The sequence below is a fragment of the Beijerinckia sp. 28-YEA-48 genome (assembly GCF_900104955.1).
GTDB lineage: Bacteria > Pseudomonadota > Alphaproteobacteria > Rhizobiales > Beijerinckiaceae > Terripilifer.
Genome location: NZ_FNSI01000002.1, coordinates 1 through 56,481, shown reverse-complemented (window position 1 = coordinate 56,481; position 56,481 = coordinate 1). Strand labels below are relative to the sequence as shown.

Here is a 56,481-nt window from a genome sequence, read left to right as displayed (position 1 = left end):
GCAATTCCCGAGCGCGTGCCTTTACCTCCTCCGGGTCGATATTTTGGTGGATGGTGCCATCCGCCAGCACACGTTCGCGCACTTCCAGGCGGCGTTCACGCGGAACGACGGGCTCGAATTGCCCCCACAGGCCCCAGGTCTGCGGCCGGTCGCGTCGGCGCATCTCAAGCACGTCGCGAAAGCCTTCCGTCGCGATCACGCCGGCCTTGCCGCCTTTGCGTTCCAACAGGGCATTGGTGCCGACCGTCGTGCCGTGAACTACGGTCGCGACCTGGGTGAGATCATCGGTGCCCTGGCGCACGCCGTTGAGAAAGCCGATGGCCTCTCGGCCACGGGTGGACGGGACTTTGCCGATCCAGCTGCGCCCGCTGGCTTCGTCGAGAAAGAAGAGATCGGTGAACGTGCCGCCGACGTCGACACCGATGACGAGACGCCCGCTCATGCCATGCCCTTTACGCTATAAACCGCTTCTGCTGCGTCTTTCGTGACGTAGCCATTCTCGATATCTCGTGCGACGGCCGCCGCCGGGCGCTCGGTCACCGGCCCATAGCCACCACCCCCTGGCGTCTCGAGCCGCACGCGTTCGCCCTTGGCCAATGTGATGCCGACCCATTTGGAGGCCATCGGCGGGGTTTCCTCGCGGCCATCCTTGCGTCGCACGGTGAAACGGTTCAGCGCCGCCGGACCGCCGCCAAGGACGCCCGGCGGGGCGAAGCGACCGCGCTCGCCGAAGAGGAAGACATCGGCCTGCTCTTCGAGAAGCTCGATTTCATAGATCGCGCCGAGGCCACCGCGACTGCGGCCGGGGCCGCCGCTGTCGGGCCGCAGCGCCCATCGGGTGAACATCACGGGATAGGCCGCTTCGAGAATTTCGACTGGTGGAATCGTCGCCGTCGAAATCGGCGCGTTGCCGTGATTGAGCCCGTCGCCATTTGGATGGCCGCCATGGCCGCCGCCGAAGAAGGAGAACATCACCCAGCGCCGGCCATCCTTGCGATGTCCGGCCAGCGAGAGGGCGTTGATCGTCCCGTAGGCGCAGCCGTTGACACGATCCGGACAAGCCTGCGCCAGCGCGACGAAGACGGTGTCGATCATGCGCAGGATGGTTTCGGTATAGCCGCCGACAGGCTTGGGCGCCGTCGCGGCGAGCAGGCTGCCTTCTGGAATGATGAAACGGATCGGATCGAGCACGCCGGCATTGGCTGGCACGTCCTGAAAAATGTGCTTCAGCGCCACGTAACACGCGGCGATAGTGGTCGAACGGGCGATGTTCAGCGGCCCGGCGCAGGCCGGCGAGCAGCGCGAGAAATCGAATGTCATCGTGCCGCCCTCGATCTTGAGATCGAGGGCGATTTTCAACGGTTCGTTCTTGATGCCGTCATTGTCGAGAAAATCTTCCGCCGAATAGGTTCCGTCTTTCAGTTCGGTGATATTGGCGCGCATCAACTGTCCGGCGCGCAGGCGCAGCTGGGTGAGGGCGGCGGCGATCGTGTCGTCGCCATATTCGTCGAGCAGGGCGGCGAGGCGGCGCACGCCGAGGTCGAGCGCATTGATCTGGCCGTTGAGATCGCCATAGGCGCTGTTGGGCAAGCGCGAATTGGCGGTGACGATATCGACCACGTCGGTGCGCATCTCGCCCCTGGCGAAGAGCTTGACCGGTGGGATCAGCATGCCCTCCTGAAAGCACTCGGTGGCGATCGGGTTGTAATTGCCGGGCACATTGCCGCCGACATCGTGCCAATGGCCGACGGAGGCGAGCCAGCAGAACACCTGTCCATTGCGGAAAAACGGCCGCACCAGTTTGAAATCGGACAGATGGGTGCCGCCGTCATAGGGGTCATTGAAGAGATAGACATCGCCGTCGGCCAGATCGGCCTGCCGTTTCGATTTCTCGATCACCGCGCGCACGGCGAAAGCCATGGCGCCGACGAAGATCGGCAGGCCCGCCTTGCCCTGCACCAGGGTGTCGCCAGTTTCGGCGTGATAGAGGCCGTGGCTGGCGTCGCGCGCTTCGGCGATGATCGGGTTGAAGGCCGAGCGAAACAATGTCGCGTCCATCTCGTCCGCGATCTGTTCAAGCCGGCCTTTCAGAACGGCCAGCGTGACGGGATCGAGATCGGTCATAACGGTACTCCAGCTCATCACATTACAGGCCTAGATAGGTCTTTTTCAGCTGCGGATCGTCGAGCAAAGCCGCCGCCGGTCCCTCGAGTGCGAACGCGCCGTTCTCCAGCATGTAGGCCCGCGAGGCGACCGCCAGGGATTGCACCACGTTCTGCTCAACCAGAAGGATACCGGGTCCATCCTTCTGAATGCGCTGGATCAGGCCGAACATCTCCTCGACCAGCAGGGGCGACAGCCCAAGCGATGGTTCATCCAGGATCAGAAGCTTCGGTTCCGCCATCAACCCACGCCCGATGGCCAGCATCTGCTGCTCACCGCCGGACAATGTGCCGGCGGTCTGTCTGATCCGTTCCTTCAGTCTGGGAAAGATATCGAAGGCGCGTTCCAGATTTTGCCTGCGATGGGCGCGGCCACGGCGATAACTTCCCAGTTCCAGATTTTCGCGGACATTGAGATTGGGAAAGATGCGACGCCCCTCAGGCACATGGATGAGGCCGGCTTCCACCATGAAGGCAGCATCACAGCCGGTGGTGTCGGTGCCTTCGAAACGCACATGGCCCTTCCAGGGTCGCATGAGCCCGCTCAGCACGCGATTGAGCGTCGACTTGCCGGCGCCATTGGCGCCCAAGACGGCGATCACTTCGCCCGCCGCGACTTGCAGGGAGAGGCCGCGTAGCACCGGCACCACGCCATAGCCCGCTTCCAGCCGATCCACCTCAAGAAGCATCGCGCGCCTCCAGCCGGCTTCTCACGCGCGCCGCCGCGCCATGGCCGAGATAGGCTTCGATGACCTGCGGATCGCTGGCGATTTCGGCGGTGGTGCCCGCGGCGATGATGCGGCCATTGTTGAGGACATAGGCGCGCGCGGCGAGGCTGACGACCGCCTGCATGACATGTTCGATGAGGAGAATGGTGACGCCGTTGTCGCGGATGGCCTGCACGATCGGCACGATCTCGGAGATTTCCGTCGGATTGAGCCCGGCCATCACTTCGTCGAGCAGGAGCAGTTTGGGATCGGTGGCCAGGGCCCGCGCCAGTTCGAGACGCTTGCGGCCGGCAACCGTCAGCGTGGCGGCTGGCTGATCGAGGCGCTGACCAAGGCCAACCTGTTCGGCCACTTCTTTGGCCCGGGTCAGCGCCTGGCGTCGGCCCGCATGATGAAGGTGGGCGCCGACGGCGATGTTCTCGCGCACGGTCAAAGCGCCGAAAGGCTGAACGATCTGGAATGTCCGAACCAGGCCGCGCGCGCAGATGACATGGGGCGACAGTCCGCTGATGTCGCTGCCCGCAAGACGGACGCTGCCGCTGTCGGGCCGGACGAAGCCGGCGATGGCCGCGAACAATGTCGTCTTGCCGGCGCCGTTGGGGCCGAGCAAAGCGACGATTTCGCCTTCGCGCACATCAAGCGAAGCGCCGTCGACCGCCTGAATGCCGCCAAAGCGTTTGCTCAGCGCCCGCACTTTAAGCATGGGCGCTCTCCGGACGGCGGCTTGGGCGGCGCGCCAGCAGGCCGGTGATGCCATTCGGCAGGAAGCGCAGCGCCAGGATGAGTAACACGCCGTAGAAGACGAGATTCAGCCCTGGCGCATTGCCGGTGATCTGCTTGGCTGCTTCACCCAAGAGATGCAGGACCACGGCACCGAACAGTGGGCCGAAGACCGTTCCCATGCCGCCGATGATGGAGACCAGCAGCGCCTCGATCGACATCGCCGGACCAAAGGCGAGGTGGCTGTCGACGAAGAGGAAGTTCTGTACATAGAAAACGCCGACCGTGGCCGCCATCGCACCCGACAGCGAGATGGCGCAGACCTTGGTGCAAATGAGATTGATGCCGAGCGCCTGGGCCGCATCCTCGTTCTCGCGCACGGCCATCAGCCGCGCGCCGAAACGCGAATTCTCGAGCCAGATGGCTATCAGCGCGCCGAGCAACACCAGCACCCAGGCGATGACATAGAAAACCCGCCGATCCTCGAACTGGAAGTGGGCCGCGCCGCGCGCCAGCGGCACCAGCATGCCAAAGCCGCCGCCGGTGTAGTCGAACGAGGAAATCAAAATGCGGGCGACTTCGGCAAAAGCGAGGGTGACAAGGGCAAAGTAAGCGCCGCGCAGCCGATAGCGAAAGACGAGCAGGCCGATGGCGCAGCCGACGATCGCGCCCAGCGCAATGGCGATTGCACCGGCGGCATAGGCATTGACGCCATGACGGACCTGCAGAATGGCTGTGCCGAAGGCGCCGATACCAAAGAACAGCGCATGGCCGAAGGAGAATTGACCGCCATAACCACCCAGCACGTTCCACGACTGGCCGAGAAAGGCATACATCAGGACAAGCAGCCAGAACGACAACCAGAATTCCGATTGAACGACGAAGGGCACGCTCAAGAGCAGAGCGAGCAGGATCATGCCGGGCAATTTGGCGGTCATGCGCGCGCTCCAAACAGCCCCATCGGACGAAACAGCAGGATTAGAATAAAGATGACGAAAATACCGAGCTGGCCCAGGCTTTCGCCGAGATAAAGCCCGCACAGGGCTTCGACGATGCCGAGCAGCAGCCCAGCGCTGAGCGCGCCGACGAAACTGCCCATGCCGCCCAGGACCACTGTCGTGAAGGCGACAAGCACGAAAGCATAACCTACCTGCGGGGTGACATAGAATGTCGGCAGCAGAAAGCAGGCGGCGGCTGCCACCGCTGCCGTCCCGATTCCGAATGTCATGGCGTAGACATGCTCGACGCGGATACCGACCAGACGTGCTCCGTCACGCTCGCGCGCTACCGCCCGGATTGCCCGGCCGAGATCGGTGAACGAGATCAAGGCCCATAGCAAAGCGGCAAAGGCGAGGGCACCGAAAAAGGCGATGACTTTCGGCAGCGGGATGAAGGCAAAGCCGAGATCCACCACTTCAAAAGCATACCAGGTGTCGATCGTTCGCGTTGTCGAGGTCCACAGCCAGAGCGCCAGATTGTCGATGATGATGGCCAGGCCCAGGGTGACGAGCAGGATATTCTCGTCGCGCCCATGGCTTGTCGGCTGGATGACGAAGCGCTGCAGCACGTAGCCCAGCACGAAAAAGGCTGGCACCAGGATCAGCAGCGCCACATAGGGATCAATGCCGGCCAGGGTGTAGAGAAAGAACGCGGCATAGAGCGCCAGCATCAACAGGCTACCGTGAGCGAAGTTGATGATGTGCAGCACGCCGTAGATCAACGTGAGGCCGAGTGCGATGAGGGCGTAGATCGCCCCCGTCGTCACTCCATTCAGCACGGCGGGAAGAAGCAAGCCAAAATTGAACATCATTGAGCGCCGCGCGAAAGACCCCGATCAGCCGTTTTGCGGGATCGGAAAGATGGTCTTCGCCGAGGCGAATTCGCCGGGATAGATCACCTCGATATTGCCCTTGAGGATTTGCGTATTGGCAGGCTGCGCACCTTCGTTCTGGCCGTTGACGAATTTCGTCGGGCCATAGGGCATGATGTGATCGTTATAGGTGGAGGAGGCGAGGGCGCTGATGATCCTGGCGCGATCCGGCGCTGCCGCACGCTCAAGCGCATCGGCCAGCACGCGCATGCAGGAATAGTTCAGCATCACTTCATAGGTTAGGTCCCAGCCCTTTTCGGCGACCTTCTTGGCGAAGGCTTTCGAAAGCTCTTTGGTTGGATTGTACCAGTGGTTGCAGTCCATCATATATTCGGCGGCATCTGGATATTGCTTGGCAAAGGCGACATTCGAGGCGGCGCCACCGAGCAAAGCGTAATTGGCGACTTTCGGGCGCACGCGCTGCTGCCGCAGCGTGCGGGCCATCAGGATGAAGTCGTTCTTGTAGTTCGAGGGAATGATGAGATCGGGATTGGCCTGCCGGATCTGCAAGGCGATATTGGTGAAATCGCGTTGCGGGGTGGGGTGGCTTAAGGTCTGGAGTACTTGAATGCCGAGGCTCGGCAGCTTTTCATTGAGAAGTTTCGCCATGCCGGCCCCGAAGGCGCCGTCCTCATGGACGATAACGGCGGTCTTCGCCGGGCTGCCCGCCGCCGCATTGATTTTCTGTAGCGCTTCCAGCGCGAACGACGTGACCTTGCCGAAGCCCGGCGCGAAGCGAAATGTATTTGGCAAGCCGCGCGTCACGATCTGATCGACGACACCGACATCAACGAGATGGGGCAGGTTGTGTTTGGCGGCGGCTTGGGTGGTGGCGAGCGCGATGCCGGACGCATAAGGCCCCTGGATAGCGAGAACGCCGGCTTCCGCGAGACGATCGACCTCGGCCGCGCCGACCTCCGGCTTCGATTGGGCATCCGCCAGGATCGCTTCGAGCTTCGCGCCACCCATCGACTTGATACCGCCGGCGGCGTTGATTTCTTCGAGCGCGAGCAGGGCGCCCTTGCGGCTCTGTTCTCCCTCGTAAGCGAGGCCGCCAGTCACCGGATGCAGAATGCCGATCTTCAACGTCTGGTTCTGTGCGCGTAGCACCGCTGGCATGCCGATGGCGCTCACGCCCAGACCGGCCGCGCCCGCCATCACGTGGCGCCGCGTCATCCGAAAGCCATTGCCTGTGATTTTGCTGGTCATCGCCCTTTCCCCTTCTGCGTTTTTGAATGCGTTGACGGTCGTTGCGACGGCTTTTTGCGCTTCGCAACGATAGCCGAGGGCTTCGAGGCCTCGAACCGTCCATGTCCGGCCGTCTGATCGCGCGTCAGCGACATGCGATACTCGAAGCGATCCGGGCGATAGAGGATTTCGATATATTGGACCGGCTTGCCGTTGGTGTCCTTGACGCAGCGCTTCATCAGGAGGAGCGGCGCGCCGACCCCCACTTTCAGGCGGGACGCGGTCAAACTGTCGGCGAGAGTTGCGGTGATCGACTGATCGGCTGTGCCGACCACAAGGCCGGCCCGCTCGAGGAGATCGATCAACGGGGTTTGTTCCAGGTCTTTGGCGCCGTACGCGCGGCCTATGCGTTCGGGCACATAGGTGGTGGACTGGGAAAGGGGCCCGCCGTCCAGGCTGCGGACTCTCACGGCGCGCTGCACCAGTGCCCCAGCCTCCAACGCAAGCGGGATACGGGCAAAATCGGGTGGTGGCACATAGGCAAATTCGATCACCTCGACCGAGGTCTCGCGGCCGATAGCGTTCAAGCTTTCGAGCAGCCCATCAATACTCGCGCTAATCGGTCGTGCGCCGACTAAAGCTGCAGCTTGGCCAGTCACCGTGGTGCCTCGGCCGCGCACGCGCTCCACCAGTCCTTCGGTTGCGAGCTCATCGAGCGCTCGTTTCGCCGTGATGCGGCTAACGCCGAAAGTTTCTTTGAGCTCAATCTCGCTCGGCAAGACTGAACCTGCCGGATGCGTGCCGCTGGCGATGCCGTCGCGTAGAAGGACATAGAGCCGGTGATAGAGCGGCATTGGCGAGCGCTCGGCGAGGAACGCCAAACCGGCGGAGGACGCGATCGACGTGTCTAACTCACGAGGCTTCATACGCACTCCGGGAGAACTCCGATGAAGCGTAACATCGGAAAGGACCCTTTGCTATAACTTTATGGCAATTCCGATTTGGGATCGTGGAGAACTGATGCTCCTCAGCGGGGCTGAGTACGAGGCACGGCAGCGCCGTGGCCTTGATGATTTCAAATGCTTGGCCGGGGACCGAGAAGCGCGCAAAGCGCATCTTATCGAGACAAGCATGGTCGACGGACCAGGTAAGTCGATTGACATAACTTGACCGTGAAAACTGTCACCAAGCAGTGGGTGGGGAGTTTCTCACCAGTTTCATCTTAGACAAGCCTGAAGGGCGACGTTGAAGCCCGCTGGCTCGCAGACATTAGAAAAATGGTCCCCAGGTACTATGACTCTTCTGGCGAGAGAGTTGCAATCTTGGATAACATCCATAACGCGGGCGAAACCCGGGGGACTTGCCCTACCGCCGATCAAGTGTATCGGACAGGTGATGTTTGCGCAGGTCCGGCGCGACAGTTTGATTGTCGCGTCTGCGATCATCATATCGATCGTTGGCGCATTATCGACTAAGACGGCCCTATACCACTCGGGCAGGCGTTGCCAAGCGCCAGCACCATGGCCGTGGTCGATATAAAGCTTCAATGCCTTTTCGCGGCTTCCACTTGCGACCAGAGCCCTGACTATGGGCCGGACGTCGGATGGGTTGATCGGCGTGGCTTCAGCGATCGTCTGTTTATAAAAATCGGGTTCGACGATGCCTCCAGGCTCGAAAAGGACGAGCTTCTCGACGGCTACGCGCGTTGCGACGTCGAGTGCAATGCGGCCGCCGCGCGAATGACCAATCAGCGTGACTGGTTCTGAAAGCTCGTCGTGCAAGAAGGCAACGAGATCATCCGCATGACGCTGTGCCGTCGCGCCGGCCATTTGATCTTGTGTGGGAACATAACCACGCAGGCTCACGGCGATCGTACGATAGCGCTGCGCCAACTCGTCGATCTGAGGTGACCAGACGCGATAGTCGGACAAGGCGCCATGGAGGAGGACGAGAGGTGGCCCTTGACCTTCCTCCCAATAGGCCATGCCCGACGGGGTGTAGCGCAGGCTCATGGCCGACTGGCGTCATTCGCTTCGGAGCGTTGCAGCCGGCGCTCGAAATGGCCGAAGAAAGCCGCCTGGTATTTACGAGCGGCCTCCACGCTTGTCGCCATCTTGCGGTCATGGCCGGTGCCGTCGGGAGCTGTCCAATTCCACCCAGTCGAAGCCATCATCACCTGCATGCGGCAGGCGCGCTCGAGGAATAGGCCGTTCAGGGTCGTTTCCTCGATCGTTTCGCCGACGAAGGTGATGCCATGGTTTTTCATCAGAACGACGGGGCGATCGGCCAGGCATTCGGCTAGTTCAGTGCCGAGAGCCACCGTGTTGATCAGGCCAGCCGTTTTGTCGAAGCGGGCGACTTGACCAACGAGATTGGCGCCTTCGTGATTGAGCGCTTTCAAGTCTTCGTTCGCAGCAGAGAAGATGACCGCATGGCGCGCATGGGTGTGCCCGACGAAATGGATGTCCGGCCGCGCTTTCATGATCTCTGTATGAATCGGCCATTCGGAATGGCACGGGCCGATATTGTCGAGGACATGGCCGTCCCAGTCGATCAGGACAAAGTCCTGCTCGTCCCAAACCTCGTCGATGCCGCGCATCGCTTTCTTAAGCCAAAGGCCGCGCCCCTGCGGATCGCGAAATGACATATGCCCGAGGATGATATCGTCATGTCCATCGGCGGCGAGAATGCGCATGGCTGTCGCCAGCCGCGACAGGGTATCAGAAACGCGGCTCATGGGGTGGCTCGCTCCTTAAGGAATTCGGTCTCATCGAGCAGATAACGCATGGGCGGATGGGCGAAATAGTCCTTGGCGGTCTGGTCGCCGAAGCTGCGCAGGGCGGCGGGATCGTTGACGTCGATCGACAGTTCCGAAATCGGCGTTACACGATCGTTGGCGAAGGTTGGCGGAACATCCGCCTGAGCGAGGAAGAAGGCCTTCGGATCCTCTCCTTTCTCGACGGTCTGAATGCCTCGGCGGATGAAACGGCGGTACATGACGATGCCGCGATCCTGCGTGCCCAGATGTTCCATGCGATGCACGTTGATCGGTCCCTGGCTGACCTGCGCGTCGTGGTCACCGGGAATGAGCTGCCGATCATGATAGGGGCGATCTTCGTATTGACCGAGCATTTCGAGGCTGCGGCGCTGCTCGAACGGCATGTCCTCGTCGTCGCCGACATGGCTGATAAAGAAATTCAGGCTGTGTTCGTTGTCGACAGGCAGGGTCCAGAAGGTCAGGAAAGGCCGACTGGCGCGCTTTGGCGTCTGGCCGCTTTCAAAGATGGAGCTGATCTGATGGATCGTCGGGCCAAACGTTTCGGCTGAACGCACCCAGATGTTCGATCCGACCTTGCGCACGCCAAGATAGATGACGCCCGCGGGCGTCTCCGCCCAGGTCAACTCTGGATAAGCGGCGAATTCCTCGGCGAAATGCGCCATGCCGCGCATCTGAGGAATGACATGCAGGATATTGGTGTGATGCGGATCGACCGAATTCTCCTTGATCTGCAGCCAATTGCAGTCAAGCGGTAGGCGCTCGCCCGGAACCAGACGCAGTCCGGGAATCTGGAAGCGGTCCAGCATCGGGAAAACGGGAATACGCTCTGGCGGTCCCATATAGATGAAGACGAGGCCGCCGAAAACATGCACCGGATAGCCGCCCTGCGAGACTTCATTTTTGAACCGCTCGGCCTGTGGCTCGCCTGGCATATCGACGACACGGCCGCTAACGTCGAAAACGCGGCCATGATAGCAGCACATGATGCCGGCCTTGGTCAGCATGCCATATTCCAGTGAGGAATTGCGGTGGCAGCACTGCAGATGCAGGCAACCGATCCGTCCACTGAGATCTTTAAAGACAACCAGATCCTCACCTAGGGCGCGCACCTTTAGGGGGACATCGGTCAATTCGCGCTCGTAGCAGACGGGCTGCCAGAAGCGGCGATGATATTCACCACCAGGTGTACCGCGTAGGACCCCGCACAGATAGAGATCCGGCTCGGCCGTCTGATTGCGATAGTAGCCGTTGTAGGAAAGAGAAGTCCCTTGTTGCGTGCGTGCCATGTCTGCCTCCAAGGCAAAGTCGTTGAAAATCAGGTGAGCGAGTAGGTGCTGCCCTGCCAATGGATGACGCGCCCGCGCAGCCAGTTGAGCGAACGATCCAGCGTGAAGCCTATGGCGGCGATGGCGACAAAGGCGGCCATGGCGCGCGCCGGCTCGAAAGAAGCCGAGGCGAAGGAGATGACATAGCCGAGGCCGCGGCTCTCGCCGATGAGTTCGGTGATGATGGTGACGATCATCGAGATCGGCAAAGCGATGCGAATGCCAGCGAAAATCGACGGAGCCGCCGAGGGGACCAGAACGCGCCAAAAGATGCGCATGCTAGAAGCTCCATAATTTCGGGCGGCCCAGACGAGTACCTTCTCGGCGCTGCGCATGCCGTGCATGGTTTGGATGGTGATTGGATAAAGGCACTCCAGGAAAATCAGTACGATCTTCGAGGCATCGCCAAAGCCGAAAATGAAGATGAAAACCGGATAGAGCGCGATTTTGGGGATCGGATAGCCGAAGGTGAAGATCGGCTCGACGATCCGGTTGAAAGTCTTGACGCGGGCGAGCGCCGTCCCGATCAGCACGCCGACTGCGACGGCCGACAAAAATCCGATCAGCGCACGTTGCAGAGTGATTAAGCCGTGGAAGGCAAGATCGCCACTGGCGGCAAACCGCCAGAATTCATACGCGACCTTTTCGACTGGCGGCAGGAGCAGCGGCGATATGGTGCCGGAATGGGCGACGATCTCCCAGAGCGCCAGAACGATAGCGATCGGATAGAGCCGCACCACCGGATCCAGCCAAGCGATGAAGCGTGTCGGGCGGGGCGCCGGCAAGCTGAGAGCTGTATCAGCCATGGCCTTGGTCCTTTCCGAGCAATTGGCCGACGAGCAGGCGCTTGCGTATGGCCAGGAGCAGTCGGTCGGCGCAGAAGCCGATGAGAGCGATGGTTAGGATTGCCGCATACATGCGATCGAACCGCATGTTTTCTTCGGCACGGGCAACCACATAGCCAAGGCCGCTATTGGAGACGACGAGTTCGGTCGTCACCATCAGGACGAAGGAAAGAGCAAGAGCGATGCGCAGGCCGTTGAAAATATCGGGTAGGGCGCTGGGAATGACGACGCTGCGAATAATCTTGGCGCGACCAGCACCGGCGTTGAGTGCCGTCCACAGATGCACTTTATTCACCGACCGTGCACCATGATAGGCGGCGATATAGGTCGGAAAGAAGATCGAGACGGTCATCACCACGATCTTCGACAGGTCGCCAAGGCCGAACCAGGCGAAGATGATCGGCAGGATCGCGACCTTCGGCACCGGGTAAATCAGCGAAATGAGTGGTTCATAGAAGCGCCCGATCGGGCCAAACGTGCCGGCAAGGACGCCGATGATCGTACCGCAGGTGGCGCCGCACAGCAGGCTCACGGATTGTCGAAACATGCTCGAGCGGACGTGCTGCCAGAGCTCTCCCGAGATCGCCATCTCCGACCATGTCTTGACGATGGCCGATGGAGCGATGAGATAGCGCGGCAGAAGACCGTTCTGGCCCGCCAGTTCCCAGACGACCAGAACAGCGATCGGCAGCAGCCAGCCGACACCGGGCAGGTTTTGCCGCTGGGCGAGCGTTTCCGGCATTGCTTCTTCGACAGCCATGGCCATCACGCATACTCCTCGCGCGCGCGCAACACTTCTTCGCGCAGGAGGTCCCAGATCTGGTTGCGGTATTGCGTGTAAGCGGCGGATTTCTTGATCTCCATCGCGCGCGGCCGTTCAAGCTTGATGCGGATATCGGCCTTGATACGGCCGGGGCGAGCGGTGAAGACAATGACGCGGTCGGCGAGATAGATGGCCTCATCAATATCATGGGTGACGAAGAGGACGGTTTTGCGCGAAGCGTCCCAGATGCGTTCCAGCTCTTCCTGCAGCAGCTCGCGATTCTGTGCGTCGAGCGCACCGAACGGCTCGTCCATCAGGAAAATCTTGGGATCGAGCGCCAGCAGGCGGGCGAGGGCGACGCGCTGCTTCATACCGCCCGATAGTTCGTTGGGATAATGGGCTTTGAACTGAGACAGGCCGACCATATTGATGAATTTATCGGCGATCTCGGCTTTTTTCTTGCTGTCGACCTTCTGTACTTCCAGCGGCCAGACGACATTGTCGTAGACGGTGCGCCACGGATAAAGCGCATATTCCTGAAACAGCATGCCGCGATCAGGACCGGGACCAGAAACACGCGCGCCGCTCAGGGTCATCGTACCGCCGTCGACCGCTTCGAAACCACCGAGCATGTGGAGGAACGTGCTTTTGCCGCAGCCAGACGGGCCGACGATGGCGACGAATTCGCCATTGCCGACGGAGAGATTGAACTTATCGAGGGCGATGACCCTCTTGCCGTTGCGGCTGAAGATCTTGGTCAGCCCCTCGACACGTAACAATTCGCTTTGTGCCCCGGCGGGCGGTGGGGCGATTTCAACGGGCGGCAATATCTGCGCGGCTTCGACCATTCATGTCCTCCCAGACGGAGCGGTTATTCAGATGTTTCGATCGCGAGGTTCAGTTCGAGATCGGTCAATTCGTGTTCGTGGATGTTGCCGTAGATGTGGATCAGCATGCGCTTGAGCTGCTCCAGTTCGGTCGTGGATAGACCTTGCGCCAACCGATTTTCGGCTTCGCCGGCCCAAGGCAGGGTGGCGTTGAAAACGGCCTCGCCGTGTTCGGTCAGAGCGATCCGGACGGCGCGAGCGTCGGTCGTCGAACGACGCCGGCGGATCAGGCCTTCCTTTTGCAAAGCGGAGACGAAGCGCGACAGGGTGGCTGGCTCGATACTGGTCAAGTCGGCCAGTTCGCCGAAGCGGCGTGTGCCCTGGTCCGAAAGGACGGCGAGAATGCGCCATTTCGAGACCGTCAGCCCGTGTTGCGCGAATTTCTCGTCGACACCTTTCAGCATCTCCCGCGCCACTCGATTGAGCAGATAGGGAAGATACGATCCCAGGAACTCTTTCTTCGGTTCATCCTGCGGCTTGGAAGCCATCTGGTCCTCTCGGTCTAACGTGATTGCGGGAGGAAACTGTCATTGATGATCGTGCCGATATCAACCTTTTGCTCCTGAAACTTGGCGCGCAGCAGTTCGTCTTGCAGGCGCTCGAACATTTTGCGGTCCGGTCGTACGTCGACCGAGCGCAGGAGATCGTCCTTGCGTGTCATGGCGAGATAGATGGACGGCTCGACCTGAACGATCTTGGAGGCAAGCAGGCTCTTGCGCGCTGCCTCCGGCTGTTCGAGGAAATATTTGGTCACGGCGATGAAGTCGGAAACCCAGGCCTGCATCACTTGCGGGTGCTTCTTGACGAAGTCGCGGTTGAAGGCGATGTCGAACTCTTCCTCAAGTCCGCTAATCCCGGCCGAGTCGAAAGCGCGCTTGAACTCGCCGGAACGCAGGGCGACGAAAGCGAACGTCGTGGGAAATACGCCGAGATCGATCTTCTTCTGGCGCAGCGCTTCTTCCATCTGCGGCAAAGGGACGATCAGCCAGCGCACGTCGCGATCGGGATTGAGCCCGCCTTTCTCGACAGCGATGCGCGCATAGAGCTCGATGCTCGAGCGATAGCCGTTGATGCCGATCGTTTTGCCCTTCAGGTTGGAGGTCGAGACATCCGAATCCTTCAGGGCGAGGTAGGACGTTGAGAAAGTCTGCGTGCTCTCCCTGGCCATGCTGACGGGGACGACCAGGGACACGCCCTTCGAGGCCGCAAAGAGAACGCCGGTCGTGCTCGATGTGACGGCATCAAGCTGGCCCGCCTGGAAGGCAGCCATACGGTCACCGCCCGAGCGAAACATATTCATATTATAGGTATAGACCTTGCCCTGATTGGGCGTGAGATCGGGGCGTGCCTGCATCAGCCAGGCCTGCTCCTCCGAGGCGGTGCCGACGCCCATACGGATTTCGACAGGTTGCTGGGCGAGCACCGGCGCCTGGGCGGACAATAGCGCAACGGCTGCGCATACGATCTGAATGAATGTGCGTGACATGGCTCTCTCTCCAGGCCGGATCACTGCGGGAACATCGAGGTGTCGAGGATCGTGTCGATATCGATCGTCTTGTCGATATAGCCGACGCGCAGCAGCGCCTTTTGGAGGGCGATGAGATAGTCGCGCGAGGGCTTGCCGTCTTCTTTCCGCTTGAGGGCTACCATCGGCAAGTAGACGGCTGGATCCATCTCGATGAGCTTGGCCTGCGAGATTGCCTTTCGTGCTTCGAGCATATTCTTGGAATAATATTGAGTGGCGGCGATGAAATCGGCCACGAAGGCCCGCATCGCTTCCTTATTGCGTTTGACGAAGTCGGGGTTGAACGAGAGCAGGAACTCGTCCTTGAAGCCGAAGGCGGTCGCGGCGGTAAAGAGGATGCGCACATCGCCGCGCGCTTGTTCGGCAGCGAAGAACGGCTGTGACATGCTGACCATTGCGACTTTACCGCCGCGCAGGGCTTCGCCCATGGTGGCCGGCGGCATGACAACCCAATTGACGTCCCGATCGGGATCGAGCCCGGCATCAAGCAAAGCCATGCGGGCGCCGAGTTCAAAGGCTTCGCGCAGGCCATTGAGGCCGATGGTTTTACCCTTCAGATCCTTCGCTGTTTTGATCGGCGAGTTGTTCAAGACGACATAGGGCGACGAGTAGTGGTCGTTGTCTTCTTCCGAGAGAGCGGCGACGATCACCAGCGGTACGCCCTTGGTGGCGGCGGTGACTGCGCCAGTGCCGGTCGAGACGAGACCGTCCACTTGGCCGGCCTGGAAAGCGCGCAGGCGCAGGTCGCCGCCGCGAAAGGGGAATGTCTCCAAAGTATAGGCTTTGCCTTGGCCAGGTGTCAGATCCGGGCGGGCTTTCATCAGCCAAATTTGGTCCTCGCCGGAGGTCGTGGTGTTGCCGAGGCGAATGGCGACTGGCTTGTTGTCCGCCAGCGCAAAAGATAGTGAACTAATTGAAATTAAGGCTGATATGCCAACGACGATCGCTCTTGAAAGCATTGGACCCTCCCCCTCGATTGCCGAAACCCCATCCGTTTCGATAATTGACCCAAATGGAAATATTCCATATGGAAATATGAGTCAAGTGGATTGGAATTCGTCCAAACTGCGAGAAGAAAACTTGGGAGGACGACATGGAGCGGCCGAGATTGACGCTGGCCTGCGGTTCCTATGACCGTATCGATCCGTTGCGCGATGGCGCCGTGCGCCCGCAGGGGATCGATCTGGAGGTCGTCACCGTCGATGATCCGCGTGAACTGTTCGATCGTGTGGTGGCGGGTGCCGCGTTTGATCTGGCTGAAATGTCGTCGGCCGAATACATCACCATGACGAGCGCGGGCACGAGCGCCTTTGTCGCTCTTCCTGTTTTCACATCGCGGGTTTTTCGCCACAGCTTCATCTGCTGCAACACGGCTGCGGGCATTCACACACCAAAGGACCTTGAAGGTCGTCGGATCGGCGTGCCGCTCTATACGATGAGCGCGGCGATCTGGTGCCGGGCGCTGTTGCGGGATGATTATGGCGTCGATCTTAGCACGATCACGTGGGTGGAAGGGGCGATCGGCAAGCCCGGTAGCCATGGCACGCCCAAGACCAGCAGTTTGGCGAAGCCGACCCGGATCGAAGCCAATATGAGCGTCCATTCGCTCAGCGAGCTGCTCGAACGTGGCTATATCGATGCGGTATTAGGTGCGCTGATGCCAACCAATTTTGGAGTGGCATCGAACATCGTGCGCCTGTTTCCCAACTATCGCGCCGTTGAGAAAGATTACTATCTGCGTACCGGCATCCATCCAATCATGCATCTGATCGTCATTCGCAAACGTGTGTTCGAGGCCTATCCTTGGATCGTTGGGCCATTGCGCGCGGCGTTCGAAGCTGCGAAACAGCAGGCCTTGCGGCGGCTCTATTACACGGGAGCACCGAAGACGATGCTGCCGTTCCTGCATGCGGAGGTGGAGGAGACGATAGCGATCTTCGGTCGAGATCCCTGGCCAGATGGCCTTGAAGCCAATCGTAGGACGCTTGAAAAGGCGATCAATAGCATGCTGGAGGACGGGATCATCACACGACCAGTTGTACTCGAGGAGCTATTCGTTTGAACAAAAACGGTAATTTAATCCAAAATGAGTTCCAGCGGCGTGTGCTCGCACTGTTTAGCCAACGATCTTCATAGTCCGTCGTGCAGATCCATGCATAGTTTGCAGGTTGCAATCCATATTTTTGACGCTCGAGAAGCGGTTGGTAGCTGCTAGGCCGATCTTATCCGCGCGCGTCGTTCACCCAGAAAAGCCAATCGCAGATTTGCGTCGTCCTGAGCTGATGCATTCCTGGCCTTAACCGGAGAGGTCGTGGAAGAGGGGTTGATCTCAGGTCGGAAATATGCGAATAAGTGACCGACCGGTCGGTGAATTATGTAGCCGATGCGGTTCGGGAGAGGGACCAGATGCCCGAGGCTTTCGTTTGCGATGCCGTGCGGACGCCCATTGGCCGCTATGGCGGGGTGTTGTCGGGTGTTCGCGCGGACGATCTGGCGGCACTGCCCATCACGGCGCTGATGCAACGTAACAGCGCGGCGGACTGGTCCCAGCTGTGTGATGTCATCTACGGCTGTGCCAATCAGGCCGGAGAGGACAACCGCAATGTCGCGCGCATGGCCGTTCTGCTCTCTGGCTTGCCCGTCGACGTACCAGGTACGACCGTGAACCGCCTCTGTGGCTCCGGGCTCGATGCTGTGGGATTGGCCGCACGGTCGATCCGCGCCGGTGATTGCGATTTCATGATCGCGGGCGGTGTCGAGAGTATGTCGCGCGCGCCCTTCGTCATGCCGAAGGCTGATACCGCCTTTTCGCGTTCGAACAACGTTTACGACACCACCATCGGCTGGCGTTTCGTCAATCCAAAGATCAAGAAAGCGTTCGGCATCGATTCCATGCCGCAAACCGCCGACAATGTCGCTGCGGACTTCGGTGTGTCGCGCGCCGACCAGGATGCTTTCGCGCTGCGCAGCCAACAGCGTTGGGCGGCCGCGCAAGCCGCAAACCATTTCGCCGATGAGATCATACCTGTGTCCGTGCCACAGAGGAAAGGCGATCCGCTGCTTGTCGATCGCGACGAACATCCGCGTCCGGATGTTTCGCTGGAACAGCTTGCCAAGTTAAAGGGCGTCAACGGTCCCGATCTCAGCGTCACCGCCGGCAATGCCTCCGGCGTGAACGACGGCGCGGCGGCGCTTGTTTTGGCCAGCGAGAGCGCGGCTAGAAGCAACGGTCTGACACCGCGCGCTCGCGTTGTGGCCATGGCGGCGGCTGGCGTCGAACCGCGCATCATGGGCGTTGGCCCGGTTCCAGCCATACGCAAGGTTTTGGCGCGCTCGGGTCTGAAGCTCGACCAAATGGATTTGATCGAGCTGAACGAAGCCTTCGCTGCCCAGGCGCTGGCCGTGCAGCGCCAGCTCGGCCTGCCCGATGATGCCGCGCATGTGAATCCCCATGGCGGCGCCATCGCGCTTGGCCATCCGCTGGGCATGAGCGGCGCGCGGCTGGCCACCACCGCGACTTGGCAGCTCCAGCGCAGCGGTGGACGTTATGCGCTCTGCACGATGTGCGTGGGTGTGGGGCAGGGAATTGCATTGATCCTCGAGCGCGTCTGACGCGCGGACCTGAAGGAGACGACGCGATGTATGCACAGATGGTCAAGACGGATGCCGCCCGAGTGCGCGGCCTTGACGAGATGGAGCCGCAGGAGCGCGCCTTTCAGGAGCGCATCAATGCCGGCCAGAAAATCGAGCCGAAGGAATGGATGCCGGAGGCTTATCGCAAGACGCTGATCCGACAGATTTCCCAGCACGCCCATTCCGAGATTGTCGGCCAGTTGCCGGAAGGGAATTGGCTGACGCGGGCACCGACACTGGAGCGCAAGGCCATCTTGCTCGCCAAGGTACAGGACGAAGCCGGCCATGGGCTCTATCTCTATTGCGCCGCCGAAACGCTCGGCATCAGCCGCGACGAGATGTACGAGCAGCTGCACTCGGGCAAAGCCAAATATTCCTCGATCTTCAATTACCCGACACTGACTTGGGCCGATATCGGCGCCATCGGCTGGCTGGTCGATGGCGCGGCGATCATGAACCAAGTGCCGCTGCAACGCTGCTCCTATGGTCCCTATGCGCGAGCCATGGTGCGCATCTGCAAGGAGGAGAGTTTTCACCAGCGCCAGGGCTTCGACATCCTCAACGTGCTGTGCAAAGGCACTGGGGCGCAGAAGGCGATGGCGCAGGATGCGCTGAACCGCTGGTGGTGGCCATCGCTGATGATGTTCGGCCCGTCCGATAGCGAGTCGGTCCATTCGGCGCAATCGATGGCCTGGAACATCAAGCAGGATTCCAACGACGAGCTGCGCCAGAAGTTCGTCGATCAGACCGTGCCGCAGGCGAAGTTCCTCGGCCTGACCGTTCCCGATCCGAAGCTCAAGTGGAACGAGGAGAAGGGCGGCTATGACTTTGGCGAACCTGACTGGGTCGAATTCTTCGAGGTGGTCGCCGGCAATGGCCCCTGCAATCGCGAACGCCTGGCGGCCCGCAAGAATGCTTGGGAAGAGGGCACGTGGTTTCGTGACGGCTTGACCGCCTATGCCGCCAAACAGTCAGCTCGTCGTGCCGCGGTCAAGATGGCAGCCGAGTAGGAGTAAGCCGATGTCCAGTGAATGGCCCCTGTGGGAAGTTTTCATCCGCGGCCAGCATGGTCTGAACCATCGCCATGTCGGCAGCTTGCATGCGCCTGATGCCGAGATGGCGATCAACAATGCGCGCGATGTCTATACGCGCCGTAATGAAGGCGTCAGCATCTGGGTGGTGCGCTCGTCCGACGTTGTCGCCAGCGCGCCGTCAGAAAAGGGACCGCTGTTCGATCCAGCCAACTCCAAGGTCTACCGGCACCCAACCTTCTTCGACGTGCCGGAAGAAGTGGGGCACATGTGATGGTCGAAATCATCGCCACGTCGCCGGCCGTCGCCGAATTCGCGCTCAGGATGGGCGATACTTGTTTCATCCTCGGCCATCGCAACTCGGAGTGGTGCGGTCACGCGCCGGCGCTTGAAGAAGACATTGCGCTGGCCAACACAGCACTCGACCTGATCGGCCAGACCCAGCTCTGGCTTGGACTGGCGAGCGAAGCGGAAGGCGGGCAGCGTACGCCTGACAATCTAGCTTTCCTGCGTGATGCCGCTGGCTATCGCAACTATTTACTGGTCGAGCAGCCCAACGGCGATTTCGGCCGCACCATCATGCGGCAGTATCTATTCGACGCCTGGCATCTGCCTCTGCTGACGGCCTTGATCGGATCGAGCGAAAAGCGCGTCGCCGAGATCGCCGAGAAGGCTGCCAAAGAGGTGGCTTATCATCTACAGCGCAGCGCCGACCTCGTGGTGCGTTTGGGCGATGGCACCCAAGAGAGCCGTGGGCGTATGCAGGCCGCGCTCGAATTCCTGTGGCCTTACACGGGTGAGTTGTTCATAGGCGACGCAGTCGATCACGAGCTGGCCACCGCCGGGATCGCTCCTCTGCCGGAGGAACTGCGTCCGGGCTGGGAACAGCATCTGGCCCACACGTTCGCCGACGCGACGCTGAAGATGCCCGAGACGTCCCATATTCAAAAGGGCGGCAAGCGTGGCGTTCATTCGGAGCATCTCGGCTTCATCCTAGCCGAAATGCAGTTCCTGCAACGCGCATATCCCGGCGCGAACTGGTAGGGCCGCCATGAATGCCACACTGACGCGCCCGCCGGTCGATCAGATCTGGTCCTGGCTTGCCGCCATTCCTGATCCCGAGATTCCGGTTATTTCGCTGACCGACCTTGGCATCATCCGTCATGTCGGCTGGGTCGACGGAACGCTGGAAGTGACGGTGACGCCGACCTACTCTGGTTGTCCGGCGACCGGCGTCATCAACTTCGAGATCGAACGCCGCCTGCGCGACCATGGCATCGAGAAACTGAAGCTCAAGCGCCAGCTATCGCCGGCTTGGACGACAGCCTGGATCAGCGCTGATGGCCGTGAGAAACTGCAGGCTTATGGCATCGCGCCGCCCATCGAAGGCACAGCCGCCTGCGCCGGTACACTGCTGCCGCTGGAGGTATCCTGTCCGCGTTGCGGTTCGCAACAGACAGAGCGCATCAGCCAGTTTGGATCGACGCCTTGCAAGGCGCATTTCCGCTGCACCGAATGCCTGGAACCGTTCGATTACTTCAAGAGTATCTAGAGACCATGGCCCGCTTCTTTCCTCTCGAAGTTGCAGACGTCCGCCGAGAAACCCGCGATGCCGTGGTGGTGACGCTCGCCCCTCGTGCCGAAGATCGCGGCGCTTTCGACTTTACGCAGGGGCAGTATCTCACCTTCCGTCGGGCCTTCGACGGCGAGGAACTGCGTCGTTCCTATTCGATCTGCGTCGGCAAGGACGAAGGCGTGCTCAAGGTCGGGATCAAGCGTGTCGACGGCGGGGCTTTTTCCACTTGGGCGAATGAAGAGCTGCGGCCAGGCGACGTGCTGGAGGCGATGGAGCCGATGGGCGCCTTCCATGTGCCGTTGGAGCCGTCGCGTGGCCGACACTATCTCGGCTTTGCTGGAGGCAGTGGCATAACACCCGTGCTTTCGCTCATCAAGACGACACTAGCCCGTGAGCCGAAGTCGCGTTTCACGCTGGTCTACGGCAACCGTTCAAACAATACGATTATGTTTCGCGAAGAGCTGGAGGATATCAAGAACGCTCATCTCGGCCGGTTCAGCGTTATCCATGTGCTGGAAAGCGAAGTGCAGGATATCGAACTCTTTTCCGGGCGCATCGACGCCGACAAATGTACGAGGCTGTTCAAAAGCTGGATCAACATCGCGGCCGTCGACATGGCCTTCATCTGCGGCCCGGAGCCGATGATGCTGGCGATCGCCAGCTCGCTGCGTGAACACGGATTGCGCGACGACCAGATTAAGTTCGAGCTGTTTGCCTCGGCGCCGCGCCGTGCCAAGCCCGTGGCGAAGGCTGTCGTCGATGGCCATAAGGGGGCGACGTGTACCGCGAGGATCACGCTCGACGGTTCCACTCGTGTCATCGAGATGCCGAAGAAAGGTGAAACCCTTCTCGATGCGGCGCTCGGCGCCAACCTTGATGCGCCCTATGCTTGCAGGGCCGGCGTCTGCTCCACCTGTCGTGCGATGGTGCTGGAGGGCGAGGTGGAGATGGAAGCCAACCACGCGCTGGAGGACTATGAGGTCCGGCGTGGCTATGTGCTCACCTGCCAGTGCTATCCGCTGTCCGACCATGTGGTGGTGACCTATGACCAGTGACATGATCGATGGGGCCGAAACCATGCCGCTTGCGGATTATCTCGCATTGGGAGGCAAGCTGACGACACCGGAGAACGCACCGCCGCGGTATCGCGGCGAGTTGCTCCGGCTGATGGCAACCTTCGTCGACAGCGAATTGGCGGGCGCCGCCGGCTTTGCCGAAATCATCAATCAAGGACCGGGCATCAAGGAGCGCATCGCCGCCTCGCGCATCGTGCTGGAGAAGCTCGATCACGCCGAGCGCGTGCTGGCGATCATGGGCGGGTTCGGAGCCGATATCTCGCGCTACGCCAATCATCATCCCTGGGCCGAACGTGTGACGCGCGACCATGACCTGGGTGCGGCGCGGCACGGTTCCGACATGCGGCTTGCAGTGTTGCACTATCCTTTGCAGGGCTGGCTGGATGCCGTGGTGATGAACGTTCTGATGGGCCATGCGGTCGTGCTGCAGCTCGGCGAGTTTGCCCGCGTCTCCTACCAACCTCTTGGGGAGATATTCTTTGCCATCCTGCCGCGCGAGCGCCGGCACTTGGAACTTGGCGTTGAGGGCCTGCGCAAGATCCTCACTGATCCAGACAATCGCCAAGAGGTGCAACGATCGATCGCCTACTGGCGGCCGCGTGTCGTGGGTTCCTTCGGCAGTGGAACGTCAGGACATTTCGAAACGCAGAAGAAGTTCGGCCTGCGTCAGACCAGCAACGCCGATCTCGCCAAGGAATGGGAGCGGCTGGTGGATGCCTTGCTCGCCGAAATCGGTCTCGCCTGAGACGGAGACAACTCCTTTTCCCATTGCTTAGACCCATTCGCGCCAATTGACGGGAACAAATCCATGAACGCTCCTTTGACCAAGATCCGCCAACTCGAATCCTATGTCGCTGGCGGATGGGTGCGTGGCGCGGGCAAGGCCATGCCATTGCTCGATGCGGCCACGGGCGACGCCGTCGCCTTGATCGACGCCAGCGGCCTCGACATGGAAGCCGCTCTTCGTTTTGGCCGAGAGACAGGTTCGCCGGCCCTGCGAAAGATGAGTTTTCACGAGCGGGCACTGATGCTGAAGGCGCTCGGGCAGGCACTGATGGAGGTTAAGGAGGAATTCTACGCCCTCTCCACGGCGACTGGCGCGACGCGGACCGATAGCTGGGTCGACATCGAAGGCGGCATCGGCACGCTGCTGTCTTATGCCTCCAAAGCCCGGCGCGAGCTGCCCAACACGCGGGTTCTGCTCGATGGCGAGGTGGAAGCGATTTCGCGCGACAATAGCTTTTCGGCGCAACATATTCTGACGCCGCTGCAAGGCGTGGCCGTGCATATCAATGCGTTCAATTTTCCCTGCTGGGGCATGTTGGAAAAGCTCGCGCCGACGTTGCTGGCCGGCATGCCGGCCATCATCAAACCGGCCAGCCAAACGGCCTATCTCACCGAGCTGATGGTTCGCCGCATCATCGACACCGGAATTCTGCCGAAGGGCTCGTTGCAACTGATCAGCGGCTCTGTCGGCGACCTGCTCGACCATGTCGACTGCCAAGATGTCGTGACGTTCACCGGTTCGGCTGGCACCGGGCGCCGGCTGCGCACGCATCCGTCGATCGTTGATAACTCCGTGCGCTTTACGATGGAAGCCGACAGCCTCAATGCCGCGATCCTCGGCCCCGACGGCGTAGTCGGCACCGAAGAGTTCGATCTCTTCGTGAGGGAGGTGGCGCGGGAAATGACCGTTAAAGCCGGCCAGAAGTGTACGGCGATCCGTCGCGTGATCGCGCCACGCGCCAGCGTCGAGGCGCTGATCAAAGCGCTCGGCGATCGATTGGCGAAGACAGCGCTCGGCAATCCAGCCGATGAAGCGGTCAAGATGGGACCGCTCGCCAGCCTTGCGCAACGCGACGAAGTGCGGGCCCGGATCAAGGAGTTGCAGGGCGACGCCGAGATCGTCGCTGGCGACCCCGATCGCGCCAATATCGTTTCTGGAAGTGCGGAGGAGGGGGCCTTCCTCAATCCGGTGCTGCTATATTGCGACAAGCCGGGCGTGGCCAGGGCGGTGCATGACGTCGAGGCTTTTGGCCCCGTCAGCACCATCATCCCCTATGACACCGCCGATGAAGCGGCCGATCTGGCGCAACGCGGCAAAGGCAGTCTGGTCGCTTCCGTCTTCACCAACGACCCCGCTTTTGCCCGCGATACCGTGATCGCGCTCGGCCCTTGGCATGGCCGTATCTTGATCGGTAACCGCGTCAGCGCGAAATCGTCTACCGGGCATGGTTCGCCACTGCCGGGGCTTGTGCATGGCGGCCCTGGACGTGCGGGTGGCGGCGAGGAACTGGGCGGCATGCGCTCCGTCAAGCATTACATGCAGCGCTCAGCCGTCCAGGCGGCACCCTGGCTGCTCTCGGAGATCGCAGGCCGCTGGCTGCCTGGTGCACGGGTTCGCAACGATGTGCACCCGTTTCGCAAATCGCTCGCCGAACTGGAGATTGGCGACCAGGTGGTGACCGGCAGCCGCATTGTGACGCTGGAAGACATTGAGCATTTTGCGCATTTCACCGGCGATACGTTCTACGCCCATATGGATGAGGCGGCCGCCAAGGCCAATCCTTTCTTTGAGGGACGGGTCGCGCATGGCTATCTGATTGCAGCCTTCGCGGCAGGCCTGTTCGTTGATCCAGCGCCCGGCCCGGTGCTGGCGAACTACGGTGTGGATTCGCTACGCTTCCTCGCGCCCGTCAACCCGGGCGACGCACTGCAGGTCGCGCTTACTTGCAAGCAGATCAATCCGCGCGAGACCGAGGACTACGGTGAAGTGCGCTGGGATTGCGTGGTCACCAATCAGGACGCCAAGGTGGTGGCGCAATACGATGTTCTCACCATGGTGGCGATAACCTAACCCCCGCGATCAGCGGTTCAGCGAGGTCAGGCCGTTGAGAAACAACGTGGTCACCATGTCGGCATAGCCTTCGCGGCTTAGCGCGCCGCTGGGTTTGAACCAGGTATAGGCCCAATTGAGGATGCCGAAGAGTGACATGGTCACGGGCGTCACGCCCGGACGGTTTTTGCCCAGTTCCGGGTTGATGTCGACCAGCACGTCAGAAAACGCCTTCACGATGCGGCGCTCCATCAGTCGCAGCTCCGAGCGCTGCGATTCGGACAGCGAGCCGATGCCGTTGAGCAGCACCTGCTGGAAATTTGAAGCCGTGCGGTAGTTCTCCAGAACGCCACCGATCAAATGGCGGAGCCTTTGCGAGGGGTCCAGATCCGGACGGTCGGCCTTCTGGATGGCGGCTTCAAGCTCGACCAGATGCGTCCGCCCAATGTCGAACAGCAGCAATTCCTTGCTGGGATAATAATGATAGAGCAAGGCCTTGGAGACGTTGTTGGCCTTGGCGATCTGGGCCATTGACGCGTGTTCCATGCCGAGTTTCACGAAGACTGCGGCCGCACTGTCGAGAATGCTTCGCCGTTTGTCGTCGAAATCGGCGGCTCTCGTTCTCGCCATGTCCTGCTATCCCCTTGGCCTGTTGTCGACGACGCGTCTTGCCTTCCCAGCCGACCGTTCGACCGAATCAGGGTCGCCAACATTCACCTTGGTACTGATACCCACCACGCTTTTGATATGGTGTGCAAGTTCCTTGGCCGCGTGCGCCCGGGCGTCCGAGGCCGTCGCATCCGGCATGGCCTCGACATGGATGATCATGTCGTCCATGCGACCAACGCGCGCGAGCTCGATCTGGAAATGGGGTGCAAGCCCGGTGCATTTCAAGATTTGTTCTTCGATCTGGGTCGGGAAGACATTGACGCCGCGCAGGATCATCATGTCGTCGGAGCGGCCGGTGATCTTCTCGATGCGCCGCATGGCGCGCGCCGTGCCCGGCAGCAGCCGCGTCAGATCGCGGGTACGATAGCGGATAATCGGCAGCGCTTCTTTGGTCAGCGAAGTGAACACCAACTCACCCATCTCGCCGTCAGGCAACACGTCGCCCGTCTCGGGATTGATAATTTCGGGGTAGAAATGATCTTCCCAGACATGGAGACCATCCTTGGTCTCCACGCATTCGTTGGCGACGCCCGGCCCCATCACCTCCGACAGGCCATAGATGTCGACGGCGTGCATGTCGAAGTCGCGCTCGATCTCCTGCCGCATCGCATTGGTCCAAGGCTCGGCGCCGAAGATACCGACGGCCAGGGATGTGCTGCGCGGATCAATGCCGAGCCGGCGGAATTCGTCCAAAATGGATAGCATGTAGGACGGTGTCACCATGATGATGCGTGGCTTGAAGTCCTGGATCAGTGTCACCTGGCGCTCAGTCATGCCGCCTGAAATCGGCACCACCGTACAGCCCAGTTTCTCGGCGCCATAGTGTGCGCCGAGGCCACCGGTGAACAGACCATAGCCATAGGCAACGTGGCAGATATCGCCAGAACGACCGCCGGCTGCACGAATGGAACGGGCCATCACACTGGCCCAGATGTCGATATCGTTCTTGGTGTAGCCGACGACGGTTGGCTTGCCAGTGGTTCCAGACGAAGCGTGGATGCGCGCAAGCTTTTCGCGGGGCACGGCGAACATGCCGAACGGATATGCATCACGCAGATCCTTCTTCACCGTGAAAGGGAATTTCGACAGGTCGGAAAGAGCTTTTAGATCGTCCGGGTGGACTCCGGCCTCGTCGAACTTCCCACGATAATGTGAGGAATTGCGGTAAGCGTGATCAAGCGTCGCCTTCAGGCGCTTCAACTGCAAGGCCGAAATCTCGTCCCGCGAAGCCGTCTCGATTGGTTCAAGGTCACCCGGGCGGGGGCTCAGGTCTTCCATCTCATTCCTCCCAAACGCGTGTTCGACCTTATGTCGGTGTCGGTAGATGCGTTCCCTTGACGATCCGCGAGTGACCGCGAAACTCCGCAACCGGCTCGCCTTTCTGGTTGACCACCTGGACATCATAGATGCCGTTACGGCCGACGCGCGAAATTTCCCTTGCGGTGGCGGTCAGGCGATCGCCGAGAAAGGCCGGCGCAATGAAAGTTATATCGCACTGACGCGCCACGGCGCGCTGATTGTAGCTATTGCACGCGAAGGCAAAGGCTGAATCGGCCAAGGTGAACAGGTAGCCGCCATGGCAGGTCCGATGGCCGTTGGTCATGACGTCGGTCACGGTGAAGGAGAGCTTTGCTTCGCCCGGCGTAACGTGTTCCAGCACCATGCCGAGATGCTGGCTGGCGCGGTCTTCGCGCCACATGGCATCGGCGGAAGCGGTCGCGAGGGCGGTGGGGTCGGTGAAGTTCACGGTCATTTGCCTTTGAACTCTGCCTGACGCTTATCGAGAAAGGCCGCCACGCCCTCGGCGTAGTCGGCGCTGCGACCGGCCAGGCGTTGCAGGTCGCGTTCGAGGTCGAGCTGTTGGTCAAGTGTATTGGTGGCCGCAGCTTGTATCGCCTGCTTCGTCAGGCCGAGCCCATAGGTTGGCCCTGCCGCGAGGTGCTTGGCTAGGGTGCTGGCTTCCAGCATGAGCTGTTCGTCGTCGACGGCCCGCCAGATCATGCCCCAAGACGCGGCCGTCTCAGCTGGCAATGGCTCTGCGGTGAGCGCCAGTCCCTTGGCGCGCGCTTCGCCCAACAAGTGCGGCAGACTCCAGGTGCCGCCAGAATCGGGGACCAGGCCGATCTTGGAAAAAGCCTGGATGAATTTGGCCGATTTTGCCGCTAGCACGATATCGCAAGCGAGCGCGATATTGGCGCCAGCGCCGGCGGCAACGCCGTTCACCGCGCAGACGATTGGCTTGTGCAGGGCGCGAATGAGACGGAGCAGGGGATTATAGAAGGTCTCGATCGTATGACCAAGATCTGGTGCCTCGGTGGATTTACGGGGGTCGCGATCGCCTAGATCTTGGCCGGCACAGAAGGCACGACCGGCGCCAGTCAGAAGAACGGCACGCACCGTTGCTTCGTTACCGGCGCTTTCCACGGCGGTGCGAAGGGCGCGATGCATCTCCTCATTGAAGGCGTTCAGCTTGTCAGGACGATTCAGCGTCAGCGTCATGACGCCGTCGGCTATCGACACGAGCAGCGTTTCGGATTGCACCACGTCGACTCCCTCCCATTTCGCGATCGAGACCGCTTACGAAATCTCGACAACAAAATTCTTGCATAATCCGACCGGTCGGTCAATAATAAGGTCAGAGGGAATAAGGGAGAAGCGTGTCGGACCCGCCAGTGCGTTGAGGTGTCGGCGGTTTGCCGGACATTCGGGATTGCTTTGCGCGTGGCGTCCACGGTGTTGGGGCGCATATGTTTAACCTGGGAGGGATCTATGAAATTTGCTTTGAGGACCGTTGCCGTTGCGCTCTTGCTCGGCGTCGCATGGCCGGCACTTGCCGACATCAAGATCGGCGCGACTGTTTCAGAGACGGGACCTGCCTCGTCGTTGGGTGATCCGGAAGCAAAGACGCTGCGCCTGCTGGTCGATGAGATCAATGCGGCTGGTGGCGTGCGGGGCGAAAAAATCAAGTTGATCGCCTATGATGACGCGGGCGACCCTAATAAGGCGCGCACCTTTGCGACGCGGCTGATTGAGGACGACGAGGTCGTCGCGATTATCGGCGGGTCTACGACCGGCACCACGATGTCGATCATGCAGGTGGTCGCCGACGCCAAGATACCCTTCATCTCGCTGGCAGGCGCGATAGAGATCGTCGATCCGGTACAATCGTGGACGTTCAAGACGCCGCATACCGATCGTATGGCCTGCGCCAAGATCTTCGAGAACATGAAGGCCAGCGGCATCACCAAGATCGGCATGATCTCCGGTTCCGATGGCTTTGGTGCGTCGATGCGCAAGCAATGCCTGCAGATCATCGGTAAATACGGCATCGAGGTGCTGATCGACGAGACCTATGGCCCCAGCGACGCAGATATGACGCCGCAGCTCACCAACATTCGCGGTAAGGCGGGGGTGCAGGCCATTCTCAATCCCGGCTTCGGTCAGGGGCCGGCGATCGTCACGCGCAACTATGGCCAGCTCGGCATCAAGACGCCGCTCTACCAGTCACATGGCGTTGCCTCCAAGGCCTTCATCGACCTCGCCGGGCCGGCGTCCAATGGTGTTAAGCTGCCGGGCACGGCCATTCTCGTCGCCCATCTGCTCAAGCAGGATGATCCACAATATGGCGTCGTGACAGCCTATAAGACCGCCTATGAGAAGAAGACCGGCTCGCCGGCCTCGACCTTTGGCGGTTATGCTCACGATGCGTTGCGGCTATTGGTCGATGCCATCGGTCGGGCTGACCAAGCCAAGCCGCAGGCGATCCGCCAAGCTATTGAACAGACCAAAGGCTATGTCGGCGTCACCGGCGTGTTCAACATGTCGCCGACCGATCACCTGGGCCTTGATCTTGCCGCCTTCCGCATGCTCGAGATCAAGAACGGCGACTGGGCGTTGGTCCAGTAATTCCGACGAAGAAGCGAGCGCGGCACCTGCGGCCGCGCTCCTGCCTCGCGACAGCGGAAGGGGACCGCGGTGACGGAGCTGCTGCAATATGTGCTGTCTGGCGTGACGGTGGGAGCGGTCTATGCGCTCGTCGCGCTTGGCTTCACCATCATCTACAATGCCTCCAACGTGGTGAACTTCGCCCAGGGTGAATTTGTCATGCTGGGCGGCATGGTCACCTTCTTCGCATGGCATGCGGGCGTGCCTCTACCGTTCGCGGCGCTGCTGGCGATTGTCGTTGCCGCCGCCGTCGGCGTGGCCCTGAACGAGTTGGCGGTCGAACGCGCGCGCAACGCTCCGGTGGTGAGCCTGATTATCATCACCATCGGCGCATCCGTCTTCCTGCGCGGTGCTGCACAGATCGTCTTCGACAAACAACTGCACCGGTTTCCGGCATTCAGCGGCGACGATCCCATTATCATTGGCGGCGCTACCATTCTGCCGCAGGGGCTGTGGGTGATCGGCGGCGCGGGAATGGTCTTTGTCTTGCTCTATATCTTCTTCACACGCACATTGACTGGCAAAGCGATACTCGCCACTTCCAATAACCGTGTTGCTGCCAAGATGGTCGGCATCAACACAGACTATATGATGACGCTCTCGTTCGCATTGTCCGCCGCCATCGGTGCGCTGGCCGGCGTATTGATGACGCCGATCACCTTGACCACCTATAACCTCGGCGTCGCCTATGCGCTGAAAGGCTTTGCCGCCGCGATGCTGGGGGGCATGGGCGCCCCGGCTGGCGCGCTTGTGGGGGGCTTACTGCTTGGACTTATCGAGGCACTGACCGCTGGCTACGTCAGTTCGGTTTACAAGGATGCAGTCGCCTTCATCGTGATCCTCGTGGTGCTGTTTGCCATGCCGCAAGGTCTGTTCGGCCGCAAATCGACTGACCGGGTGTGACGATGAAGCTGTCGTCAAAACACCTCGTCCTGCTTGTGCTGGCTGTGATCGTGCTGTTGGCGCCGCTCGGCTTCCCCTCGACTTTCTATTACCGCATCGGCGCGCTGATCTTCGTCAACGGCCTTTTGGTCACGGGCCTGGTCATTCTGATCGGCTTCGCTGGCCAGATCAGTCTCGGTCACGCCGGTTTTGCCGGCATAGGCGCCTATGCCTGTGCGCTCGCCCCGAAATATCTCGGTGTGCATCCGGCGCTGGCGATGCTGCTGGGAACCGCGCTGAGTGCGGCAATTGCCTGGTTGATCGGCCGTCCGATCCTGCGCCTGCAAGGTTATTATCTCGCCGTCGCGACGCTGGGTTTCGGCATCCTGGTCTCGATGGTGCTTGCCAACGAAGCGGCGATCACCGGAGGTCCAGATGGGCACGAAGTGCCGGAGCTTGGTCTCCGGAATCTGCTGCAAGCGATCGGCGTCAATCTTTCTAACGCACAGTTTTGGTATGCATTCTCCGGAATATGTCTGCTCGCTGGAGCGTGGCTCGCGCTGAACCTCTACGACAGCCCATCAGGGCGGGCATTGCGGGCGCTGCACGATTCCGAAATCGCGGCGCGCACGGTCGGCATCGACGTCGCGCGTTACAAGCTTTCCGCCTTCGTCCTGTCGGCTGTCTATGCTTCGATCTCCGGTTCGTTGTTGGCTCTGATGAACAAGTTCATCACGCCTGATACCGCTGGCTTTCTGCATTCGATCGAATTGGTCACGATGACCGTACTCGGAGGAGCTGCGTCCGTGCCTGGCGCAGTGGCCGGGGCGGCGTTGCTCACCCTGTTGCCGCAGGCTCTTACCGTGCTGCAGGAATATGAGCACATGATCCTTGGTCTGATCATGATGCTGGTGATGATCTTCATGCCGGCTGGGTTGGTGCCAAGCCTGTCCCGGCTGCTGCGCGGGAGGGGGTGATGCCGCTGCTTCGCGTCGAAGGCCTCGGTATTGACTTTGGCGGTCTGCGCGCCGTCCATGACGTCGGGTTTCAGGTCGATCCGGGCGAGATCGTCTCGGTCATTGGCCCCAATGGCGCCGGCAAAACAACATTGTTCAACATGATCAGCGGCGCCTACCGACCAGCGCGCGGATCGGTGACGCTCGATGGTGAAGGAGTCACGGGTATGGCCCCGCATCTGCTTGCCGAGCGCGGTCTGTCGCGCACCTTCCAGAATCTGCAGATCTTCCAGAAAATGACTGTGCTGGAAAATGCCATGGCAGGTTGTCATCTGAAGGAGCGCGGCAGCCTATTGGCAGACCTGTTCGCCTTGCCGGCCTCGCGACGACGTACGGCCGCGACGCGCGTTGTCGCCTTGCAACTTCTCGAGCGCGTAGGCCTCGACCGTGCCGCCGACAAAGAGGCATCCTCGCTCTCCTACGGTGCCCTGAAACGGCTGGAAATCGCACGGGCGCTCGCGTTGGAGCCACGCATTCTTTTGCTCGACGAACCAGCGGCCGGCTGCAACGCCGTTGAAACGGAGGAGATCGACCACTTCGTTGCCGAAGTGGCTAAATCCGGCGTTGCTGTCCTGCTCGTCGAACACGACATGAAACTGGTGATGCGTATCTCCAACCACATTGTCGTGCTCGATCGCGGGGAGAAGATCGCCGAGGGTAAACCCGAACAGATCGCGCGCAATCCGAAAGTGATCGAAGCCTATCTGGGCGTGCAAGCGACGGAGGCGACCGGCCATGCTTTCGGTTGAAAACCTGCGCTCGCGTTACGGCCGTATCGAAGTGCTGCACGGCGTCGATCTTGATGTACGCTCGGGCGAGATCGTCACGGTGGTCGGCGCTAACGGTGCAGGCAAGACCACGCTCCTGCGCTGCATCTCTGGGGTGCAGCCAATCAGCGGCGGCGGTATGGTCTTCCGCGGCGAGCCATTACAGACGGTTCCCGCACATCGCCGGGTGGCGCTGGGTTTGTCGCAGTCACCGGAAGGGCGTCAGATCTTCACCAATCTGAGTGTCGAGGAGAACCTGCGTCTTGGCGCATATCTCTTCTCGGACGCGCGGGTCGAGAAAGACATGGCGGAGGCTTTTATTCTGTTTCCGATCCTAAAGGAGAAGCGCAACCTTGCCGCTGGTGGGCTGTCGGGCGGTCAGCAGCAGATGCTGGCAATTGCGCGCGCGCTGATGGCGCGGCCCGCCTGCCTGTTGCTCGATGAGCCCAGCATGGGTCTTGCGCCCATCCTGGTGGCTCAGATCCTCGATGTGGTGAAGAACCTCAAAAGGATGGGTATGACCGTGCTGTTGGTCGAGCAGAATGCTTATGCGGCATTGCAGATCGCGGATCGGGGCTACGTCATGGAAACCGGCCGTATCACCATGTCCGGTCCGGCCGAGGAGCTGATCACGGATGAGCGCATCCGCGCGGCCTATCTGGGGGTATAATGCGGCCGTCCATATGCTCGGCTCATAGTCTCGTCGGCGCGGGGAGGATGCGTGCGCCAGCTTCAATTCAGCACCTGCTTAATGGGAGAAAAATAATCTTTCTGGTCCGTCGACAAGAATCTTGTGGCGCGTGGCCTCGTCTGGTGCCCAGTCGATCAGAAGGTTGAGGAGCTCGCCGGTGTCGCGCTGGCCATTGGTCAGATGCGGCCAGTCCGACCCCCAAATCAACCGATCGGGTCGCGTCGACACGAGCTTTTGGGCGATCGGTGCAACGCTCGACAGCGGCTTATATTTGGCGATCCGATACGGACCGGAGAGTTTGATCCAGCATTTGCCCAGGCGAAGCACGTCGAGCAGCCGGTCGAAATCGTCAGCGGTCAGCCCGTCCGATTCAAGCATGTAACCCATGTGGTCGATCACAAAATCGTCCTCCAGGTCGGCCATGAAAGGGAGGAGATCGCGGACGATTGTGCCGGGGGTGTAGAACTGAATATGCCACCCCCGAGGCCTTGCGCGCGCCGCCATCCGTTTCACGTAAGCGACGATATCGGCGGTTGGCCAGTGAGCGCGGGCGAACAGATCGAGACGAATCGCGCGTACGCCAAGTGCGTGATAGCGGTCGAGCTCCTGATCGCTCGTCTCTTCCTCGATCCGAACGACCGCCCGGCAGCGGTCACCTACTTTGCGGAGGGTGTCCAAAGTCAGGCTATTATCGTCGCCGTAGTAGGTCGGCTGGACCAGAACCATCCGCTCGATCCCAAGAAAATCGAGGAGTTTTAGGTATTGCGTCAATGTGCCGTCCGGAAACATGTAAAGCCGATTGGGGCTGTGCGGATAGCCAGGTTCGAAGACATGGAAATGACTGTCGCAGGCGCGCGCCGGCACGGGAAATGCGGGTGGGGTATTGGTTGCTGCCTCACGCATCGGTGAAGGAGCGGGAAGTTCGGTCATTACTTCAGCCATGATTTGCTCTCCCGGATAGGATTAGCTCGCTTGTGCGGCGTGCCATTCGGTGAATTTTCGGGCCCGTGCTTCGATGGCTCCAAACAGGATTTCGGTGTCTGTGCCGGTCAGTTGCATCGGTGCGATGCCGAGCGGCATCAGGGTGGCAACGAGCGACAGATCGGAAATCCCGCCGAGCATCAGGAGCTTGTCGTGACGCCGACAGGCTTTGGCTGCGACCGCAATGGCATCCCTGACGCGAGGATCGCCGAACTGACCGGGGCAGCCGAGTTCCGCCGTCAGGTCGTTGGCGCCGATCACCAGCATGTCAACGCCATCGATTGCGGCGATCGCATCCGCATTGGCGATACCCTTGGGCGTTTCGATGAGAATTTGCACCACGGTCGCATCATCGAGCTTGGGATTGAGGAGGGAGGCCGGTGTCGGACGCAATCCGAATTGCGGCACCATAGCCAGTTGCGATCGTTGGCCACGGGGCGGAAAGCGACACGCCCGGGCGATTGTCTGTGCCTCTACCGGCGTCTCAACACGCGGCGCCACGATGCCGCCTGCGCCGGCGTCGAGCAAGCGACCGATCGCACCATATTCACGCTCGGGTATCCGTACCAAGGGGACGAGGCCAAGATCGTTCGCCGTCCCGCAAAGCTGTGCCGTCGTATCGAGCGTAATCGTGGAATGTTCCAGGTCCAGCATGACGGCATGATGGCCCGTTGCATGCGCGATCCGGATGATGTCAGGTGTGCGGCTCGTGCGGATGGCGAGCATGAGTGTCAGCTCATTGGCGCGAAGACGGTCGAGCAGCAGATTCTTTCGGATAGATGACATGAATATCAATCCCGCAGAAAGTTGAGGAAGAGACGCGCCGTTTCCGCCTCAGCTTGCGGCGTCAGAGCTCTGGGTAGGTCAGCGTCGACCGTATCGATCAATGGCCGACGTTCGCGTAGCGTATGGCGCAGGCCTGTCGGCGGTTTGCTTGGGTCATGATGCAAGCTCGTGCCTAGTCCGCGTCGTGCCGCCGGCCAACCTGCTTTCTGCATTGCGCGGCGTGTCAACCAGGCGGCGTGGCACGGCGAGTGTCAACAGACCGCCAAGAATGATGATCGCTGTTATACCGAGGAGGCCGGCTGTGATGCTGCCGGTAGCGGTCTTCAGATAGCCGATGATCGATGGACTGAAGAAGCCAGCGAGATTACCTATGGAATTGATCAGCGCAATTCCGCCGGCAGCTCCATAGCCTGACAGAACTGCCGCTGGCAGATTCCAGAACTGGGACAGCGCCACATAGGCTCCAGCGGTCGCCAATGTCAGACAGATGATGGCCGTCGCCAGACCATCGTGGGTTGTGCTGATCGCCAGCGCAAGGCCGGCCAGGATGAGCGGGACCGCCACATGCCAACGGCGCTCGCCGGTACGATCGGCGCTCCAGCCAGCAAACAGCAGGGGGAGGATCGCTACCGCCGAGGGAATGGCGCTGTAGAGACCTATTTGTACTGGGCTGGTAACGCCGGCGGCTTGGATCAGGCTCGGCGTCCAGAACCCGAGAGCATACATAGCGGAACTGATGGCGAAGCAGATAGCGCACATCAGCCACACCAAGGGCGAGATGACAAAGTCGATCGTCCGGGACGGCGGCTTCGCCGCTTCCTCAGCATCGAGTTCGGCTTGCAAAGCGGCTTTTTCAGCCGGTGTCAGCCAGGATGCTTCGGAAATGCCATTCGTCAGGAACACCAAGCTGATGAAGCCGAGAACGATCGAAGGCAATCCCTCGATGATGAACAGCCGTTGCCAACCATCAAAGCCGCCGGCGTTATGGAAGCTCGTCATGATCCAGCCAGCGAGTGGATTACCGAGCATGCCGGCGAGCGGAACTGCCAGCAGAATCAAGGCATAGATTCCACCCCGTTTCGGTGCCGGGAACCAATAGGTGGCATAGAGAACGAGGCCGGCGAAAAATCCCGCTTCCGCCACGCCGAGCAGGAAGCGAAGCACATAAAACCAGAACGGGGTGGTGACGAAAGCAAAGCCGACAGAGACCACGCCCCAGGAGATCATGATGCGGCCGATCCACCAACGTGCACCGACACGGTGGAGAATGAGATTGCTGGGAATGTCGAAAAGCAGATAGCCAATGAAGAAAAAACCAGCACCAAGGCCATAAACCGCCTCGCTGAAGCCAAGTGCCGGCAGCATCTGCAGCTTGGCCATCGCGATGTTGAGACGGTCGATGACAGCGAACATGTAGCAGACGATGAGAAATGGGATCAGCCGCCAAGTGATACGGCGATAGAGCTGGTTCAGATCAACCGGCAGGGACCCCTCGGATGCTGCGCCGCTCATTGTTCCCTCCTCGGTTGGCGAAAGCTAACTTTTCATAAGAAAATGGCCGGGAAGCCTGATAGTGTCTAATACTGTTTTGGACACCACTTGATATGTCTTCGCTATTAGATCTGCGCCGCCTGCGCTATTTTGTTGCTGTCGCCGAGGAGCTGCATTTCCGGCGTGCGGCCGAGCGATTACGCATGAGCCAGCCGCCGCTGAGCCTCCACATCCAGGCCCTTGAACAAGAATTGAACCTGAAGTTGTTCGAACGGACCAAGCAGCGGGTTCTGTTGACGCCGGCGGGCCGCGGGCTATTGGAACGGGCCCGGCGCATTCTGGCGGAAGTTGAGAGCACGAGAGCGGAACTGCAAGCTGTCGCGCGTGGTGAGGGGGGCGAGCTACGGATTGGATTTACGGAATCGGCAGGTCTTGAGCCCTTTTTTCACCGCGCACTGCATGATTTTCGCCGTTCCTATCCAGGCGTCAGGCTCATTCTGCAGGATACGCCATCCTTGCATCAGATCGAAGCCTTGCATCGGCGCGAGCTCGATCTCGGCATCCTGCGCAAACCACCGGGTCGACCAACCAGCGAAGTCACTGTGGAACTGCTGCGTGAGAATGCGCTGGTTGCCGCCATGCACGAAAGTAATCCACTCGCCGGTGAGCGTCGTATTTCCATTGCGCAACTGCGAAACGAGCCGTTCATTACCTATCCACGCGACATGGGTATCAGCCTCTTCCAGCATGTTTTCGAGCTAGCGACGGCGGCCGATTTCTTCCCTAACATTGTTCACGAGACACGCAATTCAGTGGCCATGATGGGCATGATTGCTGCGGGGCTCGGCGTCGCTATCGTCCCCGATGGTCTGCGCCGCATTGCCCTTGATGGTGTGTGCTTTATCGACCTCAAGGAGGTGGCGGCAAAATCAGGGCTATATGTCGCTTATCGCTCTACCGATGAAACGGGAGCCTCGGCGATTTTGCGACGGTTGCTGCTAGATCTGGCTCGTTCTTCGCGACTACGAAAACCTCGGCAACTCGCATAGAATCTGCAAGATATTCGAGGCCTAGAACGCTCTTTGTCAGGAGCGTTTCGGGACTCTGCTCGGCCGACAGATTTACATAATCTAGGAGTTGCCCCAGACCTCCGCCGCGATCTCAACCACTTCTCGCATCTTGTTCCATTGCTGTTCCTCGGAGAGCACATTGCCTTCCTCTGTCGATGCGAAGCCGCATTGTGGGCTAAGCGCGAGCTGCTCCAGAGGTGCATATTTAGCAGCTTCCTCAAGGCGTCTCTTGACATCGGCTTTGTGCTCGAGGTTTCCCGACTTCGAAGTGATCAGGCCGACCACCGCGATCTTGTTGCCTTTAGGCAGAAAGCGCAGGGGTTCGAAACCGCCGGCTCGTTCGCTATCGTACTCAAGGAAATAGCCATCGTATTTGACTTCATTCAAAAGGATCTCGGCGACTGGCTCATAGCCACCCTCTGCTATCCAGGTGGAGCGAAAATTACCACGGCAGACATGGGTGGTAATGGTCATATCGGCGGGCTTTTCGGCCATCGATTGATTGAGTAGACGCGCATAGTCTTTGGCAATCGTCGCGGTGTTGATGCCGCGCGCCTTGGCTTTTTCCATCTCAACCTGGGAACATAGATAGGCCCAGGCCGTGTCGTCGAGTTGCAGATAGCGGCAGCCGGCGTTGTAGAAGGCTTTGATCGCGGTTCGATAGGTTTTTGCCAAATCGTCGAAAATATCATCGTTGCTCTGATAGCCGCTCCCCTTCACCGCATTGGCATCCAGACGGAAGTGAAGCACCGTAGGCGCTGGTATCGTCATTTTCGGCGTGACACCCGAGTTGGCTTTCAAATAGGCGAAATGCTGTAGGAACGGATGCTGCTGGGAAAAGCCGATCTTGCCGGTGATCTTGGGCAATTCGTGTTTCGTCTGGACCCCATGAAACTGAATACCCTGATCTGTCTCGGCAATCGTGACTCCATCCAACAAGCCGAAGAAATCAAAATGCCACCAGGCGCGACGGAATTCGCCATCTGTTGTCAGCTTGAGCCCGACATTCTCTTGCTTGCGGATGAGCGTCAAAATTTCTTCGTTCTCTATAGCTGTGAGTTCAGTATCTGTGATCTGTCCCGCCTCGTGCTCCTGGCGTGCTGTCTTCAACCGCGGAGGCCGCAAGAAGCTACCGACATGGTCGGCCCGGAAAGGCGGTCTTTGCTTCATAAAACTCTCCTGCTACCGATGAGCGGAAAACTGAAAAGGGGGGTGTCTCGCCGCGCACACTCGCCCCGATCACTGGCCCCGTTCACTTGCCGGTGAAATGAGGCCGGCGCTTTTCGCGAAACGAGGTCATACCCTCTTTGTTGTCATGGGTACGGATCAGTACCGATTGCCCCAGTCGCTCCAGCAGCCGCCCTGTTTCGGTATCGACGTTCTGGCACATATTAATGATGTGCTTTCCCATGCCCATGGCTTGCGGCGCGCGCTTCAGCAGCTCGCGGGCAAAAGCCATCGTCTGCGGCAGAAGCTCTTCTTCGGAGAACAGGCGGTTGATGAGCCCGATACGATAAGCTTCCTCGGCGCTCACCGGGAGAGCTGCCATCACCATTTCTTTCAGGCGCCCGATGCCGATCATCTGAATCATGCGCGAACACGCCCCCGAAGCTGGGATGACGCCGAGCTGGTTCTCCGGCAGGAGAAAGGTCGCGTTGGAGGAAGCCATTCGGAAGTCGCAGGCGATGGCCATCTCGACGCCACCGCCGGCGCAGATACCATTCACAGCGGCGATCACCGGCTTCTCGATGGCCTCGATATCGTCAAAAAGCTCGTGGTTGGCACGGACATAGGCCCGATATCCCGGCGTTTCGAGATTGTTTTCATAATCAAGCCCGTTGATATCGCGGCCTGAGCAGAAAGCCCGGCCTTCGCCTGTGATGACGATGACACGTATCGTATCGTCGAAATTAGCCTTCCAGATCACGCTGCGCATCTCGCGGATCATCTGCTCATCGAAAGCGTTGAGCCTGTTGGGGCGGTTGAGCTTGATGATGAAAATGCCGTCGCTCGTCTGCTCCGTTGCGATGGTCAAAAAATCGGTCACGCGGCCGAGAAAGCCGACGGGTAACCCGCGCTCATCGAGGACGACAGATTGCTCGCTTTTACTGCTCATTTTATTGTCTCCAGGTGTTGGAATTCAGTTATCGCCAAAGTGGCGATCAGATGTCTCTTCGTTGATCCTAGACCCCAGTCATGCGTCTTACCGTCCGCCAGACTTGGTCCGGCTGCTCGACGTGAATGTTGTGACCGCCCTCGATGTATTCAGGTTGGGTGGTGACGGAGCGGAGATCATCTGCGCTCAGCATGGCGTCGCGCGTGCCCGCTACCCAATGAATGGGCGCTTTCGCTATGCCGGCGAAGTCCTCCACAGCGGGACCGGTCGCCGCATAGATCTTCTGATCGGAAGCGAGACGATAACCGCCCTGGCTTTGGTGAATGCCGCTCGCTGCCAATGGGGAATCAGAAGGCGTGAGACCGCTCAGGCCGGAAACTTTCAGGTACCAATCGAGTGCCTCGGAGCGATCCGCGAAGAGACGAGGATCGCGATTGGCCAGCGAGCGCAATTTGGTGATTTCATCCGCGCTCCAGTGCGTCTTGACGCTGATAGCGACTGCGTGACGGACGGTGACGCCGAACCAGCCCGTGGCGAGGGCAACGGCAATGACGCCGCCGAGAGAATGGCCGACGACGATGATTTCCTCGTTTTGCAAGCACAGCGAAGCGACATCGGCGGCGTAGCCGGCATAACTGTAAGGCGCTGCATGGAAGGAGCGTCCATGCCCGCGCAGGTCAGGGATGAGAAAGCGGCCGGGCCAGTCGGTGGCGGCAGCTATCAACGGCTGCCAAATGTCGCCATTGGCATTCAATCCATGCACTAGGACAACGAGCGGTCCGTTGCTGCCTATACGGCGGGCGTGGAGATGTGTTGGTTCGGACATGCTGTACTCAGATGATGCGAGTTTCTTGCGCCCAATAGGACTGGCGCAATTGCCGTTTGGCGATCTTTCCAGGACCCGTCTTGGGAAGAGGGCCGACGACGAAATCGATGGATTTCGGAATTTTGTAGCCCGCGATCTTGCCGCGGCAGAAGGCAATCAGGTCTTCGGCGCTCGCGTGGGTACCGTCTTGCAGGACGACAATGGCCTTGACCGCTTCCGACCACCGGGGATCGGGGACGCCGATGACGGCAACTTCGTGGATCGCGGGGTGAGTGGAAAGAACGTTCTCGACTTCGACGGAGTAGATATTTTCACCGCCGCTGATGATCATGTCTTTCTTGCGGTCAACGATATAGAGCCGCTGATGATCGTCGAGATAACCCAGATCACCGGTATGATACCAACCATCTCGCAGAATCTCGGCGGTTTCCCTCGGCTTTTGCCAGTATCCACGCATGATGCGCGGTCCCCGCACCACAATTTCGCCGATCTCGCCGCCGGCCGCGAAACTCTCGTCATCGCGCATGATAGCAAGTTCGATATGCGGCACTGCTCGGCCACAGGAGGCAACGCGGGAGAGCTGGTCTGGATTACCGTCGACGTTAGAATCCTCTCGACGTGCGAAAGTGATGACGCCTGACGTTTCGGTGGCGCCGTAGCTGTGAATATAGCGGGTGGGAATCATCTTGACCGCACGTTGGAGGATGCCAAGGGGGGTCGGCGAGCCGCCGTAAGCGATGAAGCGGAGACTCGTCAGATCGAAACGCCCGACGTCTGGATGAGCGGTTAGCATATTGATCAGGGTTGCCGGCAAACAGGTGACCGTTGCTCGTGTCGCGGCGACGATGGCCAGGAAATCTCCCGGCGCGAAATGTAGTACCGCTTGTGGCGCGCCGATAAGCGGGAGAGCCCACACGGCCCAGGCATCGACAAGATGGAACAACGGCGCTGCGTGAAGAAAGACATCATCCTCAGTCAGTTGCATGTCGATGATCGAGTCGATGGCGCTGGCCAACATGCTAGCCGATGTCAGGCAAACGCCCTTTGGGCTCCCCGTCGTGCCGCTGGTGTAATAGATGTTGCAGATATCGTCGGGTTCGAAGACATGTCGGGCGGCCCATTGCCGGGGCTTGGCGAGCTCGGCCTCGTAAGACAGGACATTTTCCGGCCTTGCCTGATCGCCGATGCCGAGAAGGGTTTCGATTTTCGTGTCGCCGACGAGTGCTGGCAACAAGGAGTAGAAGGCTTCCGCAAGAATAAGAACACGTGAGCCACTGTCACGCAGGACATAAGACAGTTCCGGCGCTGCGAGCCGCACGTTCATTGGGACGAGAACCGCCCCGATCGTCGCACAGGCATAGTAGGCTTCCAGAACGGCAGACGAATTGTTGTCGAGTATCGCGACGCGATCGCCAGCCGCGATGTCGATCTCGCCGAGCCAATTCGCCAGGCGGTCGACGCGCGCGTTGAGTTCCGCGAAAGTCAGGGGTGTCGCGCCGACGAGGGCCGGACGGTCGGGAAACATCGAGGCCGCCCTGGGCAATATTGTGGAAATGGAACGCATCGGACTATCCAGTATTGCTCTATTTGCCAGTATTGCTCTATTTGATTGTCAGTTCAGCTGGCCGCCTTGGATGGTGTGAACTCGATCTGTCACCCGTTCGAGAAAAACCTGGTTCTGCTCAACGACAATCATGGCGAAGCGGCCCTTGAGATGGTGCAGCGTTTCCGCCAGATGCTGTACGATGATCGGCGCCAGCCCTTGTGTCGGTTCATCGAGCATCAGAACCTTTGGCCTGATCATGAGTGCTCTGGCGATGGCGAGCATCTGCTGCTCGCCACCGCTGAGCGAGCCGCCGAGCTGGGCTTGTCGTTCGCGCAGGCGAGGAAACATCTGAAAGATTTCGGCCAACCGGTTCTCGAAGGGGTCGAGATCTTGGCGGTAGTCGTCAACGGTGGCTGTCAGTTTGAGGTTATCTAGAACCGACAACGTGCCGAGGATGTGCCGCCCTTCCGGAACCAGATTGAGACCGGCGCGGGCGCGCGCGTAAGCTGGAAGCTTAGTGACGTCCTGGTCGGCAAGAAGGACACGGCCGCTGGCGCTCGGCAGCGCGCCAGCCAGGGTTTTGAGAATGGTGGTTTTGCCGGCGCCGTTCGGCCCCAGAATGCCGATCGTTTCGCCCGCATTCAACTCTAAGTTGATATCCCGAAAGACGGTCAGCAGACCATAGCCGCCGCGCAGCGATTGAACGGATAAAGCCGGCGTCATGAGAGCGCCCCCAGATAGGCCTCGCGCACAATGGCGCTGGCCATGATTGCCGTCGGCGCATCGCGAGCGATGAGCCGGCCACTCTCCATGACGACGATTTCGTCGGCGATCCGCGAGACGAATTCGACATTGTGTTCAACGATCAGAATGGCTTGTCCTTGCGCGCGCAACATGCGCAGTAGCTCGATCAATCGCTCAACCTCGGTTTCCGTGAAACCCACAGCAGGTTCATCAAGCAAGAGGAGGTCGGGAGAACCGATAGAGGCACGCGCCAGTTCGATCAGCTTGTGCTGGCCGATGCCGATCCGGCTCATCGGGAGGTCTGCGAGGTTCTGTAGATCGAAAGCCACCAGTTGCGCGCGCGCCAGATTTTCTTTTTCGATTTCCGTCATCGTGCCGGGAAGATGGTCGAGGCGCGACATGATGTTCTCGATCACGCTGAGATTGGGCGCGAGGCGCGGCACCTGAAACGAGCGACCGATATAACGGCCCCGTTCGTATATCGGCATTTCGTCCATCTCGCGGTCGCGCAGGAAGATGCGTCCAGCAGTCGGCAATTCGATACCAGACACCAGGTTGAATAAGGTTGATTTCCCGGCACCGTTCGGGCCGATGAGAGCGACAATCTGACCGAACCGGACATCGAAGCTGATGTCGTTCACAGCTTGCAGGCCCCCAAAAGTCTTTCCGACTTGTTCGACCTTGAGACAAACGCCGTCGGTGAAATGCCGCGCCGGTGGATGTATCGAGGCAGGATCGACAGATGCGGTCGTCGTCGTCCGTTGCGACAACGGGGCCAGCAATGCCCAGAGCTTGTTCAGACCGCCGGCAAGGCCGGTCGGCAGATACAACACCACCAGCAGGAAGCCGAGCCCGTAGACAAGGAGTTCGTAGCGATCGGCCTCACCGGAGACGGCGAATAGCCATTGGATGAGTCCTGTTCCCAGGAGCGGCCCGAATACGCTTCCGGCGCCACCGATGACGATCATCGCCAAGGATTCGAGCGATGTGTTGACGCCAGCGCTTTCGGGCGCCAGAACGCCGACATGATAGGCGAGTAGGAGACCGCCGAGACCTGAGTAAACACTCGCGATGGTGAAAACTTGGGTCTTCAACCGCACCACATCGATGCCGATCACGCTGGCTGCCAGTTCATCGTGGCGCACGAGCTTCATCGTTCGCAGAAAGCGGCCGCGAACAAGATGGGCGAAGCTCGCAACGGCGATCGTCAAGGCTATGACCGAGGTTGCGTACCATCCGTTGCGTGTCAGGGTGAAGGGCATTTCCAGCACCAGGCCGGAGGCGCCGCCGGTCAGAGACGGCCACGCACGCGCCAGACCTTCGATGACAAAGGCAAAGCCCAGCGTGCCGATAGCGAAGTAGATGCCCGGTAGCCTGACAAAGATGATGGCCATCAATCGAGCGATCAGTACGGATGTAGCGAGGCCGATGGCGAGCGCGAGAATGAACGGAACGCCGAGATTTTGCAGCATGCCGGAGAAATAGCCGGGCAGGGCAACGAAGGCGGCTTGGCCGAAGGCCAGCATGCCGGTGATGCCGAACACCAGATTGAGGCCGATCAAAGAGAGCGCCATGAAAGCGGAGATCGTTGCCAGTGCTGGCGTCCAACCGGGCAGAATGCCGAGATAGGGCAGGATGGCGGCGAAGATGCAGAGGGCCGCGATAACGGGGATACGCAAGCTCATGCCCGGACACCGCCTCCAAAGCGGATTTTGCGGCTTTGCAGCAGCGCGATCAGGATCAGGATGGCGAACATCACCGGATCTTGCGCCAGCGCTCCGAAATAGGCGCCGACCATCGATTCAAAGAGGCCGAGAATGAAAGCGCTCGCCAGCACGCGGGTGGGGGACATGCCGGAGATGGCAGCGGCGATGAAGCCGCGCATCGTCATTGACAGGCCGGTTTGAAAGTCGACAGCGAATAGCGGGATCAGCAGGATGCCGGCGAGCGCGCTGAACAAGCCGCTGATCCCGTATGCAATGAGGCGGGCCCGTTCAATATCCACACCCAGCAGTTCCGCCGCATAGGGGTTTTCGGCTGTCGCCAACATCTGCCGTCCCATGGCCGTGCGGGTTAGAAACAGGCCGACCGAGCCGGCGGCGGCAAACCCGAAGACGATCAGCAAGATTCCCTGAGGCGTAATGACGCCACCCGCAAAGCGGATCGGACTGCCAGCGATCAGCGCGGGGAAGGAAACCGGGTCGGTCCCGACGAGAAGGATCATGATGCCGCGCGCGACAAAAGCGGCGCCGAGGGTGATGAGGATCAACGTGCCGGGCGGCCAGTCACCGCGCGGGCGCAGAAGGAAGCGATGCAGCCCCATGGCTAGAGCCACCGCGATGCAGATAGCGGCGATGATCGCCAATGGAAATGGCACGCTCCACGCTAGCAACAGGCTAACGAGGATCCCGCTCATGGCAAAGGCTTCGCCGTGAGCGAGATTCAAAACGCGCGCCGTTCGGTAAACCAGCACGAGACCGACGCCGAGCAGAGCGTAAACGGCGCCGGTCATCAACCCGCTGAAGATTGCTTGCGTGAACAGATTCATCGCGATTGATGCCTTGAGATCGGGCGATCAGTTGATCGGGTCGGCTTTTGTCCAGATTCCGTCTTTCAGTTCAATCACCGCGACGGAAGACGTATCGAGGCCGACATGATTGGTCGGCGAGAATTTGATAACCTGTAGACTCTGGATGGGTGTTGCCTCGAGATAGGTTTTCACCGAGGCCGCATTGCTAGGATCGGCGACATTGTTGAGAACCGATTCCACCACGTCGAGCTGGATTTTTTGCCCCAAATTAATCATGTCGGCGCGCTCTGAATAGCGGGCACGGTACTGATCCAGAAAATCGACGGAGCGTTGCCGCAGTACGGGATCGGTGAGCAGGTCCGGCACGATGCTCGCAACACTGGTGCCAAGAAGTCGGCGCGGCCGAACGTCTTTCACCAGATCGACAAAGGATTCGCTGATGTTGGCGTAACTAACGATCAGCGGTTGTTCGAGGCCAAGATTGCGAAAGCTCTTGACCACGGTGATGGCGCCAGCGCCCGAATAAGATGAATAGACGACAGGTACATCCTTGCCGGCGACGGTTGCAAGCTGGGTGGTGGCATCTGTCGCGCGGAGGTCGATGCGGGCGAGGCGTACCTCAATGTTCGATTTCGGAAACACTTCACGCGCGCTCGCCACGCCGACTTCGCCGCTGGCATCTGTGGCCACGACCATGCCGATCACCTTGGCTGCGTTTGCTCGCATATAGGCGGCGATCGATTCTGTCAGGTGAACGTCACTCGGACTGACTTGAAAGACAAAGGTGTCGGCCGCTGGCATGATGTTCGGCGAAGGAACAAAAAGAATGGGGCCGTTTTTGACGAGCGGCTGGACCGCACGGATGCTAGCCGTCAACGTATTTCCGAGAAGGAGGACAACGCCTTTCTCGATCATGTCGCGGGCGCAGGCCGCGCCTTTCTCCGGTCGGTTCTCATCATTGCAGGAGACGATCTCAACCTGCCGGCCTTTGATGCCGCCGGCTTTGTTGATCGTGTCCGCCCACATTTTCACGACACGATCGTGGCGCACGCCAACTGTCGCTGCGGGGCCAGTTAACGGGACGATTTGACCAATCAGCCAGGGTTTGACGGCTTGCGCGGTGGCTCCATAGCTCAGGCCGATCAGCAAGACCGTTGAAAGCAAAGCCGATTCCAGAGAAAATCGCGAAGATCTCATGGCATTCCCCTCCACATTGCGTCATCGAGCGCATCGCCAGTGCAGACCTTGGTCTTGCAGCGAAGATCGGTGACAGAATTAAGCCGTCGTCCTGAGCTGGTAGTGGCCCTCGGCCGTCCGCTCGAGGCCGTATTCCTGACGCACCGAATCGAGGGCGATCAGTACGTCGCGGCCATCTCGACTGCCGACCGCTTCCATCAGATCTCGGAACGATTGCGGCTTTTCACGCAGCGCCTCGATAACGCTGAGACCGCGCGAAGGCCCGAGCACCGGAGGCATTGGTACGTCGTACTCGTTGCCATTGCGCCAGCCGAAAGGCAGCGTCAGATCGAAGCCGGCTTTGGCTCCCGCGCGACGCCCCTCCAGCGATGGATCGAGAGGGACGGCACGAAAGCCAGCGGCGATCATGAGATCGCGATCGGCTTGAAAGCGTGTCGCAAGCGCCCAATCGACTTGTGCATCAGAGAAGACGTCGATGTCGTCATCAACGACGAAGACATGTTTCGTGTCGGCACTGGAGCCGAAGGCCAAGGCAATGGCGTTGCGGGCTTCGCCAGGATAGCGTTGACGCATGGACACCCGCAGGTTGTACATGCCGCCGCAGGAGGGCGTGCAGAACACCGCTTCCAGATCACGCACGCCAGTCTGCAAGCTGGCCCAGGCGACGACTTCCGTGCGCAGCGCCGACAATTGCGCGGTGTCCGTGAAGGCCAAATGGCGGCCGCCGATCGTGGCGGTCTGAAACAACGCATCGCGTCGCATGGTGATGGCGGTGAGATGAAAGACCGGGTTCGATTTCAGTCGACCGTAGTACCCGATATATTCGCCATAAGGGCCCTCCGGTTCGGCCCAGCCGCGATCGTCGAGATAGCCTTCAAGGACCATCTCGGCATCGGCTGGCACCATGGCATCTATGGTGGCGCAACGAACCAGGGGCACGGCCTCGCCGCGAAGTCCCCCCATCAAGGCAATCTCATCGGCGGCGGGTGACATCATCGTCGCGGCGACGCCATCGATAGGATGGGAGCCGACCACAAAGGCGATCGGCATGCGTTCCTTGCGCCGCACGTAGTCAGCGTAGAGCACGCGAAGATCGCTGGGGGCGACCAGGTCGATGCCAGCCTCTTGTCGGCCTCTTAGCATCATGCGGCGATAGCCAACATTGCGCCGTGTGCCGTCGAGACTGCGGCTGATGTCGATCCCGGCGGAAATGTAGGGGCCGCCGTCATCGCCGTGTTGGAGATGGACCGGAAGCCGTGTGAAGTCAGCATCCGCCCCGGTGAGCACCACATCATGGACCGGAGCTGCACCGCTGGGAATTTCGACCGGAGCGATAGGGGCGGTCAGGCGCCGATTGACCTCGTGCAGAAGATTGCGGGTATCGCTGCCGAAGGCCAAGGCAAGCCTTTCGCGGGTTCCCATCACATTGCCGACCAATTCGGCCTTCTCCGGCCCGGCACGGGTGAACAGAACCGCCTTGGAATTTCCGTCCAAATTTTTAGCAATATCAATTAATTCAATATCTTGTGAGACGGTATCAAGCTGCTCCCGCTGACGCAGCTTCTCGATGAAGGGGCGCAAGCGGAACCTTTCCGTGTCGGGTTTCCGAGTGGTGCTGGCGGTGCGGTTATCTTCCCGGATGCTCAACTTGTTGCTTCCTCGTGTAGGATTTGGCGCGCCTTTAAATGGGTGCTTGATTATGCATGTCATAATCGATTATGTATTTCATAAATCAGGAATGGGGACGCATGTCAACGTCAACGGCGCGTGAAGTAGGTGAATCGATCGGAGTGCAGACGATCGAAGTGGGGTTGAAGCTGCTTGGCCCGCTCGTCGATGCGGGTGTGCCGCTCAATCTCAAAACCATTGCTGAGGCGGTCGATTTCTCGGCGCCTAAGGCGCATCGCTATCTCGTTAGCCTCATTCGCGCGGGTCTCGTCGAGCAAGATGAACAGACCGGTCGTTATGGCCTCGGGCAATTGGCGATAGGCCTTGGTCTCACCGCGCTCGGCATGTTGGACAAGGATCGGGTCGGGCGTTCCGCTGTGGTTGATCTGCGTCATGAGACTGATCACTCCACCAATCTCATCGTATGGGGGAGTGGCGGTCCGACGGTCGCTTCAGTGGAGCCGAGCCCTAGCCCCGGCTCGGTCTTTCTGACCATGCGTATCGGCTCGATTCTGACATTGCTGCGCTCAGCGAGCGGCTACGTTTTTCTCGCTTACCTGCCGCGATCGACAACACGGGAGATACTCGAGAAAGAGCGGCGTTCGTTCAAGATCAGCAACGAAGAGATCGATGCGTTGATCGATAGGACGCGTCGTCACGGTATCGGTTGGGTAACCGATAGCCTCAATCCGGGTGTCAGCGCCTTTTCCGCGCCGGTTTTCGATCATGATGGCCGTCTGGCTTATGCGTTCACCGTCATCGGTCAAAGCGGGCATTTTGACATGTCGCCCGACAATGCCGTGGCGCGGACCATGTTGGCCAAGGCACGTTCGGTCTCGGCGCGGCTTGGTTGTTCAGATGCTCTGTTCAACACACTTATCGAGGGAGGCAGATCTTGAGGATTAAAGGACTGCATCACTTCGCCCACCGGTGTCGGGATGCCGAGGAAACCAGGGCTTTCTACGAAGACATTCTCGGCCTGCCGCTCGCTCATCTGATCAAGCTCGATCATGTGCCTTCGACCGGCGAATACTGCCCATATGTGCATATTTTCTTCGAAATGCTCGACGGGTCGTTCCTGGCTTTCTTTGACCTCGGTGACGATATTGCCGCACAGCCTTCACCAAATACGCCGGCGTGGGTGAATCATATAGCTCTCGAAGTGCCGGACCGGGACGAGCTTCTGACGGCTAAGGCGCGCCTCGAAGCGGCCGGCATCGACGTTCTCGGCGTGACCGACCATCACATCATCCACTCGATCTATTTCTTCGATCCCAACGGCATTCGTCTCGAATTGACGGTCCGCGCGGTGGAAGAGGAAGAATTCCGCCGTATGAGCAGCAATGCATATGAAGAATTAGCACTCTGGAACAAGGAAAAGGCGTCCCGTCGCTCGGCCGTGTCCTGAAAGGCGGGACACATTATCTTGATCGCCGACCACATCTCATCGCTGATGCCGTTGAACGGATCAAGGTATTCACGGACGCGCTGTGAGGGATGCGCGTTCATCACATAAAGGGAGGAATTTTTGGACGATAAGATGCGCCCCGGCACAGGCCATAACGTGATGCCGATCGAGGATCCCAAGGGGCCGCTGGCGCCGAAGGCCAGCTTCGGCAGCGACGTGGTCGCCGAAACCCTCCGCGATCTCGATATCCCCTATATCGCGCTCAATCCTGGTGCCAGCTATCGCGGCCTGCACGATTCGATCGTCAATTATCTCGGCAATACCAAGCCGCAGATGCTGCTGTGCCTGCACGAAGAGCACGCGGTCCACATTGCCCAGGGCTGGGCCAAGGTGACCGACAAGGCGATGGCCTGCGCCGTCCATTCCAATGTCGGCTTGATGCATGCCTCGATGGCGATCTTCAACGCCTGGTGCGATCGCATGCCCATCCTCATCATGGGCGCGACCGGCTATCTCGATGCCGCCCGCCGCCGTCCGTGGATCGAATGGATCCATACCTCCCGCGACCAAGGCGCGCTCATCCGCAATTATGTGAAGTGGGACGATCAGCCGGGTTCGCCGGCGGCGGCGCGCGAGTCGATCGTGCGCGCCCACTGGATTGCCGAGACGACGCCAAAGGGACCCGTCTACATCAATCTCGACGTCGGTCTGCAGGAAGACCCGTTGTCGAAGGATCTGCCGCCGATCGATGTGAAGCGCTATGGTCCTGTGGTGGAGGTGGCGCCGGGTGAAGCGCAGGTGGCGCAAGTCAAGACGCTCATCGAAGGATCTCGGAAGCCGGTGATCTTCTACGGTCGCGGCTCGCGCGCGCAGAAAGCCTGGGACAACCGCATCGCTTTGGCCGAACGGCTCGGTGCGCTTATTGTCACCGATCTGAAGTCCTGCGCGGCCTTTCCGTCGGAACATCCGCTGCATGTGGGCGTGGCGCATATGCAGGTCGAAAAGCATGTGTCGGCAGTCCTGCGCGAGGCCGATCTGATTCTGGCATTCGACGCGGTCGATCTCGGGGGCTTCTTGCAGGCCTGCATCGAGGGTGGCGCGCCAAGCGGCAAAGTCGTCAACGTCTCGCTCGATCATCGCGTCCACAACGGCTGGAGCATGGATCACCAGAAGCTACCTCCGGTGGATCTGTTCGTCTCGGCCGATACAGATTTGACGGTGGCGGCGCTCGTGGACGTTCTTGGTCCCGGCCAGACGAAAGCCTGGTTAGGAGAAGTGCGCCCGAAGACGGAACTGGCTTTGCGGGCTGGCCATGAACAGCCCCTGGTGCGCGATTTGGCTTTGTCGCTGCGTCGAAGTCTCGGCCACCGCGACGTATCGTTGCTTCATACGACCATTGCCTGGCATGAGACTTGGTGGCCGATCGACCATCCGCTCAGCTATCTTGGGGGCGCTGGTGGCGGCGGCCTTGGCGCAGGTCCTGGTATCGCGGTTGGCTCCGCTTTGGCTTTGCGCGGCAGCGGTCGGTTTCCGGTCGCAGTTCTGGGCGACGGCGACTTCCTGATGGGCGCGACAGTGGTCTGGACGGCGGTGCACTACCGCATTCCATTACTCATCGTCGTGTCTAACAACGCTTCCTTCTACAATGACGAGCTGCATCAGGAACGTGTCGCCTACACGCGGACCCGGCCGCCCGAAAACAAATGGATCGGTCAAAAGATGATCGATCCCGAGATTGATCTGGCGCAGATCGCCACCGGTCAGGGTGCAGCCGGCATTGGCCCGGTCAAGACGATTGGAGAACTCGGAGCGGCGTTCGCCAGGGGAATCGCCATTGTCGAGGCCGGTGGTGTGGCGGTGATCGATGTGCGCGTGGTTCCTGGCTACGCCTGATCAAAAAAGGACGAGGTGCATCGGGAGAGGGCGTGCCTCCGGTCAATGAGCATGAGGGAGAATGAACATGGCATCGTGGTTTCAGCGGCTGTTTATGTGCGTATTTGTCCTCTGCGGGGCATGGCCCGCGGTCGCTCAGAATTATCCATCAAAGCCTATTCGAATCCTCATCGGCCATCCCGCAGGAAGCGGGGCCGACGTTCTATGTCGATATTTCGCCGATCAATTGGGGAAGGCGATCAATCAAGCCGTCGTTGTAGAGAACCGCCCTGGCGCCGGCGGCAATCTAGCGACACAGGCGGTAGCATCGGCCAAGCCCGATGGCTACACGTTGCTCTTTTCGACCAGCAATCCGCTCACCGGCAATTTCTATCTGTACAAGAATGTTGGCTTTAAACTGTCCGATTTCGTGCCCGTGACGATCTTGGCACGCGGAGCTTTTGTCCTCGTTGTGTCTGGAAAATCTGAGATTCGCAGTGTCGCTGATCTGACGAAAAGTCTGAGGGAGAAGGCTGGCCGCGCTCGGTATGGAGCGCCGACATCGATAGCGCTGGCTTCGGCGGAGATTTATCTCGATGCCGTTGGTGCGAGCGCGCAGCGTGTTCTTTACAAGGATGGTCCGCTGGCTGTGAGCGAGTTGGCTGCTGGTGATCTCGACTTCTTTTTCATTGACTCCACCACCGTCAAGGCTCCAGCGGAACGTGGTCAGGTGCGGATGCTTGCCGTTACACCGCCGCAACGTATTTCCCTGGCACCAGACGTGCCGACCATGCAGGAGCAGGGCATCGCTGATTTCGATATGACGCCCTGGTTCGCGATGTTTGCGCCCGCAGGTGTATCAAAGGAGATACGGGGCCTGCTTGAGGAGCAGCTCAATGCCATCGTTAAAATGCCACAGACGGAGGCATTCCTGCATCAGACCGCGAATGATCCTTATCCGGGGAGCGCGGATCTCTTGATGACAGCGGTGCGTTCTCAGACAGAGAAATATCGGAGACTGTCGGAAGCCGGTAAGCTTCCTGTCGCTGCCGAATAGGAAACCCGCACGGCTGCCGGAGCATAACATAATCATCAAGGGAGAAACCTCTGCGCCCATCGTCCTTGATGGTCCATCTAGCGTGACCTCCATTTTCATTCTCGCTAAAGCTTTCTAGGCAACTATACGTTTGCCCAGGTCTTCACGACGGCGGAAGCCCATGTACATAAGCACGGCACATACGAATCCGAGGAGCCCGTAGAGCCCGTGAACAGTTGCCATGGAGGTGGGAATCGGCTGAGCTGTTCCGACGAAAACATGCTCGACTGTGAGCGCTGTCAATGTGGGCGCGACGCCGATGCCTAAAACGCCTTGGACGACCAGATAGAAGGCGATCAGGCGCCCCATCATGGCCGAGGGAGCCAGCCGCGCGACGACGGTGGATGTCACCACCAGATAGGCCGAGGCAAAGAGCAGCAGACTGCCTTGTACCACCCAGAATTGGTTGAGCGTCGGCACCAGCGCATGCGCTATGCCGAGCAGAGCCAGCGGCACTGAGACGACGACGGCGATGATCGCGGAACCATAGCGGCCAGTTGCGTCGAACTTGTCGATGAAATAGCCCGTGATCAACAGGCCAATAGGGCCGGCAATCAACAGCAGCATGCCGAGCGGAAAGCCAATCTGCGCCGGCGTCAGGCCGAAGCGTAGATTGAGGAGCGGCGGCACCCATAGATTGAGCGAATTGGTCAGCATGGCATGGGCAACGGAAAAGCCTGCCAGGGGAATGAGGATCGCTCGTTCCTTACCGATGAAGCGCCAGATATCGTTGAAGGACACTTCGCTTTTCTTGATCGAAGCTCCACGTTGGGGTTCTGGGAAGGTGAAGGCGAGTAACGCCAAAGGGAAGCCGGCCAAGCCGACCAGAGCGATCGCAATGGCCCAAGGCTTCATATGGCCGATCAGTGGAACGCCACTGAAATCATGAGTCACAACATAGCCGATGAGCAGGCCGCCGACGACGAAGGCGAGCCCTGTGCCGACCAGAATTGACATGCCGAAGACGCTGAAAGCGCGGCCATGACGTGATGGGGACACGCCATCACGGATCAATGAATAGCTGCTGGGGGGCAGCAAGCCTTCTGCCAGACCGACCCCGGCGCGCACCAGAAACAGCGTTAGAAAATTCGATGCAACGCCGCACAGAATGGCCATCAAAGACCACAGTGCCACAGCGGCGGCGACGACCGACCGACGCGAGTAATGGTCCGCCATCCAGCCAGCCGGCAAAACCATAAGCACGTTGGCGACAGCGAAGGCGGTGCCGACGGCGAGCGTTGTCTGCGTGAAGGTGAGACCAAGGTCGGTCTGAATCGAGTGCATCATCAGGACGATGATATTCTTGTCGATATAGGCGAGCGTGCTGAACAAGGTCAGGCAGATGACGAGCCACCATTGCCGGGAGGGAGTGAGAAAACGGCTGTCCTGCTTGACTTCCTGCTGAAGTCCGTCCGCGGCTGACGCTGGATGCAGAGTTTCATTTTGTTGCAACATATCGCCCCCCTCGAATATTCTCTAAAAAAAGAAAATAATCGGGAGGGTGCGAGGAGTCAATTCATTTCAAGTTGTCGGGCTAGCGTGTCGGCGCCAAAGCTCGCACGATGATGTCGTAGATAAAGTCGATATAGGCGCTGTCGCGCGTCTTCCGTTTGCCCTTGTTTGCGAAGATCAGATCGACGATCGGCGTATTGGTGTTCCAGAATTCGCAAACAGAAATGATCATCAAATAAAGGAAATGCGGATCGACCTTGCGCATCGATCCTTCCTTCACGCCAGCGGCAATGATTTCGGAAAGATCAGCCAGAGAATCACGCAAAATCGCGGCCCATTCCTCTTGCGCTTCGGAATCCGCGTCATCGAACAAGGCCATCATCACCATTTTGTGGTGATAGGGATTGCCACGAAAGATATTGAACTGGCGTTCGATGCGGTAGCGCAACCGCTCCAGCGGCTTGGCTTCCTTGCGCAGCGCTGACATGTCGGCACGTGCGCTGCGATGCGTCTCGGTGATCACCTCGACGAAGAGCTTCTGCATATTGCCGAAATAATAGCGGATGAGGTTGGGGTCGACGCCGATGCGCTCGGCCAGGATCTGCCGGTTGACCAGGGCGGGATCGACGGTGGCGAATACCTCCATGGCCGCTTTGATCAGGCCTTCGCGGCCCACATCGGTTTCCTGTTTACGGGGGCGACCTCTCTTGCGCGGGGCCGTCGATTCTTCGGTCATCGATCAATTCCGTTGTTTCCGCTGGCCCTTATGGCGCGCAGCAACCCTCTTGGACGGGCTAACCGCCAAGATCAGGTATAACAGATATTTGTCGATTACGATGAGGGGGGCCGTCTCCTGCGCCTGTTGAAGTCCCAACCTGGATTGTTCGCCGTTCCGCCTCGGCGTGACGATGAGAGGCTTCCGTTCACCGTGCGGGCAACGAAACAATCCAGGTTTGGCGGTACAAGACAGGTGGTACAAGATCGGCTTTACGCCGCGTTTGCCTTGTTCGCCTTGGCGGAAGCTTGCTTTAATAGAATCCGCCGGAAACGTAGCGCCGCGTCATCCGCTTTGACGCTGACATCGGGTGTATCTGCGCCCATCTCGCCATAAGATTCTTGAATGGACTCGATAGCAATCTTGTCGGTGAGGAAGATGTCCCACACGGTCTGGTTCTCCCGCGCCAGCGCTTCGCCTTCCGGCTTTTTGCCATAATTGCTGGCCGAGGCGACAAAGTAATGGCAGCTGGTGGCCGTTTCCGGCGTGATCGCAAACGGCGCATGGCGAATCGCCGGGGACCGATCGGGATTGTCAGGAAAGGAAAAAATATTGGTGACCACGTTCAGATTGGGCACCCAAGTCTTGGAGATTAACTCGCGATCCACCCGCGTCCCGTCGCCAAAGCCAAACTGCCGAGCATAGGGGCCAGTCACCACTTCGGTAATGCGCCGCGAGATGGTGATGGTATCGCCATCGGCTGTCGTGGTGCCAGGCGTTTCCGCGATCTTGCCGCTGTCGAAAAAGCCCTCGTGGAGAAAGGAAATGTGCGAAACGTCCAGGACATTTTCATGCAAAAGTTGAAAACTTCCGCCGAAGTCCATCCGGAAGCGTTGCACTTTGAAGAAGCCGTCCTCTGGCGCCAGGCCGAACTCTGCATGGTTTGGGATCAACGTCTCATCCGCTTCCAGCGGGTTTCCCATCCACACCCACAGCCATTGCCAGCGCTCGACGACCGGATAGGAATGGACCTTCATCTTGCTGGGAATATTGGACTGTGAGGGAATGTGTGCGCAGGCGCCATCCGGTCCGTATTCAATGCCATGATACGCACATTGTAGGCGATCACCGCCGATGCGTTTGCCAAGCGACAAAGCCATGGCGCGATGGGCGCAATAATCAGCGAGCGCAACAGGCTGGCCGGCCTCGGTGCGATAGAAAACGACGCGATCGCCGAGGATACGCCGCGCCATCGGCTTCTCCGTCACCTCATCGGAAAAAGCCGCAACATACCAAGCGTTACGCGGTGCCGGCAGCGTGCCGGGATAATAATTTGAAACGTTGTCGATGATCATCTCACCCTCCCGGATTGCCGACGGGCTTAACTCTTGCGCCCGACCGGCCGATCATTTATTCTTTGTATAGAGAATTATTTGAATATGCAAGAGGCTGGGGAAGGGGTCGAAACATGGCTGAGCATTTGGCACACAAACGCTATCGCATGCCCGTCGTGTTCGGGCCTACTGCGGGTCCCCGCCAAGGGCCCAATGGTGAAATGTATGATTATGCCGATGCGCCGCGAACCACGGCCAGCGTCAGCTTTTTGACCAGCAACGATGCGCTGAAGAGGCTCCTGCCGCCACGTTGCGTGTTGGACGGCGAGCCGATCGTGACGGTCGAACATGCCGAGTTGCGTGAACTGGAATGGCTTGCTGGACGAAGCTATTCGATGCTGGGTGTCAAATTTCCCGTTGTCTATCAAGGGAGCACCGATACGGTTCGTGGACCTTTCCTGGCCGTTCTCTGGGAGAACAGGGTCGATCCGATTCTGAGCGGTCGCGAAGAACTCGGCTTTGCAAAACTGCATTGTCAATTACCGGAGCCACGCATTTTGCGCGGCACCCATACCTATTCGGCGATCTGGGATGATCATGTCTTCATACGCATCGCCGTGTCGGACCTAGCCGACGCGCGCGTCCCAATACCGACCTCAGAAGTCGATGGCACGCTGCACCATCGTTTCCTTCCGTGTGTTGGTGGCAGGGGAGCAGCCATCGACGAAATGGTCC

The 56,481-nt window shown here is 59.7% G+C and carries 56 protein-coding genes (1 of these 56 only partly in view); 20 read left to right on the top strand and 36 right to left on the bottom strand.

What is annotated here, in order from left to right:
- From BLW50_RS28165 to BLW50_RS28085, 17 genes are all read right to left on the bottom strand, one after another.
- On the bottom strand, positions 1-442 hold the 5' end (the start) of the coding sequence (locus tag BLW50_RS28165) for a hydantoinase/oxoprolinase family protein (protein ID WP_090710005.1). It extends 1,613 nt beyond the left edge of the window; 442 of the gene's 2,055 nt are visible here — the first part of the coding sequence; it begins with the start codon at positions 440-442; its stop codon lies beyond the left edge, outside the window.
- Positions 439-2,124 carry a hydantoinase B/oxoprolinase family protein gene (locus BLW50_RS28160; RefSeq protein ID WP_090710003.1) on the bottom strand — a complete coding sequence of 562 codons (1,686 nt, stop codon included), beginning with the start codon at positions 2,122-2,124 and terminating at the stop codon, positions 439-441. The genes BLW50_RS28165 and BLW50_RS28160 overlap by 4 nt, the downstream gene beginning before the upstream one ends.
- 22 nt (positions 2,125-2,146) lie before the next feature.
- A complete protein-coding gene (locus tag BLW50_RS28155; protein WP_090710000.1) occupies positions 2,147-2,851 on the bottom strand; it encodes an ABC transporter ATP-binding protein in 705 nt (234 codons plus the stop codon).
- Positions 2,841-3,593: an ABC transporter ATP-binding protein gene (locus BLW50_RS28150; RefSeq protein ID WP_090709998.1), complete on the bottom strand. Its 753-nt coding sequence runs from the start codon at positions 3,591-3,593 to the stop codon at positions 2,841-2,843. The genes BLW50_RS28155 and BLW50_RS28150 overlap by 11 nt, the downstream gene beginning before the upstream one ends.
- On the bottom strand, positions 3,586-4,548 hold the full coding sequence (locus BLW50_RS28145; protein WP_090709996.1) for a branched-chain amino acid ABC transporter permease: 963 nt from the start codon (positions 4,546-4,548) through the stop codon (positions 3,586-3,588). The genes BLW50_RS28150 and BLW50_RS28145 overlap by 8 nt, the downstream gene beginning before the upstream one ends.
- Complete coding sequence (locus BLW50_RS28140; RefSeq protein ID WP_244544507.1) at positions 4,545-5,420, bottom strand: branched-chain amino acid ABC transporter permease; 876 nt, start codon at positions 5,418-5,420, stop codon at positions 4,545-4,547. The genes BLW50_RS28145 and BLW50_RS28140 overlap by 4 nt, the downstream gene beginning before the upstream one ends.
- A gap of 24 nt (positions 5,421-5,444) precedes the next feature.
- Positions 5,445-6,689 carry an ABC transporter substrate-binding protein gene (locus BLW50_RS28135; RefSeq protein WP_244544506.1) on the bottom strand — a complete coding sequence of 415 codons (1,245 nt, stop codon included), beginning with the start codon at positions 6,687-6,689 and terminating at the stop codon, positions 5,445-5,447.
- A complete protein-coding gene (locus BLW50_RS28130) occupies positions 6,686-7,522 on the bottom strand; it encodes a GntR family transcriptional regulator (RefSeq protein ID WP_170850423.1) in 837 nt (278 codons plus the stop codon). The genes BLW50_RS28135 and BLW50_RS28130 overlap by 4 nt, the downstream gene beginning before the upstream one ends.
- Positions 7,523-7,885: 363 nt before the next feature.
- Positions 7,886-8,680, bottom strand: a complete 795-nt coding sequence (locus BLW50_RS28125; protein ID WP_090709991.1) for an alpha/beta fold hydrolase — start codon at positions 8,678-8,680, stop codon at positions 7,886-7,888.
- Positions 8,677-9,405, bottom strand: a complete 729-nt coding sequence (locus BLW50_RS28120; protein WP_090709988.1) for a class II aldolase/adducin family protein — start codon at positions 9,403-9,405, stop codon at positions 8,677-8,679. Before BLW50_RS28120 ends, BLW50_RS28125 begins: the two co-directional genes overlap by 4 nt.
- Positions 9,402-10,733, bottom strand: coding sequence for a Rieske 2Fe-2S domain-containing protein (locus BLW50_RS28115; protein ID WP_090709987.1), 1,332 nt, complete (start codon positions 10,731-10,733; stop codon positions 9,402-9,404). The genes BLW50_RS28120 and BLW50_RS28115 overlap by 4 nt, the downstream gene beginning before the upstream one ends.
- A 29-nt stretch (positions 10,734-10,762) precedes the next feature.
- A complete protein-coding gene (locus BLW50_RS28110) occupies positions 10,763-11,578 on the bottom strand; it encodes an ABC transporter permease (RefSeq protein WP_090709984.1) in 816 nt (271 codons plus the stop codon).
- Positions 11,571-12,383, bottom strand: coding sequence for an ABC transporter permease (locus BLW50_RS28105; RefSeq protein ID WP_090709981.1), 813 nt, complete (start codon positions 12,381-12,383; stop codon positions 11,571-11,573). Before BLW50_RS28105 ends, BLW50_RS28110 begins: the two co-directional genes overlap by 8 nt.
- Complete coding sequence (locus BLW50_RS28100; protein ID WP_090709977.1) at positions 12,383-13,228, bottom strand: ABC transporter ATP-binding protein; 846 nt, start codon at positions 13,226-13,228, stop codon at positions 12,383-12,385. Before BLW50_RS28100 ends, BLW50_RS28105 begins: the two co-directional genes overlap by 1 nt.
- A 23-nt stretch (positions 13,229-13,251) precedes the next feature.
- Positions 13,252-13,755 (bottom strand): MarR family winged helix-turn-helix transcriptional regulator, encoded by a 504-nt coding sequence (locus tag BLW50_RS28095; RefSeq protein ID WP_090709975.1) that lies wholly within the window; start codon positions 13,753-13,755, stop codon positions 13,252-13,254.
- A 14-nt stretch (positions 13,756-13,769) separates the two neighbouring features.
- Positions 13,770-14,753, bottom strand: a complete 984-nt coding sequence (locus tag BLW50_RS28090; RefSeq protein WP_090709972.1) for an ABC transporter substrate-binding protein — start codon at positions 14,751-14,753, stop codon at positions 13,770-13,772.
- A gap of 20 nt (positions 14,754-14,773) precedes the next feature.
- Complete coding sequence (locus BLW50_RS28085) at positions 14,774-15,751, bottom strand: ABC transporter substrate-binding protein (RefSeq protein ID WP_090709970.1); 978 nt, start codon at positions 15,749-15,751, stop codon at positions 14,774-14,776.
- Between the two features lie 134 nt (positions 15,752-15,885).
- Here BLW50_RS28085 and BLW50_RS28080 point away from each other — a divergent pair, with 134 nt between their 5' ends.
- The 9 genes from BLW50_RS28080 to paaZ all read left to right on the top strand — a co-directional run bounded on the left by BLW50_RS28080 (position 15,886) and on the right by paaZ (position 24,965).
- Entirely contained in the window at positions 15,886-16,854 is a 969-nt protein-coding gene (locus BLW50_RS28080) for a PhnD/SsuA/transferrin family substrate-binding protein (RefSeq protein WP_090709967.1), read from the top strand.
- 344 nt (positions 16,855-17,198) lie between these two features.
- Positions 17,199-18,404, top strand: a complete 1,206-nt coding sequence (pcaF, locus tag BLW50_RS28075) for a 3-oxoadipyl-CoA thiolase (protein WP_090709965.1) — start codon at positions 17,199-17,201, stop codon at positions 18,402-18,404.
- Between the two features lie 26 nt (positions 18,405-18,430).
- On the top strand, positions 18,431-19,435 hold the full coding sequence (gene paaA / locus BLW50_RS28070; RefSeq protein ID WP_090709962.1) for a 1,2-phenylacetyl-CoA epoxidase subunit PaaA: 1,005 nt from the start codon (positions 18,431-18,433) through the stop codon (positions 19,433-19,435).
- 10 nt (positions 19,436-19,445) lie between these two features.
- Positions 19,446-19,730: a 1,2-phenylacetyl-CoA epoxidase subunit PaaB gene (paaB, locus tag BLW50_RS28065; RefSeq protein ID WP_090709959.1), complete on the top strand. Its 285-nt coding sequence runs from the start codon at positions 19,446-19,448 to the stop codon at positions 19,728-19,730.
- The gene (gene paaC, locus BLW50_RS28060) at positions 19,730-20,500 is read left to right on the top strand and encodes a 1,2-phenylacetyl-CoA epoxidase subunit PaaC (protein WP_090709957.1); all 771 of its coding nucleotides are present in this window, start codon (positions 19,730-19,732) and stop codon (positions 20,498-20,500) included. The genes paaB and paaC overlap by 1 nt, the downstream gene beginning before the upstream one ends.
- A 7-nt stretch (positions 20,501-20,507) precedes the next feature.
- Positions 20,508-21,008: a 1,2-phenylacetyl-CoA epoxidase subunit PaaD gene (gene paaD, locus BLW50_RS28055; RefSeq protein WP_090709955.1), complete on the top strand. Its 501-nt coding sequence runs from the start codon at positions 20,508-20,510 to the stop codon at positions 21,006-21,008.
- A 5-nt stretch (positions 21,009-21,013) separates the two neighbouring features.
- Entirely contained in the window at positions 21,014-22,087 is a 1,074-nt protein-coding gene (gene paaE, locus BLW50_RS28050) for a 1,2-phenylacetyl-CoA epoxidase subunit PaaE (protein ID WP_090709952.1), read from the top strand.
- Positions 22,077-22,853, top strand: a complete 777-nt coding sequence (locus BLW50_RS28045) for a Phenylacetic acid catabolic protein (protein WP_244544505.1) — start codon at positions 22,077-22,079, stop codon at positions 22,851-22,853. Before paaE ends, BLW50_RS28045 begins: the two co-directional genes overlap by 11 nt.
- A 63-nt stretch (positions 22,854-22,916) precedes the next feature.
- A complete protein-coding gene (paaZ, locus tag BLW50_RS28040; RefSeq protein WP_090709949.1) occupies positions 22,917-24,965 on the top strand; it encodes a phenylacetic acid degradation bifunctional protein PaaZ in 2,049 nt (682 codons plus the stop codon).
- Positions 24,966-24,974: 9 nt separating this feature from the next.
- On the opposite strand, the gene BLW50_RS28035 is transcribed toward paaZ, so the two are convergent.
- The 4 genes from BLW50_RS28035 to paaG are packed head-to-tail and all read right to left on the bottom strand — an operon-like array spanning position 24,975 to position 28,157.
- Positions 24,975-25,574: a TetR/AcrR family transcriptional regulator gene (locus BLW50_RS28035; protein WP_090709947.1), complete on the bottom strand. Its 600-nt coding sequence runs from the start codon at positions 25,572-25,574 to the stop codon at positions 24,975-24,977.
- Positions 25,575-25,580: 6 nt separating this feature from the next.
- On the bottom strand, positions 25,581-26,891 hold the full coding sequence (gene paaK / locus BLW50_RS28030; RefSeq protein WP_090709944.1) for a phenylacetate--CoA ligase PaaK: 1,311 nt from the start codon (positions 26,889-26,891) through the stop codon (positions 25,581-25,583).
- Positions 26,892-26,919: 28 nt separating this feature from the next.
- Positions 26,920-27,366 carry a hydroxyphenylacetyl-CoA thioesterase PaaI gene (gene paaI, locus BLW50_RS28025; RefSeq protein ID WP_090709942.1) on the bottom strand — a complete coding sequence of 149 codons (447 nt, stop codon included), beginning with the start codon at positions 27,364-27,366 and terminating at the stop codon, positions 26,920-26,922.
- Positions 27,363-28,157: a 2-(1,2-epoxy-1,2-dihydrophenyl)acetyl-CoA isomerase PaaG gene (gene paaG, locus BLW50_RS28020; RefSeq protein ID WP_090709940.1), complete on the bottom strand. Its 795-nt coding sequence runs from the start codon at positions 28,155-28,157 to the stop codon at positions 27,363-27,365. Before paaG ends, paaI begins: the two co-directional genes overlap by 4 nt.
- 225 nt (positions 28,158-28,382) lie before the next feature.
- Between paaG and BLW50_RS28015 the strand changes: the two genes are divergently transcribed.
- The 5 genes from BLW50_RS28015 (at position 28,383) to BLW50_RS27995 (ending at position 32,893) form a co-directional block, all read left to right on the top strand.
- Positions 28,383-29,519, top strand: coding sequence for an ABC transporter substrate-binding protein (locus BLW50_RS28015; RefSeq protein ID WP_090709938.1), 1,137 nt, complete (start codon positions 28,383-28,385; stop codon positions 29,517-29,519).
- A gap of 69 nt (positions 29,520-29,588) precedes the next feature.
- Entirely contained in the window at positions 29,589-30,461 is an 873-nt protein-coding gene (locus BLW50_RS28010; protein ID WP_090709936.1) for a branched-chain amino acid ABC transporter permease, read from the top strand.
- Between the two features lie 2 nt (positions 30,462-30,463).
- On the top strand, positions 30,464-31,417 hold the full coding sequence (locus BLW50_RS28005; RefSeq protein ID WP_090709933.1) for a branched-chain amino acid ABC transporter permease: 954 nt from the start codon (positions 30,464-30,466) through the stop codon (positions 31,415-31,417).
- Positions 31,417-32,205, top strand: coding sequence for an ABC transporter ATP-binding protein (locus BLW50_RS28000; RefSeq protein ID WP_090709930.1), 789 nt, complete (start codon positions 31,417-31,419; stop codon positions 32,203-32,205). Before BLW50_RS28005 ends, BLW50_RS28000 begins: the two co-directional genes overlap by 1 nt.
- Positions 32,192-32,893, top strand: a complete 702-nt coding sequence (locus BLW50_RS27995; protein WP_090709928.1) for an ABC transporter ATP-binding protein — start codon at positions 32,192-32,194, stop codon at positions 32,891-32,893. The genes BLW50_RS28000 and BLW50_RS27995 overlap by 14 nt, the downstream gene beginning before the upstream one ends.
- Positions 32,894-32,971: 78 nt before the next feature.
- Here BLW50_RS27995 and BLW50_RS27990 read toward each other — a convergent pair whose 3' ends face one another.
- The 3 genes from BLW50_RS27990 to BLW50_RS27980 form a co-directional block, all read right to left on the bottom strand.
- Complete coding sequence (locus BLW50_RS27990) at positions 32,972-33,856, bottom strand: amidohydrolase family protein (RefSeq protein ID WP_244544504.1); 885 nt, start codon at positions 33,854-33,856, stop codon at positions 32,972-32,974.
- Between the two features lie 21 nt (positions 33,857-33,877).
- Complete coding sequence (locus BLW50_RS27985) at positions 33,878-34,681, bottom strand: HpcH/HpaI aldolase family protein (RefSeq protein ID WP_090709923.1); 804 nt, start codon at positions 34,679-34,681, stop codon at positions 33,878-33,880.
- Between the two features lie 153 nt (positions 34,682-34,834).
- Positions 34,835-36,193, bottom strand: coding sequence for an MFS transporter (locus tag BLW50_RS27980; RefSeq protein ID WP_090709921.1), 1,359 nt, complete (start codon positions 36,191-36,193; stop codon positions 34,835-34,837).
- A gap of 92 nt (positions 36,194-36,285) precedes the next feature.
- On the opposite strand from BLW50_RS27980, the gene BLW50_RS27975 reads away from it, so the two are divergent.
- Complete coding sequence (locus BLW50_RS27975) at positions 36,286-37,221, top strand: LysR substrate-binding domain-containing protein (RefSeq protein WP_090709918.1); 936 nt, start codon at positions 36,286-36,288, stop codon at positions 37,219-37,221.
- Positions 37,222-37,302: 81 nt separating this feature from the next.
- Here BLW50_RS27975 and BLW50_RS27970 read toward each other — a convergent pair whose 3' ends face one another.
- From BLW50_RS27970 to BLW50_RS27930, 9 genes are all read right to left on the bottom strand, one after another.
- On the bottom strand, positions 37,303-38,412 hold the full coding sequence (locus tag BLW50_RS27970; protein WP_090709916.1) for a 5-methyltetrahydropteroyltriglutamate--homocysteine S-methyltransferase: 1,110 nt from the start codon (positions 38,410-38,412) through the stop codon (positions 37,303-37,305).
- Between the two features lie 82 nt (positions 38,413-38,494).
- Positions 38,495-39,358, bottom strand: coding sequence for an enoyl-CoA hydratase/isomerase family protein (locus BLW50_RS27965; RefSeq protein WP_090709914.1), 864 nt, complete (start codon positions 39,356-39,358; stop codon positions 38,495-38,497).
- 67 nt (positions 39,359-39,425) lie between these two features.
- On the bottom strand, positions 39,426-40,184 hold the full coding sequence (locus BLW50_RS27960) for an alpha/beta fold hydrolase (RefSeq protein ID WP_090709912.1): 759 nt from the start codon (positions 40,182-40,184) through the stop codon (positions 39,426-39,428).
- Positions 40,185-40,191: 7 nt separating this feature from the next.
- Positions 40,192-41,748 (bottom strand): long-chain-fatty-acid--CoA ligase, encoded by a 1,557-nt coding sequence (locus tag BLW50_RS27955; protein WP_090709910.1) that lies wholly within the window; start codon positions 41,746-41,748, stop codon positions 40,192-40,194.
- A 48-nt stretch (positions 41,749-41,796) separates the two neighbouring features.
- On the bottom strand, positions 41,797-42,453 hold the full coding sequence (locus tag BLW50_RS27950) for an ABC transporter ATP-binding protein (RefSeq protein WP_090709908.1): 657 nt from the start codon (positions 42,451-42,453) through the stop codon (positions 41,797-41,799).
- A complete protein-coding gene (locus BLW50_RS27945) occupies positions 42,450-44,159 on the bottom strand; it encodes a branched-chain amino acid ABC transporter ATP-binding protein/permease (protein WP_090709905.1) in 1,710 nt (569 codons plus the stop codon). Before BLW50_RS27945 ends, BLW50_RS27950 begins: the two co-directional genes overlap by 4 nt.
- Positions 44,156-45,022, bottom strand: a complete 867-nt coding sequence (locus tag BLW50_RS27940; protein WP_090709903.1) for a branched-chain amino acid ABC transporter permease — start codon at positions 45,020-45,022, stop codon at positions 44,156-44,158. Before BLW50_RS27940 ends, BLW50_RS27945 begins: the two co-directional genes overlap by 4 nt.
- Positions 45,023-45,049: 27 nt before the next feature.
- On the bottom strand, positions 45,050-46,201 hold the full coding sequence (locus BLW50_RS27935) for an ABC transporter substrate-binding protein (RefSeq protein WP_090709901.1): 1,152 nt from the start codon (positions 46,199-46,201) through the stop codon (positions 45,050-45,052).
- Between the two features lie 78 nt (positions 46,202-46,279).
- Positions 46,280-47,782 carry a UbiD family decarboxylase gene (locus BLW50_RS27930; RefSeq protein ID WP_244544532.1) on the bottom strand — a complete coding sequence of 501 codons (1,503 nt, stop codon included), beginning with the start codon at positions 47,780-47,782 and terminating at the stop codon, positions 46,280-46,282.
- Between the two features lie 167 nt (positions 47,783-47,949).
- Between BLW50_RS27930 and BLW50_RS27925 the strand changes: the two genes are divergently transcribed.
- The 4 genes from BLW50_RS27925 (at position 47,950) to BLW50_RS27910 (ending at position 52,206) form a co-directional block, all read left to right on the top strand.
- Complete coding sequence (locus tag BLW50_RS27925; RefSeq protein WP_170850421.1) at positions 47,950-48,768, top strand: IclR family transcriptional regulator; 819 nt, start codon at positions 47,950-47,952, stop codon at positions 48,766-48,768.
- Positions 48,765-49,277: a VOC family protein gene (locus BLW50_RS27920; RefSeq protein WP_244544503.1), complete on the top strand. Its 513-nt coding sequence runs from the start codon at positions 48,765-48,767 to the stop codon at positions 49,275-49,277. Before BLW50_RS27925 ends, BLW50_RS27920 begins: the two co-directional genes overlap by 4 nt.
- Positions 49,278-49,397: 120 nt before the next feature.
- Positions 49,398-51,170 carry a thiamine pyrophosphate-binding protein gene (locus BLW50_RS27915; RefSeq protein WP_244544502.1) on the top strand — a complete coding sequence of 591 codons (1,773 nt, stop codon included), beginning with the start codon at positions 49,398-49,400 and terminating at the stop codon, positions 51,168-51,170.
- Positions 51,171-51,237: 67 nt separating this feature from the next.
- Entirely contained in the window at positions 51,238-52,206 is a 969-nt protein-coding gene (locus BLW50_RS27910; protein WP_170850420.1) for a Bug family tripartite tricarboxylate transporter substrate binding protein, read from the top strand.
- 114 nt (positions 52,207-52,320) lie between these two features.
- On the opposite strand, the gene BLW50_RS27905 is transcribed toward BLW50_RS27910, so the two are convergent.
- From BLW50_RS27905 to BLW50_RS27890, 3 genes are all read right to left on the bottom strand, one after another.
- Positions 52,321-53,700: an MFS transporter gene (locus BLW50_RS27905; protein WP_090709891.1), complete on the bottom strand. Its 1,380-nt coding sequence runs from the start codon at positions 53,698-53,700 to the stop codon at positions 52,321-52,323.
- Between the two features lie 79 nt (positions 53,701-53,779).
- Positions 53,780-54,433 (bottom strand): TetR/AcrR family transcriptional regulator, encoded by a 654-nt coding sequence (locus tag BLW50_RS27900; protein ID WP_090709889.1) that lies wholly within the window; start codon positions 54,431-54,433, stop codon positions 53,780-53,782.
- Between the two features lie 251 nt (positions 54,434-54,684).
- Positions 54,685-55,767, bottom strand: coding sequence for an aromatic ring-hydroxylating dioxygenase subunit alpha (locus tag BLW50_RS27890; protein WP_090709885.1), 1,083 nt, complete (start codon positions 55,765-55,767; stop codon positions 54,685-54,687).
- Positions 55,768-55,880: 113 nt separating this feature from the next.
- On the opposite strand from BLW50_RS27890, the gene BLW50_RS27885 reads away from it, so the two are divergent.
- On the top strand, positions 55,881-56,481 hold a 601-nt coding region (locus BLW50_RS27885), incomplete at its 3' end, for an acetoacetate decarboxylase family protein (protein WP_090710837.1).

Excerpts from the sequence above, each read along its gene's own strand:
- BLW50_RS27905 (WP_090709891.1), bottom strand. The coding sequence starts at position 53,700 with ATGTTGCAACAAAATGAAACTCTGCATCCAGCGTCAGCCGCGGACGGA.
- BLW50_RS28115 (WP_090709987.1), bottom strand. The coding sequence starts at position 10,733 with ATGGCACGCACGCAACAAGGGACTTCTCTTTCCTACAACGGCTACTAT.
- BLW50_RS28160 (WP_090710003.1), bottom strand. The coding sequence starts at position 2,124 with ATGACCGATCTCGATCCCGTCACGCTGGCCGTTCTGAAAGGCCGGCTT.
- BLW50_RS28015 (WP_090709938.1), top strand. The coding sequence starts at position 28,383 with ATGAAATTTGCTTTGAGGACCGTTGCCGTTGCGCTCTTGCTCGGCGTC.
- BLW50_RS28120 (WP_090709988.1), bottom strand. The coding sequence starts at position 9,405 with ATGAGCCGCGTTTCTGATACCCTGTCGCGGCTGGCGACAGCCATGCGC.
- BLW50_RS28100 (WP_090709977.1), bottom strand. The coding sequence starts at position 13,228 with ATGGTCGAAGCCGCGCAGATATTGCCGCCCGTTGAAATCGCCCCACCG.
- BLW50_RS28035 (WP_090709947.1), bottom strand. The coding sequence starts at position 25,574 with ATGGCGAGAACGAGAGCCGCCGATTTCGACGACAAACGGCGAAGCATT.
- paaC (WP_090709957.1), top strand. The coding sequence starts at position 19,730 with ATGGTCGAAATCATCGCCACGTCGCCGGCCGTCGCCGAATTCGCGCTC.
- BLW50_RS27955 (WP_090709910.1), bottom strand. The coding sequence starts at position 41,748 with ATGCGTTCCATTTCCACAATATTGCCCAGGGCGGCCTCGATGTTTCCC.
- BLW50_RS28095 (WP_090709975.1), bottom strand. The coding sequence starts at position 13,755 with ATGGCTTCCAAGCCGCAGGATGAACCGAAGAAAGAGTTCCTGGGATCG.
- BLW50_RS27925 (WP_170850421.1), top strand. The coding sequence starts at position 47,950 with ATGTCAACGTCAACGGCGCGTGAAGTAGGTGAATCGATCGGAGTGCAG.
- BLW50_RS28150 (WP_090709998.1), bottom strand. The coding sequence starts at position 3,593 with ATGCTTAAAGTGCGGGCGCTGAGCAAACGCTTTGGCGGCATTCAGGCG.
- BLW50_RS28090 (WP_090709972.1), bottom strand. The coding sequence starts at position 14,753 with ATGTCACGCACATTCATTCAGATCGTATGCGCAGCCGTTGCGCTATTG.
- BLW50_RS28125 (WP_090709991.1), bottom strand. The coding sequence starts at position 8,680 with ATGAGCCTGCGCTACACCCCGTCGGGCATGGCCTATTGGGAGGAAGGT.
- BLW50_RS27970 (WP_090709916.1), bottom strand. The coding sequence starts at position 38,412 with ATGAAGCAAAGACCGCCTTTCCGGGCCGACCATGTCGGTAGCTTCTTG.
- BLW50_RS27900 (WP_090709889.1), bottom strand. The coding sequence starts at position 54,433 with ATGACCGAAGAATCGACGGCCCCGCGCAAGAGAGGTCGCCCCCGTAAA.
- BLW50_RS28000 (WP_090709930.1), top strand. The coding sequence starts at position 31,417 with ATGCCGCTGCTTCGCGTCGAAGGCCTCGGTATTGACTTTGGCGGTCTG.
- BLW50_RS27935 (WP_090709901.1), bottom strand. The coding sequence starts at position 46,201 with ATGAGATCTTCGCGATTTTCTCTGGAATCGGCTTTGCTTTCAACGGTC.
- BLW50_RS27985 (WP_090709923.1), bottom strand. The coding sequence starts at position 34,681 with ATGTCATCTATCCGAAAGAATCTGCTGCTCGACCGTCTTCGCGCCAAT.
- BLW50_RS27890 (WP_090709885.1), bottom strand. The coding sequence starts at position 55,767 with ATGATCATCGACAACGTTTCAAATTATTATCCCGGCACGCTGCCGGCA.
- BLW50_RS28155 (WP_090710000.1), bottom strand. The coding sequence starts at position 2,851 with ATGCTTCTTGAGGTGGATCGGCTGGAAGCGGGCTATGGCGTGGTGCCG.
- BLW50_RS28110 (WP_090709984.1), bottom strand. The coding sequence starts at position 11,578 with ATGGCTGATACAGCTCTCAGCTTGCCGGCGCCCCGCCCGACACGCTTC.
- BLW50_RS27965 (WP_090709914.1), bottom strand. The coding sequence starts at position 39,358 with ATGAGCAGTAAAAGCGAGCAATCTGTCGTCCTCGATGAGCGCGGGTTA.
- BLW50_RS28005 (WP_090709933.1), top strand. The coding sequence starts at position 30,464 with ATGAAGCTGTCGTCAAAACACCTCGTCCTGCTTGTGCTGGCTGTGATC.
- BLW50_RS27980 (WP_090709921.1), bottom strand. The coding sequence starts at position 36,193 with ATGAGCGGCGCAGCATCCGAGGGGTCCCTGCCGGTTGATCTGAACCAG.
- BLW50_RS27975 (WP_090709918.1), top strand. The coding sequence starts at position 36,286 with ATGTCTTCGCTATTAGATCTGCGCCGCCTGCGCTATTTTGTTGCTGTC.
- paaB (WP_090709959.1), top strand. The coding sequence starts at position 19,446 with ATGTCCAGTGAATGGCCCCTGTGGGAAGTTTTCATCCGCGGCCAGCAT.
- BLW50_RS27950 (WP_090709908.1), bottom strand. The coding sequence starts at position 42,453 with ATGACGCCGGCTTTATCCGTTCAATCGCTGCGCGGCGGCTATGGTCTG.
- BLW50_RS27960 (WP_090709912.1), bottom strand. The coding sequence starts at position 40,184 with ATGTCCGAACCAACACATCTCCACGCCCGCCGTATAGGCAGCAACGGA.
- BLW50_RS27990 (WP_244544504.1), bottom strand. The coding sequence starts at position 33,856 with ATGGCTGAAGTAATGACCGAACTTCCCGCTCCTTCACCGATGCGTGAG.
- BLW50_RS28145 (WP_090709996.1), bottom strand. The coding sequence starts at position 4,548 with ATGACCGCCAAATTGCCCGGCATGATCCTGCTCGCTCTGCTCTTGAGC.
- BLW50_RS28045 (WP_244544505.1), top strand. The coding sequence starts at position 22,077 with ATGACCAGTGACATGATCGATGGGGCCGAAACCATGCCGCTTGCGGAT.
- BLW50_RS28085 (WP_090709970.1), bottom strand. The coding sequence starts at position 15,751 with ATGCTTTCAAGAGCGATCGTCGTTGGCATATCAGCCTTAATTTCAATT.
- pcaF (WP_090709965.1), top strand. The coding sequence starts at position 17,199 with ATGCCCGAGGCTTTCGTTTGCGATGCCGTGCGGACGCCCATTGGCCGC.
- paaD (WP_090709955.1), top strand. The coding sequence starts at position 20,508 with ATGAATGCCACACTGACGCGCCCGCCGGTCGATCAGATCTGGTCCTGG.
- BLW50_RS28130 (WP_170850423.1), bottom strand. The coding sequence starts at position 7,522 with ATGCCGCTCTATCACCGGCTCTATGTCCTTCTACGCGACGGCATCGCC.
- paaE (WP_090709952.1), top strand. The coding sequence starts at position 21,014 with ATGGCCCGCTTCTTTCCTCTCGAAGTTGCAGACGTCCGCCGAGAAACC.
- BLW50_RS28105 (WP_090709981.1), bottom strand. The coding sequence starts at position 12,383 with ATGGCCATGGCTGTCGAAGAAGCAATGCCGGAAACGCTCGCCCAGCGG.
- paaI (WP_090709942.1), bottom strand. The coding sequence starts at position 27,366 with ATGACCGTGAACTTCACCGACCCCACCGCCCTCGCGACCGCTTCCGCC.
- BLW50_RS27945 (WP_090709905.1), bottom strand. The coding sequence starts at position 44,159 with ATGAGCTTGCGTATCCCCGTTATCGCGGCCCTCTGCATCTTCGCCGCC.
- BLW50_RS27910 (WP_170850420.1), top strand. The coding sequence starts at position 51,238 with ATGGCATCGTGGTTTCAGCGGCTGTTTATGTGCGTATTTGTCCTCTGC.
- BLW50_RS28135 (WP_244544506.1), bottom strand. The coding sequence starts at position 6,689 with ATGACCAGCAAAATCACAGGCAATGGCTTTCGGATGACGCGGCGCCAC.
- BLW50_RS27995 (WP_090709928.1), top strand. The coding sequence starts at position 32,192 with ATGCTTTCGGTTGAAAACCTGCGCTCGCGTTACGGCCGTATCGAAGTG.
- paaZ (WP_090709949.1), top strand. The coding sequence starts at position 22,917 with ATGAACGCTCCTTTGACCAAGATCCGCCAACTCGAATCCTATGTCGCT.
- paaK (WP_090709944.1), bottom strand. The coding sequence starts at position 26,891 with ATGGAAGACCTGAGCCCCCGCCCGGGTGACCTTGAACCAATCGAGACG.
- BLW50_RS28140 (WP_244544507.1), bottom strand. The coding sequence starts at position 5,420 with ATGATGTTCAATTTTGGCTTGCTTCTTCCCGCCGTGCTGAATGGAGTG.
- paaA (WP_090709962.1), top strand. The coding sequence starts at position 18,431 with ATGTATGCACAGATGGTCAAGACGGATGCCGCCCGAGTGCGCGGCCTT.
- BLW50_RS27940 (WP_090709903.1), bottom strand. The coding sequence starts at position 45,022 with ATGAATCTGTTCACGCAAGCAATCTTCAGCGGGTTGATGACCGGCGCC.
- BLW50_RS28080 (WP_090709967.1), top strand. The coding sequence starts at position 15,886 with ATGGAGCGGCCGAGATTGACGCTGGCCTGCGGTTCCTATGACCGTATC.